At 60.2% G+C, this 56797-nt stretch carries 53 protein-coding genes, 1 pseudogene and 1 riboswitch (2 of these 55 cut by a window edge); of the genes and pseudogenes, 25 read left to right on the top strand and 29 right to left on the bottom strand.

Features of this window, described 5'->3' with window-relative positions; all coding sequences use genetic code 11:
* On the top strand, nt 1–215 hold the 3' end of the coding sequence (locus B2M20_RS12140; RefSeq protein WP_079447299.1) for a phosphorylase. The gene continues 673 nt to the left of window position 1, outside the view; the window shows 215 of its 888 coding nt (coding positions 674–888); its start codon lies off the left edge, out of view; its stop codon occupies nt 213–215.
* Nucleotides 216–383: 168 nt separating this feature from the next.
* On the opposite strand, the gene hpnH is transcribed toward B2M20_RS12140, so the two are convergent.
* Entirely contained in the window at nt 384–1553 is a 1170-nt protein-coding gene (gene hpnH, locus B2M20_RS12135) for an adenosyl-hopene transferase HpnH (protein ID WP_079447298.1), read from the bottom strand.
* A gap of 45 nt (nt 1554–1598) precedes the next feature.
* Nucleotides 1599–2525: a 4-hydroxy-3-methylbut-2-enyl diphosphate reductase gene (ispH, locus tag B2M20_RS12130; RefSeq protein WP_173815992.1), complete on the bottom strand. Its 927-nt coding sequence runs from the start codon at nt 2523–2525 to the stop codon at nt 1599–1601.
* A 467-nt stretch (nt 2526–2992) separates the two neighbouring features.
* Here ispH and hpnN point away from each other — a divergent pair, with 467 nt between their 5' ends.
* Nucleotides 2993–5581, top strand: a complete 2589-nt coding sequence (gene hpnN, locus B2M20_RS12125) for a hopanoid transporter HpnN (RefSeq protein WP_079447347.1) — start codon at nt 2993–2995, stop codon at nt 5579–5581.
* On the opposite strand, the gene B2M20_RS12120 is transcribed toward hpnN, so the two are convergent.
* Nucleotides 5549–6178, bottom strand: a complete 630-nt coding sequence (locus tag B2M20_RS12120) for a DUF2147 domain-containing protein (protein ID WP_244553505.1) — start codon at nt 6176–6178, stop codon at nt 5549–5551. The two genes, hpnN and B2M20_RS12120, sit on opposite strands and share 33 nt — an antisense overlap.
* Before the next feature lie 133 nt (nt 6179–6311).
* Between B2M20_RS12120 and hpnO the strand changes: the two genes are divergently transcribed.
* Both hpnO and B2M20_RS12110 read left to right on the top strand, forming a co-directional pair.
* Nucleotides 6312–7703, top strand: coding sequence for an aminobacteriohopanetriol synthase HpnO (gene hpnO, locus B2M20_RS12115; protein WP_079447295.1), 1392 nt, complete (start codon nt 6312–6314; stop codon nt 7701–7703).
* 60 nt (nt 7704–7763) lie between these two features.
* A complete protein-coding gene (locus tag B2M20_RS12110) occupies nt 7764–8933 on the top strand; it encodes a M20 aminoacylase family protein (protein WP_079447294.1) in 1170 nt (389 codons plus the stop codon).
* Between the two features lie 44 nt (nt 8934–8977).
* Here the strand turns inward: B2M20_RS12110 and B2M20_RS12105 are convergent.
* A pseudogene (locus B2M20_RS12105) lies at nt 8978–9464 on the bottom strand (UdgX family uracil-DNA binding protein); the annotation flags it as partial.
* 118 nt (nt 9465–9582) lie between these two features.
* Between B2M20_RS12105 and B2M20_RS12100 the strand changes: the two are divergent.
* Genes B2M20_RS12100 through B2M20_RS12090 form a run of 3 tightly spaced genes read left to right on the top strand, consistent with a single transcriptional unit; the run spans nt 9583 to nt 15270 of the window.
* Nucleotides 9583–10395, top strand: coding sequence for an ImuA family protein (locus B2M20_RS12100; protein ID WP_087881174.1), 813 nt, complete (start codon nt 9583–9585; stop codon nt 10393–10395).
* Entirely contained in the window at nt 10304–11911 is a 1608-nt protein-coding gene (locus tag B2M20_RS12095; RefSeq protein WP_087881173.1) for a Y-family DNA polymerase, read from the top strand. The genes B2M20_RS12100 and B2M20_RS12095 overlap by 92 nt, the downstream gene beginning before the upstream one ends.
* Nucleotides 11908–15270 (top strand): error-prone DNA polymerase, encoded by a 3363-nt coding sequence (locus B2M20_RS12090; RefSeq protein ID WP_079447292.1) that lies wholly within the window; start codon nt 11908–11910, stop codon nt 15268–15270. Before B2M20_RS12095 ends, B2M20_RS12090 begins: the two co-directional genes overlap by 4 nt.
* A gap of 139 nt (nt 15271–15409) precedes the next feature.
* On the opposite strand, the gene B2M20_RS12085 is transcribed toward B2M20_RS12090, so the two are convergent.
* A complete protein-coding gene (locus tag B2M20_RS12085) occupies nt 15410–15697 on the bottom strand; it encodes a hypothetical protein (RefSeq protein ID WP_079447291.1) in 288 nt (95 codons plus the stop codon).
* A 258-nt stretch (nt 15698–15955) separates the two neighbouring features.
* On the opposite strand from B2M20_RS12085, the gene B2M20_RS12080 reads away from it, so the two are divergent.
* Nucleotides 15956–17203, top strand: a complete 1248-nt coding sequence (locus B2M20_RS12080) for a threonine ammonia-lyase (protein WP_079447290.1) — start codon at nt 15956–15958, stop codon at nt 17201–17203.
* A 93-nt stretch (nt 17204–17296) separates the two neighbouring features.
* The gene (locus tag B2M20_RS12075; RefSeq protein ID WP_079447289.1) at nt 17297–19144 is read left to right on the top strand and encodes an acetyl-CoA hydrolase/transferase C-terminal domain-containing protein; all 1848 of its coding nucleotides are present in this window, start codon (nt 17297–17299) and stop codon (nt 19142–19144) included.
* 42 nt (nt 19145–19186) lie between these two features.
* On the opposite strand, the gene B2M20_RS12070 is transcribed toward B2M20_RS12075, so the two are convergent.
* The 3 genes from B2M20_RS12070 to B2M20_RS12060 all read right to left on the bottom strand — a co-directional run bounded on the left by B2M20_RS12070 (nt 19187) and on the right by B2M20_RS12060 (nt 22308).
* Nucleotides 19187–19966 carry an enoyl-CoA hydratase gene (locus B2M20_RS12070; RefSeq protein WP_079447288.1) on the bottom strand — a complete coding sequence of 260 codons (780 nt, stop codon included), beginning with the start codon at nt 19964–19966 and terminating at the stop codon, nt 19187–19189.
* A gap of 213 nt (nt 19967–20179) precedes the next feature.
* Nucleotides 20180–20899 (bottom strand): hypothetical protein, encoded by a 720-nt coding sequence (locus B2M20_RS12065; RefSeq protein ID WP_079447346.1) that lies wholly within the window; start codon nt 20897–20899, stop codon nt 20180–20182.
* A gap of 299 nt (nt 20900–21198) precedes the next feature.
* The gene (locus B2M20_RS12060) at nt 21199–22308 is read right to left on the bottom strand and encodes a DUF2336 domain-containing protein (RefSeq protein WP_079447287.1); all 1110 of its coding nucleotides are present in this window, start codon (nt 22306–22308) and stop codon (nt 21199–21201) included.
* A gap of 368 nt (nt 22309–22676) precedes the next feature.
* On the opposite strand from B2M20_RS12060, the gene B2M20_RS12055 reads away from it, so the two are divergent.
* From B2M20_RS12055 to B2M20_RS12040, 4 genes are all read left to right on the top strand, one after another.
* The gene (locus B2M20_RS12055; RefSeq protein ID WP_079447286.1) at nt 22677–23246 is read left to right on the top strand and encodes a sigma-70 family RNA polymerase sigma factor; all 570 of its coding nucleotides are present in this window, start codon (nt 22677–22679) and stop codon (nt 23244–23246) included.
* A complete protein-coding gene (locus tag B2M20_RS12050) occupies nt 23243–23935 on the top strand; it encodes a hypothetical protein (protein ID WP_079447285.1) in 693 nt (230 codons plus the stop codon). The genes B2M20_RS12055 and B2M20_RS12050 overlap by 4 nt, the downstream gene beginning before the upstream one ends.
* Before the next feature lie 534 nt (nt 23936–24469).
* Entirely contained in the window at nt 24470–25846 is a 1377-nt protein-coding gene (locus B2M20_RS12045; RefSeq protein ID WP_420799315.1) for a S8 family serine peptidase, read from the top strand.
* 384 nt (nt 25847–26230) lie between these two features.
* Entirely contained in the window at nt 26231–26434 is a 204-nt protein-coding gene (locus tag B2M20_RS12040) for a CsbD family protein (protein WP_079447284.1), read from the top strand.
* A gap of 3 nt (nt 26435–26437) precedes the next feature.
* On the opposite strand, the gene B2M20_RS20300 is transcribed toward B2M20_RS12040, so the two are convergent.
* Nucleotides 26438–26881: a hypothetical protein gene (locus B2M20_RS20300; RefSeq protein ID WP_244553507.1), complete on the bottom strand. Its 444-nt coding sequence runs from the start codon at nt 26879–26881 to the stop codon at nt 26438–26440.
* On the opposite strand from B2M20_RS20300, the gene B2M20_RS12035 reads away from it, so the two are divergent.
* A complete protein-coding gene (locus tag B2M20_RS12035; RefSeq protein ID WP_244553506.1) occupies nt 26840–27145 on the top strand; it encodes a TIGR03809 family protein in 306 nt (101 codons plus the stop codon). The two genes, B2M20_RS20300 and B2M20_RS12035, sit on opposite strands and share 42 nt — an antisense overlap.
* 105 nt (nt 27146–27250) lie before the next feature.
* Here the strand turns inward: B2M20_RS12035 and B2M20_RS12030 are convergent, their stop codons facing one another.
* The 14 genes from B2M20_RS12030 to B2M20_RS11965 form a co-directional block, all read right to left on the bottom strand.
* The gene (locus tag B2M20_RS12030) at nt 27251–28618 is read right to left on the bottom strand and encodes a TIGR03808 family TAT-translocated repetitive protein (RefSeq protein ID WP_079447282.1); all 1368 of its coding nucleotides are present in this window, start codon (nt 28616–28618) and stop codon (nt 27251–27253) included.
* A gap of 111 nt (nt 28619–28729) precedes the next feature.
* Nucleotides 28730–29992, bottom strand: coding sequence for a multidrug effflux MFS transporter (locus B2M20_RS12025; RefSeq protein WP_079447281.1), 1263 nt, complete (start codon nt 29990–29992; stop codon nt 28730–28732).
* Between the two features lie 117 nt (nt 29993–30109).
* A complete protein-coding gene (locus tag B2M20_RS12020) occupies nt 30110–30745 on the bottom strand; it encodes a pyroglutamyl-peptidase I (RefSeq protein WP_079447280.1) in 636 nt (211 codons plus the stop codon).
* Between the two features lie 55 nt (nt 30746–30800).
* Entirely contained in the window at nt 30801–31781 is a 981-nt protein-coding gene (gene meaB, locus B2M20_RS12015) for a methylmalonyl Co-A mutase-associated GTPase MeaB (protein WP_079447279.1), read from the bottom strand.
* Nucleotides 31782–31839: 58 nt separating this feature from the next.
* Nucleotides 31840–32190, bottom strand: coding sequence for a HepT-like ribonuclease domain-containing protein (locus B2M20_RS12010; protein ID WP_079447278.1), 351 nt, complete (start codon nt 32188–32190; stop codon nt 31840–31842).
* A complete protein-coding gene (locus B2M20_RS12005) occupies nt 32183–32488 on the bottom strand; it encodes a nucleotidyltransferase family protein (protein ID WP_079447277.1) in 306 nt (101 codons plus the stop codon). Before B2M20_RS12005 ends, B2M20_RS12010 begins: the two co-directional genes overlap by 8 nt.
* A 37-nt stretch (nt 32489–32525) precedes the next feature.
* Nucleotides 32526–34691: a methylmalonyl-CoA mutase gene (gene scpA, locus B2M20_RS12000; RefSeq protein ID WP_079447344.1), complete on the bottom strand. Its 2166-nt coding sequence runs from the start codon at nt 34689–34691 to the stop codon at nt 32526–32528.
* A 6-nt stretch (nt 34692–34697) separates the two neighbouring features.
* Nucleotides 34698–35162, bottom strand: a complete 465-nt coding sequence (locus B2M20_RS11995) for a GFA family protein (protein WP_079447276.1) — start codon at nt 35160–35162, stop codon at nt 34698–34700.
* Entirely contained in the window at nt 35147–37051 is a 1905-nt protein-coding gene (locus tag B2M20_RS11990; RefSeq protein ID WP_079447275.1) for a methylmalonyl-CoA mutase family protein, read from the bottom strand. Before B2M20_RS11990 ends, B2M20_RS11995 begins: the two co-directional genes overlap by 16 nt.
* A 150-nt stretch (nt 37052–37201) precedes the next feature.
* Nucleotides 37202–37693 (bottom strand): 2-amino-4-hydroxy-6-hydroxymethyldihydropteridine diphosphokinase, encoded by a 492-nt coding sequence (folK, locus tag B2M20_RS11985; protein ID WP_079447274.1) that lies wholly within the window; start codon nt 37691–37693, stop codon nt 37202–37204.
* Between the two features lie 8 nt (nt 37694–37701).
* Nucleotides 37702–38067 carry a dihydroneopterin aldolase gene (gene folB, locus B2M20_RS11980; RefSeq protein ID WP_079447273.1) on the bottom strand — a complete coding sequence of 122 codons (366 nt, stop codon included), beginning with the start codon at nt 38065–38067 and terminating at the stop codon, nt 37702–37704.
* Nucleotides 38064–38921, bottom strand: coding sequence for a dihydropteroate synthase (gene folP / locus B2M20_RS11975; protein ID WP_420799314.1), 858 nt, complete (start codon nt 38919–38921; stop codon nt 38064–38066). The genes folB and folP overlap by 4 nt, the downstream gene beginning before the upstream one ends.
* 101 nt (nt 38922–39022) lie before the next feature.
* Nucleotides 39023–39430: a DUF4332 domain-containing protein gene (locus tag B2M20_RS11970; protein ID WP_079447272.1), complete on the bottom strand. Its 408-nt coding sequence runs from the start codon at nt 39428–39430 to the stop codon at nt 39023–39025.
* Nucleotides 39427–39657: a hypothetical protein gene (locus B2M20_RS11965; RefSeq protein ID WP_079447271.1), complete on the bottom strand. Its 231-nt coding sequence runs from the start codon at nt 39655–39657 to the stop codon at nt 39427–39429. Before B2M20_RS11965 ends, B2M20_RS11970 begins: the two co-directional genes overlap by 4 nt.
* Before the next feature lie 313 nt (nt 39658–39970).
* On the opposite strand from B2M20_RS11965, the gene B2M20_RS11960 reads away from it, so the two are divergent.
* The 7 genes from B2M20_RS11960 (at nt 39971) to B2M20_RS11930 (ending at nt 47769) form a co-directional block, all read left to right on the top strand.
* Nucleotides 39971–41536 (top strand): helicase HerA-like C-terminal domain-containing protein, encoded by a 1566-nt coding sequence (locus tag B2M20_RS11960; protein ID WP_079447342.1) that lies wholly within the window; start codon nt 39971–39973, stop codon nt 41534–41536.
* 122 nt (nt 41537–41658) lie between these two features.
* Entirely contained in the window at nt 41659–42966 is a 1308-nt protein-coding gene (locus B2M20_RS11955; RefSeq protein WP_079447341.1) for a glycosyltransferase family 87 protein, read from the top strand.
* A gap of 24 nt (nt 42967–42990) precedes the next feature.
* The gene (locus B2M20_RS11950; RefSeq protein WP_079447270.1) at nt 42991–44397 is read left to right on the top strand and encodes a M20/M25/M40 family metallo-hydrolase; all 1407 of its coding nucleotides are present in this window, start codon (nt 42991–42993) and stop codon (nt 44395–44397) included.
* A gap of 295 nt (nt 44398–44692) precedes the next feature.
* A complete protein-coding gene (locus B2M20_RS11945; protein ID WP_079447269.1) occupies nt 44693–45478 on the top strand; it encodes a hypothetical protein in 786 nt (261 codons plus the stop codon).
* 129 nt (nt 45479–45607) lie between these two features.
* Nucleotides 45608–46021: a Ros/MucR family transcriptional regulator gene (locus B2M20_RS11940; protein WP_079447268.1), complete on the top strand. Its 414-nt coding sequence runs from the start codon at nt 45608–45610 to the stop codon at nt 46019–46021.
* 66 nt (nt 46022–46087) lie between these two features.
* Nucleotides 46088–46519, top strand: coding sequence for a hypothetical protein (locus B2M20_RS11935; RefSeq protein WP_079447267.1), 432 nt, complete (start codon nt 46088–46090; stop codon nt 46517–46519).
* Nucleotides 46520–46950: 431 nt separating this feature from the next.
* The gene (locus tag B2M20_RS11930) at nt 46951–47769 is read left to right on the top strand and encodes a hypothetical protein (protein WP_139372896.1); all 819 of its coding nucleotides are present in this window, start codon (nt 46951–46953) and stop codon (nt 47767–47769) included.
* Here the strand turns inward: B2M20_RS11930 and B2M20_RS19120 are convergent.
* Together B2M20_RS19120 and B2M20_RS11925 are read right to left on the bottom strand one after the other, a co-directional pair.
* Complete coding sequence (locus B2M20_RS19120) at nt 47753–47938, bottom strand: hypothetical protein (protein ID WP_139372895.1); 186 nt, start codon at nt 47936–47938, stop codon at nt 47753–47755. The two genes, B2M20_RS11930 and B2M20_RS19120, sit on opposite strands and share 17 nt — an antisense overlap.
* 12 nt (nt 47939–47950) lie before the next feature.
* On the bottom strand, nt 47951–48898 hold the full coding sequence (locus B2M20_RS11925; RefSeq protein ID WP_079447265.1) for an IS1595 family transposase: 948 nt from the start codon (nt 48896–48898) through the stop codon (nt 47951–47953).
* Nucleotides 48899–49086: 188 nt separating this feature from the next.
* Between B2M20_RS11925 and B2M20_RS11920 the strand changes: the two genes are divergently transcribed.
* Together B2M20_RS11920 and B2M20_RS11915 are read left to right on the top strand one after the other, a co-directional pair.
* Nucleotides 49087–49461 (top strand): helix-turn-helix domain-containing protein, encoded by a 375-nt coding sequence (locus B2M20_RS11920; RefSeq protein ID WP_079447264.1) that lies wholly within the window; start codon nt 49087–49089, stop codon nt 49459–49461.
* Nucleotides 49458–50075: a DUF6456 domain-containing protein gene (locus B2M20_RS11915; protein WP_079447263.1), complete on the top strand. Its 618-nt coding sequence runs from the start codon at nt 49458–49460 to the stop codon at nt 50073–50075. Before B2M20_RS11920 ends, B2M20_RS11915 begins: the two co-directional genes overlap by 4 nt.
* Before the next feature lie 85 nt (nt 50076–50160).
* Here the strand turns inward: B2M20_RS11915 and B2M20_RS11910 are convergent, their stop codons facing one another.
* Together B2M20_RS11910 and B2M20_RS11905 are read right to left on the bottom strand one after the other, a co-directional pair.
* The gene (locus tag B2M20_RS11910) at nt 50161–50592 is read right to left on the bottom strand and encodes a SufE family protein (protein ID WP_079447262.1); all 432 of its coding nucleotides are present in this window, start codon (nt 50590–50592) and stop codon (nt 50161–50163) included.
* Between the two features lie 76 nt (nt 50593–50668).
* Nucleotides 50669–51085 (bottom strand): DUF5330 domain-containing protein, encoded by a 417-nt coding sequence (locus tag B2M20_RS11905; RefSeq protein WP_079447261.1) that lies wholly within the window; start codon nt 51083–51085, stop codon nt 50669–50671.
* Between the two features lie 426 nt (nt 51086–51511).
* Between B2M20_RS11905 and B2M20_RS11895 the strand changes: the two genes are divergently transcribed.
* Together B2M20_RS11895 and B2M20_RS11890 are read left to right on the top strand one after the other, a co-directional pair.
* Entirely contained in the window at nt 51512–53332 is a 1821-nt protein-coding gene (locus B2M20_RS11895; protein WP_338013168.1) for a sensor histidine kinase, read from the top strand.
* Between the two features lie 22 nt (nt 53333–53354).
* A complete protein-coding gene (locus tag B2M20_RS11890) occupies nt 53355–53918 on the top strand; it encodes a peptidoglycan-binding domain-containing protein (protein WP_079447258.1) in 564 nt (187 codons plus the stop codon).
* Nucleotides 53919–54116: 198 nt separating this feature from the next.
* Here the strand turns inward: B2M20_RS11890 and B2M20_RS11885 are convergent, their stop codons facing one another.
* Together B2M20_RS11885 and rpe are read right to left on the bottom strand one after the other, a co-directional pair.
* Nucleotides 54117–56201, bottom strand: coding sequence for a TonB-dependent receptor plug domain-containing protein (locus tag B2M20_RS11885; protein WP_079447257.1), 2085 nt, complete (start codon nt 56199–56201; stop codon nt 54117–54119).
* A gap of 113 nt (nt 56202–56314) precedes the next feature.
* Nucleotides 56315–56509: riboswitch (cobalamin riboswitch) on the bottom strand.
* Between the two features lie 225 nt (nt 56510–56734).
* On the bottom strand, nt 56735–56797 hold the 3' end of the coding sequence (gene rpe / locus B2M20_RS11880) for a ribulose-phosphate 3-epimerase (RefSeq protein WP_079447256.1). It continues 639 nt past the right edge of the window; only the last 63 of its 702 coding nucleotides appear in the window; its start codon lies off the right edge, out of view — the gene reads right to left on this strand; it ends in the stop codon at nt 56735–56737.

Raw genomic sequence — 56797 nt, 5'->3', positions numbered from 1 at the left:
CCTTGCGCGGGTGCCGTAATTTTCTGTTAGGCGGCGAGAGTCTCGTTCCGGCGGATTATATGGCAACGCCGTCGGTCGCAAGACCGCGGGGGCCAGGCCATCGAAAAGGTCGTACCGGAGAGTCCGTCCCGGCGCGAGGCTTTTCCGGTTTGCGAGCGAATGTGCCGCAACCCCGTGCGGCTTTGATGGAATTGAAGCCGGGCTCGGCTCTTTAAAGTCAGATTCAAGAAAGTCTGATTTCAACGTCGTTGAATCAGACTCTCTTATTTCTTTTTACTTCTTTGCGATTGAGCATGATCTTGACCGAAAACCGGTTGCCGCTTTTCGGGATCATGCTTTAGCGGCTTCTTGATGCCAACCGGTGCCGCTAACGCTGGATGGCGTCACGCTGCGGTAGAAGCCTTTTGCTCTTTTGCTGCTTCTTTTGCAGCGGCGGCGGCCGCTTCATCCTTGCGGATCTCTGACAGCTTCTTTTGAACCTGCTCGGCAAAGATGTACTGCGCCGGACGCTGCTTGCTGAGATCGATCTCGGGCGCCATCGGGCCCGTCGTCCGGACGCCGCGCAACGCCACCAACATCGTCTTGAGCGGATTGTTCAGAGCGGCGGTGGCGGCGGTCGGCTCGTAACCGCAATGCGCCATGCAGTTGGCGCACTTTTCGTACTTGCCGGTGCCGTAGCTGTCCCAGTCGGTGGTCTCCATCAATTCCTTGAAGGTCTTGGTGTAACCCTCGCCGAGCAGGTAGCAAGGCTTCTGCCAGCCAAAAATGTTGCGCGCCGGCATCCCCCAGGGCGTGCAATGATATTCCTGGTTGCCGGCGAGGAAATCGAGGAACAGGCCGGAGTGCATGAAATTCCACTTCTTGCCCTTGCCGAGCGCGAAGACATCACGAAACAGCTTTTTGGTCTTGGTGCGGTTCAGGAAGTGCTCCTGATCGGGCGCGCGCTCATAGGCGTAACCCGGCGACATCGAGACGCCGACGCCAAGCTCGGCCGTAAAGTCGAGGAACTTTGCGATCTCTTCGGCAGGATAGTTGTCGAAAATCGTGGCGTTGACGTTGACGGTGAAACCGCGCGCCTTCGCCGCCTTGATCGCGGAGACCGCGCGGTCGAACACGCCCGTCTGACACACCGACTTGTCGTGGTGCTCGCGCAGACCGTCGAGATGGATCGAGAAGAACAGGTACGGCGAGGGCTCGAACAGATCGAGCTTCTTCTCCAGTAGCAGCGCGTTGGTGCAGAGCGAGACGAACTTCTTGCGCGCGACAAGGCCGCGCACGATCTCGCCGATCTCCTTGTGAATCAACGGCTCGCCGCCGGGAATAGCAACCATCGGTGCGCCGCATTCCTCGGCTGCGTCCCAGCACTCTTGAGCGCTCATACGACGGTTGAGGATCGCGTCGGGATAGTCGATCTTGCCACATCCGGAGCAGGCGAGATTGCAGCGGAACAGCGGCTCGAGCATCAGCACAAGCGGATAGCGCTTGCGGCCCAGCATCTTCTGCTTGATCAGATATCCGCCGATCTTCAGTTCTTTAAAAAACGGTATTGCCATCACAAGTCTTCTCTCTGGAGTTACCAGCTAAAATTTTGAAGGGGATCAAGCTGAGGTGAGTTCAGACGGGAGCCGGAATTCGATGTTTTCTTCCCGTCCCGGCAGTATCGAGACGGCTATCGGTCCGATGCGCTTCAAGGCCTCGATGACGTCGTCGACAAGGACTTCCGGAGCCGAGGCACCGGCCGTAATGCCCACGGCTTTCGCCCCTTTCAACCACTCCGCGTTGAGTTCGCTGCCATCAGCGATGAGGTAACTTGCAACGCCGACTTCGGTGCCGATTTCGCGCAGCCGGTTCGAATTTGAACTGTTGGCTGCGCCGACCACTAGAATAACGTCCACCAGCTTGCTGAGGTCCCTTACCGCAGATTGCCGATTCTGTGTTGCATAGCAGATATCGCGTGTGTCGGGACCCTGAATATCGGTGAAACGCTGCTGGAGTGCGAGAATGATGTCCTTGGTGTCGTCAACGCTGAGCGTCGTCTGGGTAATATAGGCCACCGGCGTATCGGAAGGCAGTGTCAGGGCCGCGACGTCATCCACATCCTGAACAAGCAGGACGGGGCCTGGAACCTGTCCCATAGTTCCCTCAACCTCAGGATGGCCAGCGTGGCCAATTAAGATCAGGGTTCGCCCCTTGGACGTGTAGCGTTTGCCCTGGTTGTGAACCTTGGTGACCAGCGGGCAGGTGGCGTTGAGCACGGGCAGGCCGCGAGCAAAAGCTTCTTCTTCCACGCTCCGCGCAACGCCGTGAGCGCTGAACACGGTAACGGCCTTCGGCGGAACCTCCGACAGATCCTCGACGAAAATTGCCCCTTTATCTTTCAGGCTTTCCACAACGTACTTATTGTGAACGATTTCGTGGCGGACATACACTGGGGGTCCGTACTTCTCCAGCGCGCGCTCGACGATCTCGATCGCGCGGACGACGCCTGCGCAGAATCCACGCGGCTGTGCCAGCAGAATTTCAATTGGACGAGGATCAGTCAATTTGCACCTTATGCATTATGCTGTAACTCCACATAGAACTGAACGTTCTTCTAAATAATCCCACGCGCCTTCAAGAAATGTCACAGGTATATAATCTGCGGGTCGCGCTCTCTGGATTTCAACGCTATGATATATATGGCCTTTGCGTCAGAACAAAACGTTGCAATGACGCAGGCTTTTTAGCCGACGATTGATCCGGAACTGGAATTTCCGGTATTATGATATGGGGTACCCGCCCGAATGGCCCTCACTGATTCGTCACTTGCCGTCCGCGGAGCCAACGATATCAAAGCGCTTGAATCGTCGGCAAATCTCCCGAACTAGAACCCACCGCAGGTGTTGCGCACCTTATTCTCTGAAATAGCATATAAAAGTCGTTAGATCCGGCAGAAGAACCGGGCCGGGTCCGTTCATGTGCGTATACGTACATGGTAGCAGAAAGAAAGAATGTGCTGACAGGTATTGTTGTTTCGATCGTTAAGGCTTGCACACGGTTTGCTTGGGTTACTGCGTTGGTTGCGATCGTGCTGGCCGCCGGTGCGGTCTTCTATTCGGCGAAGTACTTTGAAATAAACACTGATATCAATAAGTTAATTTCGCCTGATCTGGATTGGCGGCAGCGTGACATTGCTTTCGAGAAGGCGTTCGACCAGGAAAGACTGATCCTTGCGGTCGTGGAGGCCCCCACGGCGGAATTTGCCAGCACTGCCGGTGCCATGCTGGCCGCGAGACTCAAGAACGACCACCGCAATTTCGAATCGGTTCAGCTACTCGGCGGAGGGCCGTTTTTCGAACGGAACGGCCTGTTGTTCCTTCCCACTGAGGAGGTCAAACAGCTCACGGGCCAGTTTGGCGAGGCCGCGCCGCTGGTCGAGATCATGGCCGGCGATCCGAGCTTGCGCGGGCTGACCGCTGCGCTCGAAACGGCGCTGGTCGGCTTGAAGCGGGGTCAGTTCGAGCTGGACAGCACGGCGCGGCCGTTCTCGGCGATTGCCCAGAGCGTTGAGGACGTCCTGACCAAGGGAAGCGGCACCTTCTCCTGGCGTCAGCTCGCAAGCGACCAGCCCCTGGCCGCTTCCGATCTCCGCTCGCTGATCCAGATCAAGCCGTACCTCGATTTCAATGCGCTCGAGCCGGGCAAGGATGCCACCGATGCGATCCGTAGAGCCGCCTTCGATCTGGATCTTGCCGGCAAGTTTAGTGCGCGCGTCCGACTGACCGGGCCGGTGCCGATCGCCAATGAGGAATTCGCCACCGTGCAGGAGGGCGCCATCGTCAACGGCGTGGGTACGGTGGTGATCGTGCTGGTGATCCTTTGGCTGGCGTTGCGCTCGCCGAAAATCATCTTCGCGGTGTTTGCGACGCTGTTCGTCGGACTCGCGGTCACGACGGCGGTCGGCCTCATGATGGTGACATCGCTCAATCTGCTGTCGATCGCCTTTGCCGTGCTGTTTATCGGCCTCGGCGTTGATTTCGGCATTCAGTATAGCGTCCGCTACCGTTCCGAGCGGTTCAAGACCGACGATCTGGAAAAGGCGTTGTTGGTGGCGGCGAAGCGTTCCTCGGTCCCGCTGTCGCTGGCGGCGATGGCGACTGCGGCGGGTTTCCTGTCGTTCCTGCCGACGGATTACAAGGGTGTGTCGGAACTCGGCAGAATCGCCGGCGTGGGTATGTTGATCGCGTTTCTCACAAGCATCACCGTTCTTCCCGCGTTGCTGCGTCTTCTGAACCCGCCGGGTGAGAAAGAGCCGGTCGGCTACGCGTTTTTGGCCCCGCTCGACCGTTTTCTCGAAGACTATCGCGTGGCGATCGTCGGCGGCACGATTGCAGTCGTCATTCTCGGAGCGCCAGCGCTTTACTTCCTGCGCTTCGATTTCAATCCGATCCACCTAAGGAGCTCAAAGGTCGAATCGATCGCCACATATCTGGATTTGCGGAGAGATCCCGATACCGGCGCGAACGCCATCAACGTAATGGTCAAGTCCGAGCAGGAAGCTCAGCGGGTCGAGGCCCGGCTCGCCGAAGTGCCTGAAGTTGCACGCACCCGGTCGCTCGATAGCTTTGTCCCGGCTGACCAGCCTGAGAAACTCAAGCTGATTGCGCGAGGCGCTAAAATTCTTGGTCCAGCGCTCAATCCGGATTCGATTGATCCGCCGCCCTCCGACGAGGAGAATGTCGATGCGCTGAAGAGCACCGCCGATAGTCTGCGGAAAGCGGCCGGCACTCATCAGGGACCGGGTGCCGCGGCCGCAAAGCGGCTGGCTGACGATCTTACCCGGCTGGCCGATTCGAACGAAGCCATGCGTGAAAAAGCGCAAGCCACCTTCGTCGAACCGCTCAAGATCATGTTCGAACAGCTTCGAAATTTACTGAAAGCCGAACCTGTCACCCTTGAATCCTTGCCACCGGATTTCGTGAAGCTCTGGAAGAGCGAAGACGGCATTACGCGCGTCGAAGTGTTGCCGCGCGGAGATCCGGACCACAATGAGACGCTGCGAAAATTTGCCAGCGCTGTGCTCGCGGCTGCGCCCAACGCCATCGGCGGGCCGGTATCGATTCTCAAGTCCGGCGACACCATCGTTAAGGCGTTTATCGAGGCGGGACTCTGGGCTTTGATCTCCATCAGCATCCTGCTCTGGCTGGCACTACGCCGAATTACCGATGTGCTGCTGACACTGGTGCCGCTGCTGGTGGCGGGAGCGGTGACGCTCGAGATCTGCGTGATGATCGGGCTTCCTCTCAACTTCGCCAACATTGTCGCGTTGCCGTTGCTGCTCGGCGTCGGCGTGGCGTTCAAGATTTATTATGTCACGGCCTGGCGATCCGGCAGAACGAACCTGCTGCAATCAAGCCTCACGCGGGCGATCTTCTTCAGCGCTCTGACAACCGCGACCGCTTTCGGTAGCCTGTGGTTGTCGAGTCATCCGGGCACGGCAAGCATGGGTAAGCTACTGGCGCTGTCGCTCATCACCACCCTTGCCGCGGTGCTCTTGTTTCAGCCCGCGTTAATGGGCCGTCCCCGCGATGTCGGGAAGTAGACAGATATCGCCGACAGGATCGGTCGGCGGGGTGGCACTGGTAGCGGACTTTTGACCGATGGTCTTGTGCGCAGACTTCGATGGAGCGGTCTTGGCCATGCCTGCCTTTGGCGCGGTGCTGGCAGGACTGTGACTGTTGGACGGGCTGCTTGGAATCGGGGGGGCGGCGCGGGTCCAGGTCTCGCCGCCGCATAGGATGCCGAGCATGCAACCCTTGATCTCGAGCTTATCAGGGTCCAGCAGACGGATGCTGGCCGTTTGAAGCCGGCCGGTGGTTTTCGCGTCGTAGACCTGCCCCTCCCAAAGATCTTCGTTCGCTTTTTTCTTCATATCAAACAGCAATGGCATGCCGAGCGTGGGCCGGGTTTGCTTGGCGTGGTCGGCATTATTGCTGTCGACGCCCGGCTCTTTTTCCCAGGAGATCGCACCCCACATGCTGCCCTTGCATTCGGCCACCCGGACTTTGGCGACTCCGTCGGCAACCAGCCAATCCCCGGTGGGATCACCCGCGAGAGCGGACCCTAATCCCGCTGTCACCAGAGCGGTTGCGACAAGGGAGGAAATAGCGGAAGTTCTGCAATAATCTAAAATGCGCATGGTGTGTCCTGGGCGCTGCAACATGTTTTCAAGCCTGTGCTTAAGTAGAAGGGCTGGGGATCACTGACAAAGTCAAATACCGTGTTCGTGCTTTTCAGTTGACGAAGCGACCATCAACCGAACTATGTAGCGGATGCTATATCCAAATCTAGACGTTTCCGAGATGTTTGTGGAACGGCAGGCGCAGCGCAGCGCAATGCATGTCCGCCACCTCAATGAACAGCTTGTCAGGGTTCTGAAGACCATCGGCTACGACGTTGGTTTCCAAAGTGGGCAGGGCCAATATCTGGTCGATCGCGAGGGCGCACGTTACCTTGATCTATTGAGCGGATTTGGCGTTTTTGCGATTGGTCGGAACCATCCTGTGTTGCGGAATGCCCTGAAAGGCGTCCTCGACAGTGATCTCCCCAACCTTGTGCAAATGGATGTCTCCACGCTGGCCGGTGTTTTGGCTGAGCGGCTGCTCGTTCACGTTCCCTACCTCGACAAGGTCTTTTTTGCGAATTCCGGAGCGGAAAGCGTCGAGGCCGCCATCAAATTCGCGCGTGTCGCCACCGGACGGACGGGCATTGTTTACTGCGATCACGGCTACCACGGACTGACCTATGGCGCGCTCTCGCTGACAGACGACAAGAATTTCCGCGGCGGATTCGAGCCGCTGCTGCCCGATTGCAAAGTGATTCCCTTTAACGATCTCGCCGCGCTGGAGCAAACGTTGTCGTCGCGCCAGATCGCGGCCTTCATCGTCGAGCCGATCCAGGGCAAGGGCGTCAACATGCCCACCGATGAATTCCTGCCGGGAGCTGCCGCGCTGTGTCGGAAATATGGCACGCTGTTCGTGGCGGATGAGATTCAAACCGGCATCGGCCGGACCGGACGGTTTCTGGCCGTCGAGCACTGGAACGTCGAGCCGGATATGGTGCTGCTGGCGAAGGCGTTGTCCGGCGGTCATGTGCCGATCGGCGTGGTGCTGACCCGGAAGCACATCTTCGACAAAATATTCAACCGGATGGATCGCGCCGTCGTGCACGGCTCGACGTTCGCCAAAAACGATCTCGCGATGGCGGCAGGCATCGCCACGCTTGAAGTGCTGAAGGCCGAGAAACTGGTCGAGAATGCGGCGCGGCGCGGCGCGGAATTGCAATTGGCGCTCAACCGCATGGTGCCGGGTTACGAGCTTCTGAAGGAGGTCCGCGGCAAGGGCCTGATGATCGGCGTTGAGTTCGGGCCGCCGAAATCGCTGCGACTGAGGGCATCGTGGAATCTGCTGGAGACTGCCAACAAGGGCCTGTTCTGCCAGCTTATCACCGTGCCGTTGTTCAAGGATCACAAGATACTCACCCAGGTCGCCGGTCACGGCAGCCATACGATCAAGCTGCTGCCGCCGCTCATCATCAATGATGAAGATTGCAAGTGGATCGAGACCTCATTCGACAGCGTCATTGCCGCAAGCCACCAGGTTCCGGGCGCGATCTGGTCACTCGGCAAGACTTTGATGGATAATGCCGTTCGCAAGTCGGCGTGACGCCCTTTCGTCGGCTGAAAATGCTTTAGCGAAGATCCTCGCAACCCGATCGGAAACAAAATGCCTATCGTCAACCGCGTTGCCGATCTGCAATCCGAAATCGCTGGCTGGCGCAGGGATATCCACGCGCAGCCGGAGCTTCTGTACGACGTTCCTCGCACCGCCGCGTTCGTGGCCGACCGCTTGCGGGAATTCGGCTGCGACGAGATCGTGACCGGGCTCGGCAGGACCGGCGTCGTCGGCGTCATCAAGGGCAGACGCCCCGGTGGCGGGGAAGTCAAGGTGATCGGTCTGCGTGCCGATATGGACGCGCTGCCAATTCAAGAGGAAACCGATTTACCTTACGCCTCGAAGACAGCTGGCAAGATGCATGCCTGCGGCCATGACGGCCATACGGCGATGTTGCTCGGTGCCGCGCGTTATCTCGCGGAGACGCGGAATTTCGCCGGCGAGGCGGTTGTGATCTTTCAGCCGGCGGAAGAGGGCGGCGCAGGTGCTGCGGCGATGATCAAGGACGGGCTGATGGATCGTTTCAGGATCGATCAGGTCTATGGCATGCACAACAATCCTGGACTGCCGCTCGGCGCCTTCTCCATCCGGCCGGGGCCTATCATGGCGGCGACCGACAGCGTCGATTTCAGGATCGAGGGCCACGGCGGCCACGCCGCGCGTCCGCATCTCTGTATTGATCCGGTGCTGGCCGGCTCGCAGCTTGTCGTTGCCCTGCAATCGATCGTGTCGCGCAATGTCGATCCGTTGGAATCGGCGGTGATTTCCGTATGTGAGTTCCACGCCGGCAGTACCAGCAACGTCATTCCCCAAACGGCCGAGCTGCGCGGAACGGTCCGCACCCTGAGGGCGGATATTCGCGACTTGATGGAAAAACGGATTCGAGAGGTCGCCGCCGGCGTGGCGCTGACGACCGGCGCCAGGATCCATGTCAAATTCAGGCGCGGCTATCCGGTCACGGTGAATCACCCCGAGCAGACAGATACCGCGATCAGGATCGCGAAAGAGATTGCTGGCGATAACAATGTACACGGGACGCCGCCGATGATGGGCGCGGAGGATTTCGCCTATATGCTGGAAGCGCGGCCCGGCGCCTTCATCTTCATCGGCAATGGCGATAGCGCGGGCCTGCATCATCCCGCTTACAACTTCAACGATGACGCCATCGTGTACGGCACGTCGTACTGGATCAGGCTGGTCGAGACCACGCTGGCGGCATAAGTGCTTTGCACACAGAACTTGCTACGCGACGCTACAAGCGGCCATCACGCCGCCTTGTCGCGCTGCAGTTGTGTCGCGGCAATTTTCAGATCGCCGACAAAGCGCTCATATTCGCGGGCTCTGGCGTCCTGATCCGGCAGCCGCAGCAGATAGGACGGATGCACCGTCACCAGCGCCTTGCGTCCGTCGGCCATGTCGATCAGCCGTCCACGTGATTTGTTGATTGGCGTGATTTTGCCGAATACGCTTTGCGCCGCGGTCGTGCCCATCGCCACCACCAGCGGCCGGATTGATTGCCGCCAGCTCACGCTCATACCATTGGCGGCACGCCCTGATTTCCGGCGTGTTCGGCTTCTGGTGCAGTCTGATCTTGCCGCGCGGCACGAACTTGAAGTGCTTCACGGTATTGGTAACGTAAACCTTCTTGCGGTCGATTCCGGCTTCCTTGAGTGCGCGGTCAAGCATCTGTGCCGCAGCTCCATGGCTCTCCAATCCTTTGGTTTCACAAACAAAAACGAGGTTGGCGATCTTGGCGAAAGCATCGCCGGAAAGTCCTGGTTGACTCTTGGCTTTGGCCGACATTTACTAGAACATATAGTGAACACTCAGGCTTGTCATCGGCTCTGATGTCACGGACGGATTTTTGATCATGCCTGGAACCGGAAGCAGCGCAGGGAAGCTTGCGCGCCTGCGTGACCGCATCGCGCGCATCGAGACCGATCACGGGGGCGGAATGCCGGACCGGGTGGCGCTCGGTCATGGCGAGGCGGATGCCGTGCTGCAGGGCGGGCTTGCGCAGGGCGCCGTGCATGAGGTGTTCGCGGAGGGGCGGCATAGCACGGCGGCAACAGGGTTCATCGCAGGTCTTGCGCAGCGTGTCGGCAAGGATCGGCCGCTGCTCTGGGTGCGGCAGGATTTTGCCGCGCGGGAATCCGGTGCGCTGTCGATGCGTGGATGGCGGGAGATCGGCCTCGACCCCTGTCTTTTGGTGACGGTCCATGCGCCGGATGTGGAGAGCACGTTGCGGACAGCGGCCGATGCGCTGGCCTGCGATGCGCTCGGTGCCGTGGTCATCGAGATTTGGGGGGAGACGCGTCTGTTCGATCTCGTCGCCAGCCGCAGGCTGACGCTGGCGGCGCGGGCCTCCGGCGTTACCGGGCTGCTGCTACGGGTGGCGGCAAGCCCGCTGCCTTCGACGGCGGAGACACGGTGGATCGTGCGCCCGGCGCGCTCGCCGCCAGGCGCGGCATGGCAGGCGTGGGGCGCCCCCATGCTCGAAACGCGGCTTGTCCGTAATCGTCATGGCCAGACCGGCCAATGGATCATGGAGTGGAAATGTGATGAGTGCCTCTTCCGTGACGTCTCGTTCCATGACTCCGAGACGCATCCTCAGCCTGTGGCTGCCGCGGCTGCCGACCGACCGCATCCGGCGCGAGTTATTGCGCTCCGGCGTGCCGGCTGAAGCAGGAGGGTCACAATCTGGCGCGGCAAAGACAAAGGGAAAGTCGCCCCATATCGTCGTTGCCAAACAAAACAACGCGCTGGTCATCACCGCGCTGGATGATGTGGCTGCACGTCTTGGCCTTGCGGTCGGGCTGCCGCTGGCCAATGCCCGTGCGATCTGTCCCGACATCGACGTGTTCGATGCTGACGAGATTGCGGACGAGCAAACATTGAACGGCATCGCCGACTGGTGCGACCGCTTCACGCCGCTGGTGGCGCTCGATCCGCCGCACGGTCTGCTGCTCGACATTACCGGCTGCGCGCATCTGTTCGGCGGCGAGGCCGCGCTGATGAATGCGCTGTGCGACGCGCTGAGGCGACGTGGCTTTGTTGTGAGCGCGGCGATCGCAGGCACGCCGGTCTGCGCGCGAGCGTTGACGCGCCATGCCCATGGCCGGATTGTCGCGCCTGGCGCGGAGCTGGAAGCTGTTGCGCCGCTGCCGGTGTTCACGCTGGGGGCGGATGATGCGACCACGCGCGGGCTGCGCCGTGCCGGGTTGAAAACCATCGGCGATGTCGCTGCACGCGGCCGCCACGAGATCGCCGCGCGTTTTGGTGTCGCTTTCACAGCGCTCCTGGAACAGGCGCTGGGGCAAGGCGATATGCCAATTAATCCACGCAAGCCGCCGCCGGATTATATCGTCGAGAAGCGGTTTGCCGAGCCGATCACCACCGACGGCGCAATCGCGATGACGCTGGCAGGTCTTGCGCGCACACTCATCGCCGCGATGGAAAAGCATGGCAAGGGCGCGCGGCATCTGGAAGCGAGTTTTTTCCGCACCGACGGCGCGGTGCGAGTCATCGCAGTGGAGACCGGCCGCCCCGTCGCGCGCGGCGAAATCGTCGATCGCCTGTTCCGCGAGCGGCTCGATGCGCTGATCGATCCGCTCGATCCTGGTTTCGGCTTCGATCTGGTGCGGCTGTCCGCAGTGCGAACCGAGTCGGTTGTGCAGGAGCAGCGCGAGCTCGATACGCATGTTCAGGACAATGACGAAGTGTCGGCGCTGATCGACCGCATTGCCGCGCGCATCGGCAGCCATCGCGTCGTCGTGCATCTGCCACAGGATACGCATATTCCCGAACGCGAGGCTCTCTCATTACCGGCGCAACAGCATCTCGTGACGGCCATGCGCGCCGAGTGGCCCGCACGTATCGGGAACGAGCCGCCGCTCCGGCCGTTGCGGATGTTTGCGCGACCGGAGCCGATCGAGGTGAAGTTGGCGGAGGTGCCGGACAAGCCACCGCGTCATTTCATCTGGCGGCGTGTCACTCATACGGTGGTTCGTGCCGAAGGTCCCGAGCGCATTGCGATGGAGTGGTGGCGGACGCAGGAGGCAAGGCCGACGCGGGATTACTTTCGCGTCGAGGATGAAAGCGGATTGCGGTTCTGGCTCTATCGCGACGGTCTTTATGAAGCGGCTGAGAACGACGATACCGTACCGCCAAAATGGTTTGTCCACGGGCTGTTCGCATGAAGCATCCGCGCGACATCCCGTCTTATGCCGAAATCGGCATCGTGACCAATTTCTCGTTTCTGCACGGCGGGTCGCACCCGCAAGAATATGTGCATCAGGCGAGCGAGCTGCGGCTGCCCGTCATCGGTATCGCCGATCGCAACACGCTGGCGGGGGTGGTGCGCGCCTATACGGAGCTGGGAAACCCCGAGGTTCGTTATAAGCCGCGGCTGCTGATCGGATCGCGTCTCGTTTTCATCGATGGGACGCCGGACATTCTTGTCTATCCCAGTGATCGCAACGCCTATGGCCGGCTCTGTCGGTTGTTGACCCGCGGCAAGCGGGCGGCGGAGAAAGGCGAATGCCATCTGAGGCTGGATGATCTGCTGGAGTTTTCCGAAGGCCAGCTTCTCGTGCTGACTTTGCAGCATCGTTTTGAAACGACGAAAGTCCTGAAGGTGCTGGACCGGTTGCGGCAGAGTCGCGCGGACGGCGTCTGGCTCGCGGTAAGTCTGCTCTATCGCGGTGACGACCGGCGCCGTTTGCAGCGATTGCAGCGGATCGCGGCCGCCGCCCGCGTGCCGCTGCTTGCGACCAACGAGGTGCTGTACCATCACCCTGCACGCCGTCCGTTGCAGGATGTCCTCACCTGCATTCGTGAAAAGATCACGATCGATACCGTCGGGCGAAAGCTTGAATTTAATGCCGAACGGTATCTGAAGCCGGCGCATGAGATGGCGCGGCTGTTTCGTGATCTCCCGGAAGCGATCGCCGAAACGGTGGCGTTCGCATCGCGCATCGCATTCACCCTCGACCAGCTCAAATATCAGTATCCCGACGAGCCGGTGCCGCCTGGCAAGACCGCGCAGCGTCATCTCGAGGACCTGACTTGGGCTGGTGTCGCAAGATATTTCCCGGAAGGGTCGGACGACAAATTGCGTGCGGTGCTGCGCAAGGAACTCAACCTGATCGCCGAACTTAAATACGCGCATTACTTTCTCACCGTGCATGACATCGTGCAGTGGGCGCGCAGTCAGAACATTCTGTGCCAGGGCCGAGGCTCGGCGGCGAATTCGGCCGTGTGCTATGTGCTCGGCATCACCGCGGTTAATCCGGCTGAGACCGATCTTCTGTTCGAACGGTTCATCTCGAAAGAGCGGCTGGAGCCTCCGGACATCGACGTCGATTTCGAGCATTCGCGCCGCGAGGAGGTGATGCAGTATGTCTATCGCCGCTATGGCCGCCATCGCGCCGCGATCATCGCCACCGTCATTCATTATCGGCCGCGCAGCGCCATCCGCGATGTCGGAAAGGTGCTGGGGCTGACCGAGGATGTCACGGCGGCGCTCGCCGACACGGTGTGGGGGAGCTGGGGCGATGATGTCAGCGACATGCAGATCAGGCAGGCTGGGTTCGATCCACAAAACCCGATGGTGCGCCGCGCCATTGCGCTTGCCACCGAGTTGATCGGATTTCCGCGTCATCTATCGCAGCACGTCGGCGGCTATGTGCTGACGCAGGATCGGCTCGACACCTATGTGCCGATCGGTAATGCCGCGATGGACGATCGCACCTTTATCGAGTGGGACAAGGACGATGTCGACGCCATGCGGATGATGAAGGTCGACGTGCTCGCGCTCGGCATGCTGACTTGCATCCGCAAATGCTTTGATCTGATCGCCGAGCACAAGGGGAGGCGTTACGAGCTGGCGGACATTAAGTCGAGGGACGACGACGAAGTCTATCAGATGTTGCAGCGAGGCGAATCCCTCGGCGTGTTCCAGGTCGAAAGTCGTGCCCAGATGAACATGCTGCCGCGGCTGAAGCCGCGCACATTCTATGATCTCGTCATCGAGGTCGCCATCGTCCGTCCCGGGCCGATCCAGGGCGACATGGTGCATCCCTATTTGAAACGGCGAGCCATGAAGCCGGAGGATATCGACTATCCCTATCCGAAGGGTGGCGACAGGAATGAACTGCGCAACGTGCTGCACAAGACGCTCGGCGTGCCGTTGTTTCAGGAGCAGGCGATGCGGATCGCCATCGAAGCCGCGAAGTTCACATCTGAGGAAGCTAATGGCCTGCGTCGCGCCATGGCGACATTCCGCAATGTGGGGACCATTGGCTCCTTTCAGGAGAAGATGGTCGGCAGCATGATTGCGCGCGGCTACGATCCGGTATTTGCGAGAAATTGTTTCGAACAGATTAAGGGATTCGGGTCTTACGGTTTCCCCGAGAGCCACGCGGCGAGCTTCGCGCAGCTCGTCTATGTCTCGTCATGGCTGAAGTGTTTCCATCCCGACGCGTTTTGCTGCGGTCTATTGAATTCGCAGCCGATGGGCTTTTACGCACCGGCGCAGATCGTCGGCGATGCCCGCAAGAACGGCGTCGAGGTGCGGCCGATCGACGTCTCGTTCAGCCATTCGCAGAACACTCTGGAAGAGTGTGTGGGCGCGCATCACGCGGTGCGGCTCGGATTCCGTCAGATCGACGGATTCAAGTGGGTTGATAGGGATGAGGAGTATTTGAAACGAGACAAGATTCGGTCCCGGAATAACGAGTTAGACGACTGGGGAGAGCGTATCGTCGCCGCGCGTCAACGTTGTTCGTTCGCCTCCATTGAGGATTTTGCCCGCGACACCAAACTGCCAAAGCGCGCGTTGATCCTGTTGGCCGATGCCGATGCTTTTCGTTCGCTCGGGCTCGACCGCCGTGCGGCGCTGTGGGCGGTGCGCCGACTGCCGGATGACATACCACTGCCATTGTTCGAAAGTGCCGTCGCGCGCGAGTTGCCGGACGAACATGCCGCGCCGCTGCCCGTGATGCCGCTGCCGGAGCAGGTGGTTGCCGATTACCAGACCATTCGATTATCGGTGAAGGGGCATCCGATGGAATTCCTGCGCGCGATGTTCACCCGTGAGCGCCTGGTGAGTTGCGCCGAGATTTGCCATGCCAATGACAGGCGGCGCGTCAAGTGTGCGGGCGTGGTGCTGGTGCGGCAGCGGCCGGGCAGCGCCAAGGGCGTCGTCTTCATGACGCTGGAAGACGAGACCGGAATTGCCAATATCGTGGTGTGGCCGAAGATCATGGAGCGTTACCGCAAGGAGGTGATGGGCGCGCGGCTGATCGAGGTGGAGGGCCATATCCAGAGCAGCCCGGAGCAGGTCGTACATCTTGTCGCAAGCAAGCTGACCGATCGCTCAACCGAGCTGATGCATCTGGCGAACGATGCGCTCGTGCCCAGACATCCGCTGCCGCCGCCGGTCACACCGGCCGAGCCGCTCAACGACGACCGCCGCGAACACCCCGACAATCCGGCACAGAGAGTTCGTCACCCGCGCAACGTGCGCATTCTGCCGCGCTCGCGGGATTTTCATTGAGTTATTCGTTATGCCGGGCATAGCCGCCCGGAAGGAGAACGGCATTGCTTCGCTTGCCTATGACCTCGGCATCATCATTTCCCTATGGATTTCCGCTTCAAGTTCGGCAAATGACGGCCTCAAGCCTGATCGTGCCCTCTCACTCCACCGACGCGCCGACAGGCGGTCCGCCCGGTGGGCGATGCAGGAAGGTGATCGTCGCGAACGCGCCGAGCCAGGAGCCGACCGCGGCGAAGGCCACATAGACCCAGTTCTCGGTATAACTGATCACGGCGAAGGACGAGAGCAGGTACCAGATGCTGCTCCAGGTCGCCGCCGGAACGCGCCGTCGCGCCACCACGGCCGAGGTGAACATCACATAAACGGCATCGGTCGCCGCGGTAGCGAGTACGACACCCACGGCGGTCAAGGGATCAATAGCGGCCATGACAGCTCCTTGCATTCGCATAAACATGAAATAGGGCCGGTGCGCTGTCCCGCGCCGTATCGCATCGGCAGTTGACGTTGGATGGCAAATATTAATGCGCCGGTATGCATTTGCTGGAAATCAACGTTGCGATCGGCGCCGATTGATTATCGTCCGCCTCATACCCGAAAACGAAGACGCCGCCGGTACAAATAACGTATTTCATTTCTTGCGGCGGGTGACATAACCCGCAGTCGGACCATTCACGGAGAAGCAGGTATGAGCGAGGCGGAGCAGGGCAAATCCATCGGAATGGCGGAACTGAAGGCTGCCGCCGCTCGGCTCGCCGGACGAGTGATTCGTACGCCGCTGGTTCATTCGCGCACGCTGTCCGAAATCACCGGGGCCGAGGTCTGGCTCAAGCTGGAAAATCAGCAGTTCGTCGCCTCTTTCAAGGAACGCGGCGCGGCCAACAAGCTCCTCACGCTGTCGGCGGACGAAGCGCGGCGCGGCGTCATTGCCATGTCCGCGGGCAATCACGCCCAGGGCGTTGCCTATCACGCTCATAATCTCGGAATCGCCGCCACGATCGTGATGCCGAAATCAACGCCTTTTGTGAAGGTGTCGCGAACCAGGAAGCTTGGGGCGCGGGTGCGGCTCGAGGGCGAAATGCTGGCGGAGTCCGCCGCGTTTGCCCGGCAACTGGCCGCGGATGAAAATCTTGTCTTTGTCCATCCCTACAACGATCCGGCCGTGATCGCCGGGCAGGGCACGGTGGCGCTCGAGATGCTGGAAGATCAGCCGGCGCTCGATTGTATCCTTACGCCCGTCGGTGGCGGCGGACTGGTCGCGGGTTGCGCGATCGCGGCGTCGGGTCATGCGTCGGCGGTCGAGGTGATCGGTGTCGAAGTGGAGTCGTACGCCGCCGTGGCGCAGCATCTCGCCGGGCATCCGATCTCGGTCGGCGGCGCGACCATCGCCGAAGGCATCGCGGTGCGCGATGTCGGTTCGCTGCCGCTGGCGATCCTGCGCGAGTATGGCATCGAGGTGATGACGGTCGCGGAGCGTTTGATCGAGAAGGCCGTCATCCAGATGCTGGAGATCGAGAAGACCGTGACGGAAGGTGCGGGCGCGGCCGCGCTTGCGGCGCTGATGAGCGATCCCGGGCGGTTCGTCGGGCGCAAGATCGGCTTGATCGTGTCCGGCGGCAACATCGATACGCGGACGCTTGCAAATGTGTTGATGCGCGGGCTGGTGCGCGACGGCCGGCTGATCGATCTCGTCGTGGAGATTTCTGACAAGCCCGGAGCGCTGGCCGAACTCGCATGCGTCATTGCCGAACTCCGTGGCAACATCGTCGAGGTGCAGCACCAGCGTCTGTTCAGCGCTCTGTCCGCCAACATGACCGAGGTCGAGCTGGTGATCGAGGCGCAAGACACCGCGCACGGCAGCGCCATCGTCGCCGGCCTGGAAGCCAAAGGCGTGAGAGCGCGCCGCCGCGACCGGCTGGTGCTATCAAGGGATTGAGAACGCCATTACATTGGATCGTTGCGGCCTGCACCAGAACATGGAAGCGCATGGAGGCGTATCAAACATGACGGACGTGCGGACCACGGTCTGATGCCCAGGATTTTCACCGATCCCGCCGCAATCGTTGATGACATCATCCGCGAGACCGGTTCTCGTCTGGTGGTGGGACTGCCGCTTGGGCTCGGCAAGGCCAATCACATCGTCAATGCGCTGTATCGCCGGGCGGAAGCCGATCGCAATCTCGACCTCACATTGTTCTCGGCGCTGACGCTGGAGAAGCCACGGCCATCGAACGAGTTGGAAAAGCGTTTCATTACGCCAGTGATCGATCGCCTGTTCGGCGATTGGCCGGACCTCGATTACGCCGCCGCTTTGCATAATGGCGCGTTGCCGCCGAACGTCAAGGTCACCGAGTTTTTCTTCCTGGCAGGAAAATGGCTGCGCAACACCTATGCCCAGCAACACTACATCGCCGCTAATTACACTCACGCCGCGTCCTATATCCTCGACCGCGGCCTCAACGTCATCACTCAACTCGTGGCGAAGCGCGTCGTCAACGGTGAGACGCGCTACAGTCTGAGCAGCAACACGGACACCACGCTCGACCTTCTGCGCGCCCGCGCTGCGGGCCGCGCGTCGTTCAAACTGGTGGGACAGGTCAACTCGCAATTGCCGTTCATGCCCGGCGCCGGCGATCTTCCAGCCAGCGAGTTCAGCGCGGTCCTCGATAGCCCCGCCACCGACTTTCCGTTATTCGCGCCACCGTCCGAGCCGGTATCCGACACCAAATATGCCATCGGCCTGCACGCGGCCGGGCTGATCAAGGACGGCGGAAGTTTGCAGATCGGCATTGGCCAGACCGGCGATGCGCTGGCGCAAAGCCTGATCGTTCGTCACCGCGATAACGCGCGCTTTCGTGAGATCGCCGCACGGCTTGCACCAGACAGTGCAATGGCGGAGACCGCGCCGTTTGCAACTGGTCTTTATGGCGTCAGCGAAATGGTTTTCGAGGCGTTTCTCGGGCTGATTAAAGCGGGCGTGTTGAAGCGCGAGATCGACGGTGCGGTGCTGCACGGCGCGTTCTTTCTTGGACCGCAATCGTTCTATCACGCGTTGCGCGAGATGACGCCGGACGAGCGCGCCCGCATCCAGATGACAGCGGTGTCCTTTACTAATGAACTTTACGGCGATGAGGCCGCCAAGCGTCGCGCCCGAGTTGACGCGCGCTTCGTCAACAACGCGATGATCGCAACCCTGATGGGGGCTGCGATCTCCGATGGTCTCGACAATGGTCAGGTGGTGAGCGGCGTCGGCGGACAATACAATTTTGTGGCGCAGGCTTTTGCGCTCGAGGGCGCGCGCTCGATCCTCACTCTGGAATCGACCAGACGAGAGAAGGGCGGCGTGGTGTCCAATATCCGCTGGACCTACGGCCATGCCACCATTCCGCGCCACCTGCGCGATATCGTGGTCACCGAATATGGAGTGGCGGACCTGCGCGGAAAAGCCGATGCCGATGTGATCGCGGCGATGCTCAACGTAACGGACTCGCGTTTTCAGGACCAGTTGATGCGGCACGCGATCGACGCCGGAAAACTGCCGCGCGATCACCGGATTCCCGCAGCGCATTGCGACAACACGCCGACGCGCATCGCAGCTGCGCTGAGCCCCGCGCGAACGGCTGGACTGCTGCCATCGTTTCCGTTCGGCAGCGATTTCACCGAGATCGAGCAGCGGCTGATACCGGCGCTTGAAATCTTGCGCGACGCATCACGTTCGCCGTTGGCGCTCATCAAGTTGCTGATGGAAGGATTGCGCCCCGGCGATGCATCGGTGCAACCCGCGCTTGCACGTATGGGGCTTGATCATCCGAATACGTTTTCGGACAGGCTTTATCGTGCGCTTCTCAACGGCGCGCTGAAGGAGAGCAAGAAGTAAACACAGCGCCATCCTCGTCTCGCACCGAGCGATGACGCTAGGTCATCGGTTCTTGTTGTTCGGCTTGCGCTTCTCGATGAACGCCGCCATGCCTTCGGCGCGATCTTCCAGCGCGAAGGTCGAACGAAACAGGTCGCGCTCGACGTTCACGCCTTCCGACAGCGTCGTCTCGAAGGCGCGATTCACGGCGTTCTTGGCCATGGCCGCGGCAGGACGCGACATCGAAGCGATTTTTTTCGCCGCAGCCATCGCCTCGTCCATCAGTTTGTCAACGGGCACGACCCGGCTGACGAGGCCCGAGCGCTCCGCCTCGGCAGCGTCCATCATCCGGCCGGTGAGGCAGAGGTCCATCGCCTTCGCCTTTCCAATGGCGCGGGTCAGGCGCTGCGTGCCGCCGATGCCGGGAATGGTGCCAAGCGTAATTTCGGGTTGGCCGAATGTCGCGGTGTCGGAGGCGATGATGATGTCGCACATCATGGCCAACTCGCAGCCGCCGCCGAGCGCATAGCCGCTGACCGCAGCGATAGTGGGCTTGCGGCAGGAGGCGATGCGGTCGCCCCCGATCGCTTTGAAGTCCTCGTTGAACATGTCGATGAAACTTTTCGGCTGCATCTCCTTGATGTCGGCGCCGGCGGCAAAAGCCTTTTCGTTGCCGGTGATCAGGATGCATCCGATTTCGCATTCGGCTTCGAATTCATCTACCGCAGCAGCGATTTCGCGAAGTACCGCGAACGACAGCGCATTGAGCATTTTCGGGCGGTTCAATCTGATGACACCGACCTGGTCCTTACTCTCGACGATGATGTGCTCAAAACTGCGCATGGTCCGTCCCGCGTTGTCATTAGCCGGTCGTTAAGGAGACGCGGCAGCGGACAATGTGCCTGCGGTCCAGTCGCGCCGCAAGCTTGCGGCAGCGAACACGAGGTCCACACCACCAGCAGGTCAATATACGCCGGCTTGAAAATCGGCGGCACGCCGTCGGGACGACGGACCATAAAGTCTCGGAGAACGGAATCCTGGCGGCCGTATGTCGGATCAGGCCATAAACATCCGGGCGGCGGACCCGATCGTGAGCAAACCGCCGAAGGCGATGAATATCTTGCCGATCAGAGAGGTATGGTTCCAGGCAGAGCTGTCGCTTGATGCCGCCTGGCCGGTATCGCCACTAGAGGGCGACGTGATGTCAATCGAGGCCAATGCCAGGTGAGGTGCGTCCTGATGGCTGTCGGCCAGGGCGCGGTCAATTTCGTTGAGTTCATCTGAGGGAACGATATCCACGGCGGCCGCAAGGGAGGGGGTGTTGTCGGCGTGTGGCGCTGCATCCCCCTGATTAGCCAGCATCTCGCCGGCGCTATTGGCAAGTGCGCTCGCTTGGACTTTTGGTGACTCGTCCTTGGACAAATCTTCCGTGGTGCCAGGGGAGATATCGGTGCTGGCGTTTGCGTTGGCGACCGTCGGCGGCAGCGGTATGTGCTTGTTGCTATCCTGGATTGCAGAGGCAGTTGTTTCCTCCGCTTTTTTATCGGTTTTTGATTCGGGCTTGGTCGATTTCCGCGTGCGCGTGGCTTGCCGCTTGTGCGGTGGGTGTTTGGCAAGTTTGCCGGACCTGACCGGCGCCACCGCTTTTTCGGTATGGGCGGCGGCTACTCCGGTGGGTTCCGCCACGCTGTCTGTCGCGCGCATTGGCCCCGCGAAACCAAGTAAAAGTCCGGCTGCGATGATCAACGCCGAGCGCCCGCTAGCCCCGATGCTCATGACGATTTCTCTCCGGTATGTCGGTTCCCTGACCGGCAAAAGAAACGCCCGGAGTGGCCACATCGGGGCAAAAAAAGGGAATTTTTCGACCACTACGGGCCAAACCGCGGTCAAAGCACCGAAAATGAGGTAGCACATGCCTGGTTTTGGCTCTGGGCCCGCTGCAGGTGCGCCCGGTTATCGGTCTGGCTAGCCGTGTATCTCGGAAGAAGAAACCGGCTTTCGGATAAGGATTATGCTCGATCAAAGGATACGGGTATCGAAGATACGGCTAAAGAGTAACGCAACTCTATCCGGTTCTAGCCATCGCCCGCAGCGGCCGCTTGTTGCGTTCGATGAAAGCGCAGTACCTGTTGCGCAGTGGACTGGCGCAGACATTCATAGGTCCGCTTCGCGGCATCGATGTTCGTCATCTCAACATGAGTCAGATCGCGGCGCATGTCGATGATGGTTTTCACTGTTGCCCAGGAGAGGCCGCCTACCTTAGCCAGAATAAGTACGCCCTCGGTTTGGGATTCGATCATCATTTTTTCGGCGTCTGCGATCGAGACATTGGCGAGACAGGCAATGGCGGCATTCGTTTCATCGAACTTTCTGGCTTCCGCAAACGCAGCGACTTCTTGCTCGTCCAACCGCCCATCTTCGTACAGCGACCTGACCAGCCCATGTGCGATCGTCGTTTCCCTGATGATGGTCCCGGGCGCCGAACGTGCTCGCCGCGTTACCTCGCTAACGACGACCGAAACGTCGTTTGTCAGATCTGGGTTAGCCGCCGCGAGACGCGCCCGCACCGTGGCGGAGGCCTTTGCGATCAGCTTCAAATAGTGATGCCGCGGGATCGACCGCCGCATTCCGACGCAGGTCGCGATGTCGTCGTTGCCTTCGGCGCGTTCGACCAACTGCGTGAAGCCAAGCTCGGAAAAATCAGCGCCCGGATTGTTAACGGTGCTTTTGACGACTTCGTCGTTGCCTCGCTCGATCAGAACATCGGTGACCGCGACGCTTAAAACTCTCCGCGTGGAGATCGCCAGCAAATGAGCCTGGCTTTTGCTGCGGACGCTCTCGATAAGCACATCATCGCTGAGCCGCTCGGATTGCGACAGCACGGGTGCGGCGACTTCGATCAGATCGTCGAAGGCGAGGACGTGAATGATCTGCGGCGGAGCCTTTGCAACGGGAGCCAGGCGTCTGGCAAGCAGCGCTTTCGCCGAACTCTCGATGTGCTGAATCAAGCAATTAAAAACGTCATCGAAGAGCGTGATTTGATCGTCGGAATAGTCGACCGTGTGGTTCAGGAAAAGGTCGGTGACTCGCTGCAGTGTTTCGATCCGCCGCGCGATTGTGCCATGGGTGAGAACGGTCTGGAGTTCCTCGAGCAGATTTGCCGACCCCGCCGATTTGGAAAGCATGGCTCTATCCTAGAGTTCTGCAGTGACGTTCCGATCGCGCTGATCCAGGATGACTGCCGCGGCAGACCACTGCGGAATCGAGCGATCGGAGCCAAACTATTCAAATGGCCCGTCGATGAGTAGCTGGGCGGGGAATTTACGGCGAAAAGCCTTTAAGTTTGGTGTGTTTTTTTATCGGGATGTGCCTCGGATAGGTTGTTCTACGCGGAACGCTGCTCTTTATCAGATACCCATGGCGCTTGCCCTTTCGCCGATTCGGGCACAACCTAGCCGTGGCCGAACGGCTGATTGCTTGTAATTTGAGAAGATTTTACTTTGCCATTCGAACCTTCTTCCCCGCAAACCCGACCAATTCTACGAGACGGCAAGTGAGTACGACTCAGGCGGCTTCCGATGAAGCTCTAATTGCCAGGATCGCTCAAGGCGACCGCCTCGCCATGCAGGTGCTGTACGGGCGTCATCACGTCAGGGTCTTTCGTTTTGGACTGAGACTCGTGCGGAACGAACAGATCGCCGAAGACCTTATCAGCGAGGTTTTTCTCGATGTGTGGCGTCAGGCCGGCAAATTCGAAGGGCGATCCGCTGTCTCCACCTGGTTGCTGGCAATTATGCGATTCAAAGCCCTCTCTGCGCTTCGCCGCAGGAAGGATGCCGAACTCGATGATGAGACGGCCAATGAAATCGAGGATCAATCCGACGATCCGGAGGTGACGGTACAGAAGAAGGATACGGGAAACGCGCTCCGCAAGTGTCTGATGCAGCTTTCAGCCGAGCACCGAGAGATCGTCGATCTCGTCTACTACCACGAGAAATCGGTGGAAGAGGTCGCTGAGATTGTCGGGATACCCGAGAACACTGTTAAGACGCGATTGTTCTACGCGCGCAAGAAACTGGCCGGTCTGCTGCAGGCAGCCGGAATCGAACGAGGTTGGCCATGACAGCGGCGAAGAGGGTCACGGACGACGAGCCTGGAGATGTCGAGGCGCTGCTACCGTGGCATGCTGCCGGCACGCTGAGCACGCGTGACATCCGTCGGGTTGAGGAAGCGCTCGCGCGCGATCCCGATTTGGCGAAGCAATATGCGGTGATCCGGGATGAATATGTTGAAACCATTTCACTCAATGAAAGCCTCGGTGCTCCGTCTTTGAGCGCGCTGCAAAAACTGTTCGCCGCAATCGACGCCGAGCCGGCACTGAGCGTTCCAATAGCGCGCCTCGGCCTGTGGGCGCGGGTTTCGCAGTTCTTTAGCGACCTGTCGCCGCGCACATTGGCGGCGGCCGGTGCGGTCGGAGCGCTCGTGGTTGTGCTCCAGGCCGGCGTGATCGCCGCGATGCTGACGAAGGACGATGGCGGCCAATCGTTTCGCACAGCGTCTCACAGCGCGCCGGATGCACCATTGACCCGCGGACTGGCCGTGGAAACGGGACCGAAGGCGTTGGTACGGTTCGCGCCGGATGCGCGCATGTCCGACATTAGTGCTTTCCTGGACACCTACCAGGCCACGATTGTTTCGGTGTCCCGCAACGGCCTGTTCCAGCTGCGCTTCGATCAGCATAAGGATTTTCCTGGCCTGTTGGGCAAGCTCCAGAGCGAAGCGATCGTCAATCTGGCGGTTCCTGCCGAGTAGTGGACGTGAACTTTTTCTGACCGCACTCGGTTTCCGCTTTGCGGCGCCAGGGGAGCCACAATGGAGCACAGTGCGATGCGCCAGCGCATGACGGGCATAACGAAATGGAGCGCCGCGCTCTTTGCCCTGACAAGTTTGTGCTGGTTCGCATGCGATGCTTCGACGGCACATGCGCAAGGTTATATGCAAGGATCCAGGGGCTCTCCGGGCTTCGGTACGCAAGGGCGCGCGCCGATGCCCTCGCCGGGCGGCGGACCGCGCGGCATGGGGCTAGGCTCCGGCTTGGGCTTGGGTTACGGGCTAATGCTCGGTGCCATCGGGACTTCCAGCAGAGCACCTTATGTCGAAGCACCTTACCGTGCCATCGAGCGCGACGGCAGTGTGAACAGCCGGTCATCGCGGCCTCAACCCCGCAAAACAGTTATCCGTGAACAGAAACCGCGAAAGCCGGTCATCGGGGTCACGGCGTCAGGCATTTCCTATATTCGCTACGCGTCTAATACATTTCCGGTTTGCACAGGCGGCAATGGCGCGATGAGCGGCGACTGCAACGGCCGTCCGTTCGTGGCCGACCTCGGAGGCAATGGTCCGCCGGCCCAGGATCAGAACGGCGGGCCTCGCCGCAATGCGAGGCAGGCCGCAGTGACGCGCAACTATCTGCCCGGCGAGATTGTTGCTGAGACGGCCGCGATGCCGGATGCGCAACTCACTGCTCTGGCGCGGCGGCATCGGTTGAAGCGTGTCTTCTCTCAGAATTTTTTGCTGACGGGCAGTACGGTCAGTCTGTTTCGCATCGTCGGCCGCCGGCCGGTCGAAGATGTGCAACGTGAACTGCGCGCCGATGCGGCCGTGCGTTCGGCGCAGCCAAATTTCCGCTATATTCTCCAGGATCAGAAGACGGTGGTAGTGACCGAAGGCGATCCTGCGCAGTATGCGCTGGCAAAGCTGCGGCTGCCGGAAGCGCATGGGTTGGCACACGGCAACGGCGTCATTGTAGCGGTGATCGATTCCGCAATCGATGCGGATCATCCTGAACTCGCCGGTTCGATAGCGGCGAGTTTCGATGCACTCGACAGCAAAAGCGAGCCGCACGTGCACGGCACCGGTATTGCCGGTGCGATCGTCGCCCATGCGCGGCTGATGGGGAGCGCTCCGTCCGCCAAGATTCTCGCGATCCGTGCCTTCGGTGTGACGCAGGGCACGGCCGAGAGCGCCTCGTTCACCATCCTCAAGAGTCTCGACTACGCGGCGGCTCATGGTGCGCAGATCATCAACATGAGTTTTGCCGGTCCGAAGGATGCGCTGGTCTCGCGCGGCATTGCTGCGGCCGCGGCGAAAAGCATCGTCATGGTGGCCGCGAGCGGTAATGCGGGTCCGAAATCGCCGCCGCTCCATCCGGCCGCCGACGCGCAGGTGATCGCGGTGAGCGCGACCGACGCCGACGACCGGCTGTTCGCGGCCTCCAATCGTGGCAGCCACGTTGCAGTCGCTGCCCCCGGCGTTGATATTTTTCTTCCTGCACCGAACGGCAAATATCAGATGACGTCGGGGACTTCGTTCTCCGCAGCTTACATCAGTGGTCTTGCTGCACTGGTTCTGGAGCGTCGTCCAACGCTGACACCCGCCGAAGTCCGCGCCATTCTGACGACAAGCGCGCGCGATCTCGGTGTGCCTGGCCGTGACGATCTGTTCGGTGCCGGCGAGGCGGATGCGTGTCGCGCTGTGCAAGCTGTTCCGGAAAACGCGGTTCCGACCGCTGACAAAACCGCGCCCGTCAGGGCCGGGTCTGATCCGGTGCCTGCCGCATCCAGTGCTGTTCCTGTGACGACCAGTGAGGCCGCGCCTTCAAGCGAACCGCAGCCAGCGCCGGTGAGTACGAATCCAGGCGGCACTGATTCGCCCGCGAAATAGCTAGAGCGTTTTGAGCGAAGTGAATGCTGGTTCGCGTGAAGAACACGCGTCAAATCAAAATCATAAAGCTCTGCTTCCGATTCCATCAGAGTCTTTTCAGATCGTTAAAAAAGTTTCTGTCTTCCTTGAACGTTTTCAGGGGACTCGACGACAGAATGAGTGTGGGAGGCCAAACTCCCCTGAGGCTATATTAGGCGCGAGCGCCCATCCACCCCAGCGCCCATATGGCTTGACCCGCCCGGTTGTCCCCCCGGGCGGGTCTTCTCATTTCTGTGTCCTTTTGATGTGCCGGCGTTTGTTCTGCGCTCCTATGCACAAAAGGCACATAGGAACAACCGAGTTGTTTCCGCGTTTCACCCCCCCCGCAACAACAGGAGATTTGCGATGGATTGGAACCGTGTCGAAGGAAGCTGGAAGCAACTCAAAGGTGCGGTCAAGGAGCAATGGGGCAAGCTGACCGACGATGATCTTGATGTCATCGGTGGGAGGCGCGAACAGCTTGAGGGCAAAATTCAGGAACGCTACGGTTATCAGAAGGACCAAGCGAAGAAAGAAATCGATGATTGGTACGGTCGCCAGAAGTGGTGATCCTCAGCCCCGCCAAAAGGCGGGGCTTTTTATTGTGATTAGCGTTTCGGCGTAGGTCGGCAGCGTGCCATTCATCGCCGGAGCGAGCATAGTTTGTTTCGATTGTACGTTTGTGATCCCGCCACGCAGCATCTCCTTGCCGTTTGCGAGGCCGCCTGTAACACCCGTCCTGTGGACTGCTTCCACAATGGCGTCATATTCACGCCACAAAGCACTGGACTTCGCGCAGGTTTTCCACAGAATATCCCGCAAGCTTGAATGATTCGTTCGTTGCGTCTGCGTCCGTTTCCCTCCCTGCGGACTGTCCCCCCAATGACTCAACGATACGATGCCGGGCGTACGCCCGACCACGCTCAAGATGTCCTCAATCGCTGGTGTGTACTTGCCGAACAGCGGCTCGATTTTCTGATCGAGCTTTATGAAAGCGGCAGGTGGCGACGTTACCATTCCGAAAATGCTTTCATGGAAAACCTGCGGGAGGCAAAGACCGTCGTCGAAGTCTGGCGAATGCTGGCGCGGCGTGAAGCCATGCCGGACAATCGGGCAGTCGACTGGTCGTGGCTCAATCGACCCTCGGACTCTTCCGCTATTCAGGGTGACACCGTGCCGGTTGGAGCTGCGGTGCCCCGTGCAGCGCTGGCGATTGCCGGATCACAAGAGGACTCGATGCTTCGAGCGAACAACGATGTGCCGGCTGGAAAAGCGGCCTAGAGCCTTTCCGTTTCTGTTAGAATCAGAAGCGGGGCCCTGAGGTGACTTGCCGAGGCATGTGTGGCTTGAATCGTTGCCATCACCGCTTCGCTTGCCATCTCGATTTCAACGCACCGCGTTGGCGCCGATAACGATCTGCGCGTATTTCGCAGCGCCATTGGCTGCGAGGTCCGGCGTCACGGGCTTGGCGTGGTCAAGCCCCACCACCGCGCCGCGCGGCGTGTCTGAAATCACATTGGTGTTGACCAGCGCGGTACCAGCGCCGTCCGCGACCGAGACTCCGATGCCAATGAAGGTTTTACGGATCACGTTGCCTGTGATCGCGACATCGCGAAGATATTTGCCCCAGCCTGCCATGATGCCGAACGACGGCGCGTTCTCGATGACGTTTCCGGTCACTGACGTATCCGCCTCGACGTAGATGCCGATGCCGGCATCGTCGTCAGGGGCGGTGCCGATCGGACGCTTCGGCAACAGGTTGCGGATGATGTTGCCCTGAACGACCGCAAGCCGTCCGCCCTCATTGAAGTTGCAGACGGAGACGCCGACCGCCGCACCGTCCACGGTGTTGTTGGCGATCACGGCGCCCTCGAAGGCGAATTCGGAATACAACGCCACCTCGCGCACGCCGCTGATGCTGTTGCCGGTGATCTGGATGTTTGAGGCCGAGTTGCCGCGCACGGCGGAGTAATCGCAATCGCTGATGCGGTTGCCGCTGACAATGACATTGCCGGCGCGAAACGCGTTGATGGCGTTGCCGTACTGGCCCGAGCCGCCTTTGCCGGCCTTGATGTTTTCGATCCGGTTGCCGGTGACGATCGAACCGTCGTCGCCGATGGCCGTGCGCAGGATCTCGATGCCGTTGTCTTTTGTCCCGAGAATGGTGTTGCGCGCGATCGTCAGCCCGAGCGCGTCGAAGGAGACAATCCCCGTCGTTTCAATTTTATCGATGACATTGCCGCTCATCTCACCGGCGACATTTTCGAGCCAGATGCCGTTGCCGCCGCTGCCTGTGATTGCGCAATCCAGAATCCGGACATCGCGCCCGCCAAGGCAATGGATCAAGCCGCGCCGCCCGGGGAGGGGAATGCCGTCTCCATCAAGGGTGAGGTTGTTGAGACCGATGTGGTCGGCACCCTCGGCTGCCAGCAGCGAAGCGCCGCCTGTGAACATCAGTGTGGTCGCGCCGCGCACGCCGATGAGTTGCGAGCCTTTGGCAAGTTGCAGCGGTCCGGTGCGGTAGACGCCGGGGGGCAGCGCGAGCGGCGCGTTGGCGCGGGTCGCCTCATCGATCGCCCGTTGCAGCGCGCGGGTCTGGTCGCCGGTTGCGTTGGGCCGTACGCCATAATGAGTGGCGTCGCGCCCGAGCGTCGATGTCAGCGGAGCCGCACGGACTGCATCCGCCGGCATCGCCACTGCACCGGCGATGCCGGCGGCGGAAGCTCCGAGGATATGGCGGCGATCGATATCCATGGATTGTTGATCCTCTGAAGCCAAAGCAAACGCCTTCGTCTGGATGTAACCCGGAAAACGGGGATGACGGCTGGCGGCGGCGACGAAGGCGAGCGATTGTTGGCGACAGGGTTAATGCGGCGGCGTCGGGACCATTGGATTGTGCGGCACGAACAATCGTCCGCGCTCGACGACGACGACCACGACGAAAGCGGCGATTGTGCAAAGGAAAGCGCCGGTCGCGAACGGCAGCATGGTGCCGTTGAAATCCTGCCCGATCAGGGCGCCGACGCCGCTGCCTAACAACGTTGTGATCGAGCCGAACAGGGATGATGCGGTTCCCGCGATATGGCCTTGCGGTTCCATCGCGAGCGCGGTGAAGTTCGAGAACATCAGCCCGAAAGCAAACATCGTGCCGATCGCGAACATCATATAGATCGGAAACGACAGCCAGCCCTGCCACGCGGTGAGCAGCGTCAGCGCTGCGATCACCACCGATCCCGTCAGAGCGCCGTGCGAGATCACCCGCATGCCGAACCGGCCGACAATGCGCGCGTTCAGGAAACCCGCCGCGGCAAGGCCGGTGGCGATGGCGGCGAAGGCGAGCGGAAAAGAGTCGCCGAGGCCGTAGATTCCGGTGAAGATCTGCTGTGAGCAGAACACATAGGCGAACAACACGCTCTGGATGCCGCCGGCGGCGAGTGCATATCCAATGGTCTGCCGGTTGGTGACAGTCTGGCGGAATGCGTCGAACACGCTTGCAGCGGTCAGCGGCTTGCGTCCCGCGGCCGGCAGGGTCTCCGGCAATCGGATTGCGCACCACGCCAGGGCGAGCAAACCGTAGGCGGTCAGCACCACGAAGATGCCGCGCCACTCTGCGAACAGCAGAATCGCTTGACCGAGTGACGGCGCAAGGATGGGCACCGAGATGAAAATCATCATCGCCAGCGACATCACGCTCGCCATGCGCCGTCCAGCGTAGCAGTCGCGCACGATCGAGGTGGCGATGACGCGGGCGGCCGAACTTCCAACCCCCTGCAGCACCCGCGCCAGCAGCATCATTTCAAACGAGGATGCGATCACCGACAACAGGCCCGCGGCGCTGTAGAGCAGCATTCCACCGATCAGGATCGGACGGCGGCCGAACCGGTCAGACAGCGGCCCCATGATGAACTGGCCTGCGCCGAAGCCGGCCAGATACACCGAGATCACGGCCTGGACGTGGTTGGGATTGGTGATCCCATAGGCATTGCCGACGTCCGGCATCGCCGGCAACATCATGTCTGTCGCAATTGGGTTGAGCGCCATGATGCAGGCGACGAGGGCGACAAACTCAGGAAACCCTCTCGGCTGATGGGCTTGTGATACCCACCCGTCCATATCGGTGTCGGTCATCGATTTGTCTCGGGAGATCGGTAAGCAGCCATATCGATACCGCTGTTGCGCTGCACAATGCCCGTTTCGGACATGGCTGTCCATCGCCGAACGCGGGGGACCATGAGTTTTCGAGGTTTACGCGCGGCGTAACTCCTTCACTAGCTCCAGCAATATAGCCTCGCCGGCATCGGCCAGATGCTCCAGCGTCATGCCGCCGGGGACGCGAGCCGAGCCGTCGCGCCTCAGCGGTGGAACATGAATGAACGCAGCGAGGCGCGGTCCCGTTTGATGATCGGCGGCCTCGATGGCGCGCCAGCAGAGGTAATTGCAAACATAGCTGCCGGCATCGCGCGAGGCGCGGGCGTCGATGCCGGTCAGGCGTGCCGCGCGCAGCAGCCTGAAAACATGCGGTCCGAACGCACGCGCATTCGCCGTGCCTGCGATCGAGCCCTTACGAACCCGCGCTCCGCGCCGGTCCGGCCAGATCGTCGTTATCGCGTTTCGCGCGCGGGTTTCGATCCGCAGCCAGGGTGTGCGCGCCGCAAGGCCGAACATCAAGAGCGCGTGCGGACGATGCGTTGCAAGAAGCTGCGGCAGTTCAAGATCCACCGTGGCGTACGCGACATCGAAGATGTGGGTCGTGATCGTGACGTCGCTCAGCGCGGGTCGACGCAGCTTTGCGAGTCGTTCGACCAGCGGTGGGGTTGGGTTGAACGGCGCGCCAGGAAACGGGCCGAAGCCGGTGATGAGGATGCGGAGACCTTTGCTCATTCCAAACTGGGTCCATTTGCTCTTTTCCCTCTTCCCTGCGGGAGAGGATAATCCGTCATCTCAGCAGTTCCGCGATCTGACTCGCCCCCAGTCCCGGCGTGAGACGACCTTCGGCGACCGCGGTCTCGGTCGCCTTCACTTTTGCGCGGATCGAAGGATCGTTGCGCAGGCGCGCTGTCATGCGATCCTCGAACATCGACCACATCCACTTCACCTGTTGCAGGCTGCGCCGCTGCGTGAACTCGCCGGACGCGTTCATCGCGGCGCGGTGCTCGACGATTGTCTGCCACAGCTCCGGGATGCCTGATCCGGTCAGCCCCGAGTACGTCACGACCGGCGGAGACCAATGCTGCGAGCGGGGCGCGAGAATTTTTAGCGCGGAACGGTAGGACGCGGCCGCGGCATTGGCGCGCGGCAGATTATCGCCGTCGGCCTTGTTGATCGCGATCATATCGGCGAGCTCGACAATGCCCTTCTTGATGCCTTGCAATTCGTCGCCGGCGCCGGGCAGCATCAAAGCGAGGAAGAAATCCGTCATGTCGTACACGGCGGTTTCGGACTGTCCGATTCCCACCGTCTCCACCAGGATCACGTCGAAGCCCGCCGCTTCGCACAAAAGCATCGCTTCGCGCGTCCTCGCCGCAACACCCCCTAGCGTTCCCGCGGCAGGCGAGGGCCGGATGTAGGCCGCCTCGCATGCTGCCAGTCGCGCCATCCGTGTCTTGTCGCCCAAAATCGAGCCCCCGCTGCGCACCGAGGACGGATCAACCGCCAGCACCGCGATCCGGTGGCCACGCGTGATCAGGTCCATGCCGAGCGCGTCGATGGTGGTGGATTTGCCGACGCCGGGTGAGCCAGTGATGCCGACGCGAATGGCATTGCCGGTCGCTGGCAGAAGTTCCTGCACCAGTTCGCGCGCGGTGGCCTTGTGATCGGCGCGGCGGCTTTCGATCAGGGTGATGCCGCGCGCCAGCGCTGCGCGATTGCCGGCGCGGATGTTGGCAGCGAGGAGCTCGGGATTTCCGGCTACGTTCATCCCGCGAGTCTATTCGCGCGGTATGAAGCGATTGGGAATGCGTCGGTGCGGCAACATTTCAAACATCCGGTTTCGCACGATGGAGGAGAAAATCCACTACGCGCTCCAACGGATCAAGATCGTCTGTGTAAATCGCCCATAAAACGTCGAGGTCTATTCGATGATAGACATGGCGGATAAAGTTGCCGAGATCAGCAACTTGCCGCCACGGAATATCCTGGTGTTCACTCTTCCAGTTTTCGGGAATGTGACGCGATGCCTCGCTGAGTATTTCAAGGAATCGTTCGAATGCTGCACGTGTTGCCATATCTGTGGCGACAGCTTCGGGAGTCTTGTCGATTAACAGCTTCCTGATTTCCAGAATTGCATTCTTCATATCCATCAGGCGCCAATAAGTCCGGTCAGTCATTGAATACCTCAATGATTTCCGGTCGAATGGTATTTGCCAGTCCGGGCTCTAAGCTGCGCCGCATAAACATATTTGCGGAGAGGCCGAGTTCGTCGCCGATGATATGCGATATACCGACAAGATCGATTAACGAAAACTTCGTCTCGGGTTTGATATCGACGAGAACGTCAAGATCGCTATCGGGTCTGGGGTTGCCTCGTGCACGTGAACCGAAGATCGCTAGGCGGCTTATCCCACGCTCCCGGAGCCGTGGTTGAAGCCTTCTTAGGCTAAGGATAATTTCTTCGCGATCGATCATTCCACTCGTTTATCACGATTCCGTTGAATCGTCTCCTTCACTCCGTCGCCGCGCTATGGCCGAGCCGCGCGGTGAGCTTGCGGATCAGGTCTTCGGCGGCGTCCGCGATCACCGTTCCGGGAGGGAAGATAGCCTCCGCGCCGGCCTGGTAGAGCGCATCGTAATCCTGCGGCGGCACCACGCCCCCGATGATGATCATGATGTCGTCGCGGCCCTGCTTTTTCAGTGCGGCCTTCAATTCCGGAACTGTCGTCAAGTGAGCGGCAGCGAGCGAGGACACGCCGAGAATGTGCACGTCGTTTTCGACCGCCTGCCGCGCGGCTTCTTCCGCTGTCGCAAACAACGGTCCGATATCGACGTCGAAGCCGATGTCGGCGAACGCGGAAGCGATTATTTTCTGGCCGCGATCGTGGCCGTCCTGGCCGATCTTGGCGACGAGGATGCGCGGGCGGCGTCCCTCGGCCTCATTGAAGGCGTTGATGAGCGCCTGCACCTTTGAAACCTTGTCGGACATGGCGGCAGCCTCGCGCTTGTAGACCCCGGTGATGGACCGGATTTCGGCGCGATGCCGGCCGAACACCTTCTCCATCGCGTCGGAAATTTCGCCGACGGTTGCCTTGGCGCGCGCCGCGTCGATGGCGAGCGCCAGCAGGTTGCCGTTGCCTTCGCCGGCCGAGCGCGTCAGCGCCGCGAGCGCGGCATCGACATCCTCCTGCCTGCGCTCGCTGCGCAACCGTTTCAGCTTCTCGATCTGCAAGCCCCGCACCGTCGAGTTGTCGATCCTGAGCACGTCGATTGGCGTCTCGTGTTCGGGCTTGTACTTGTTGACGCCAATCACGACCTGCTTTCCGGTATCGATTCTGGCTTGCGTCCTGGCGGCCGCTTCCTCGATGCGTAGCTTTGGCACGCCGGCCTCTATCGCCTTTGCCATGCCGCCGAGTTCCTCGACTTCGCGAATGTGGCCCCAGGCCTTCATTGCAAGATCATGCGTGAGCCGTTCGACGTAATACGAGCCGCCCCAGGGATCGACGATGCGCGTGGTGCCGCTCTCCTGCTGCAGGAAAAGCTGGGTGTTGCGGGCGATGCGCGCGGAGAAGTCGGTTGGCAGGGCCAGGGCTTCGTCGAGTGCGTTGGTGTGCAGCGATTGGGTATGACCTTGCGTCGCCGCCATTGCTTCGACCGCGGTGCGGATCACGTTGTTGAAGACGTCCTGCGCGGTCAGCGACCAGCCGGAGGTCTGGCAATGGGTGCGCAAGGAGAGCGAGCGCGCATCTTTCGGATTGAACGGCTTCATGAGCTTGGCCCACAACAGCCGCGCGGCGCGCATCTTGGCGACTTCCATGAAGAAGTTCATGCCGGTCGCCCAGAAGAACGACAGCCGCGGCGCGAACCGGTCGATGTCCAGGCCGGCCTTGAGGCCCGCACGGACATACTCGACGCCGTCGGCGAGCGTATAGGCGAGTTCGAGGTCTTGCGTAGCGCCTGCTTCCTGCATGTGGTAGCCGGAGACCGAAATCGAATTGTACTTCGGCATCTTTTTTGAAGCGTAGGCGAAGATGTCGGAGACGATCCGCATCGAAGGCGCGGGCGGATAGATATAGGTGTTGCGCACCATGAATTCTTTGAGGATGTCGTTCTGAATGGTGCCCGAGAGTTTTTCCGCCGGCACGCCCTGTTCTTCGGCAGCTACAACGAACAGCGCGAGAATCGGCAGCACCGCGCCGTTCATGGTCATCGACACGCTTATCCGGTCGAGCGGGATGCCGGCGAATAGCGTGCGCATGTCGTAGATGGAATCGATCGCCACGCCCGCCATGCCGACGTCACCCGAAACGCGTGGATGATCCGAGTCGTAGCCGCGGTGGGTGGCGAGGTCGAAGGCAACCGACAGTCCCTTCTGACCGGCGGCGAGGTTGCGGCGATAGAAGGCATTGGAGTCCTCGGCCGTCGAGAAGCCGGCATACTGCCTGATGGTCCAGGGCTGGTTGACGTACATAGTCGGGTAGGGACCACGTAAGTAAGGCGCGATGCCGGGCCATGTGTCGAGAAAGTCGATACCGACAAGATCGGCTTCGCTGTAGCTCGGTTTGACCGGGATGCCTTCTGGGGTCGGCCAGAATTCCGGAGATGGTTCGGCGCTGCCGGCTGCGGGAGGCGCGACCGGCTCGAACGCGACATCGGCAAAATTGGGGATGCGGGTCATCATTATTCAGTCTTGGTCCGGATGTTGGTGGCTGATGATGGTCGCCATCTTTTCCGGTCCGTAATTTTCGGTCGTGGTATGGCTCGGCAGGTTGACGATGGTCGCAATCCAGCCGAGCCGGGACTCCGTTCCGTATTGCCCGGTTGGCATCAGCAGGTCGGGCCGGTCGAATGCGCCGGTCATGATCTCGATGCAGGGACCGCCGATGCGGCTGAAACCCAACGGTGTGCCGCAGGCGGCGCAGAAAGCACGCTCCGCGATGGAGGATGATCGAAACGTCGCCGGCGTACTCTTGGTCCAGCGAAAGTTCTCGCGCGGGATCTCGGCAAAAGACGCAAATGGCGCGCCGGCAGCTTTCTGGCACATGCGGCAGTGACAAATGCTGATGCGCACCGGGGGTGCCGTCAGCGCGAAGCGGATGGCGCCACACTGGCATCCGCCGGTCTGTGACGGTTTCATCTTCTCGGCCATGATCGCTCCAGTCGCTGCCAGACGTCGTTCAGCGCCGCCAACGCATTGGTCCCCGCGAAGATGAAATCGAACGCGCCTGCCTGGCGCAAGGCGGGTTCCAGCTCGTTTGGTTGCCCCGCCAGATAGATATGGCTTGCACCTGCGGCATGAAAGGCCTGCACCGCGAGAGCAGCCTGTTCAGCATAGACCTGATCCGAGGAGCACAGGCAGACCATTTGGGCTCCAGACACCTTGAAGGCTTCGGCGAGCGGATCTTTTGCGTTCCCTCCGTTACCCGCCAACCCTGAATCGACCGCCTCGATGCCGCCGGCCTCGAAGAAGCTCCGGGCGAATGTCGCGCGGGCGGCAAAGTCGGCAGGGGCGCCGAGAGTGGCGAGGAAGATTTTTGGCCGCGCGCCGGTGGCCCTGAACCAATCATCGGAACGGTCGCGCAGCTTTTCGAAGGGGGCAGCGAGCCGTATTGGCGCAAGCGCCTCGAAGATGATCTCTGCATCGGCGTAAGGCTCGGGCGTGACCGGCCTGAGGTCGAGCACGTCGGCCGGCTTCTCATGCAGGTTAGGAAATTCGCTGGTGCCGGTGAGCACGTCGCGCCGTTTTGCGACGTTCATTTCGCGTGCAGCGCGCGTCATGGCAACGCTGCGCTGGATCAGGTTCTGTTCGAGTGCGGCGAAACCTCCGCCGGCTTTCTCAATGTCCTGAAACAGCGCCCAGCTCTTCTGACAAAGCTGCTGCGTCAAGGCTTCGATGCCGCCCGAGCCTGCCGCCGAATCTGCGACTTTGGCGAGGCTAGCTTCCTCCAGCAGGATGAGTTGCGTGTTTCGCGCTATGCGTCGCGCGAAGTCGTCGGGTAAGCCGAGTGCCTGCGTATGCGGAAGCACGCAGACGCTGTCGGCGCCGCCGAGACCCGCCGAAAATGTTGCGACCGTGGCACGCAGCATATTCACGTAAGGGTCGCGCCGGGTCAGCATCCGCCATGCGGTTTCAGCGGCGATGAGCAAGGGCTTTGGCATGAGACCGCAAGCCTGCTCGACCCGCGCCCACAACAGCCGCAGCGCGCGGAATTTGGCCAGGGTCAGGAGCTGGTCGGCATCGGCGCTGAGCCGCGCGTAGATCAGGCAGCGCGCCTCATCGAGGGCAATGCCGGCGCTTTCAAGAGCCCGAAGATAGGCCACCGCCGCCGCCAGGACGAAGGCAAGCTCCTGAGCTTCCGATCCGCCGGCGTCGTGGATCGCACGGCCATCGGCGACAAAGAATGGCCCCTTGAAGCCCCTGTCGGCGAGCACCTTAGCGGCATCCGTCACCGCCGGAACGATCTCAACCCACGCGCCCGTGCTCGATCCGGATGTCGCGCAGGCGCCGAGCGGATCGAAACCAAAGCGGATATCGCAAGTGGTCGGACTAATTCCCTTCGATCCGATGTAGTCGGCGATTTGGAATGCGACCGCGCGCGATTGCGGGCCGATCTGCAACTCCATGGAGATGCCTGCATCGAGAAAAACACCGTCCAGCACTTTGGCAACGGCTTCTGCGGTCGGCGGCAGTCCGAAGCCACGCGCGCCGTTGGCGCCCGCGAACACCAGCGTCAGGCCGCCAGCGCCGTTGTCGAGGTCATGCAGCGCCTGTGCGTTGGCCTGTGCGGGATCGGGATGATCGATCCGCTGCATGATCTGCCATGGTGCCGCCGCCGCGCGGCCGCCAATCGCGGACGCGCCTTTCGCCCGGGTATAGATCGGTTCGATCCTGAGACCGTCATAGGTCTTTCCAACCAGCTTCTCGAAGGGGGGGCCCTTCAGCACGTCATCGACCAGCTTGCGCCAGTCGGCTGCTATAGCCGGCGCGAAATCGGCTGCCAGCGGCGGATTCATAAACTCGTCGGAAGCAGCGGGCATTCGTGCGCTCGTTTCCGGGAAATCTACAGCGTTTTCGAGCGAAGTGGATACCGGTTCGCGTGAAGAAACGCCTCAATCAGAAGCGAAAATGCTCCGGGTTTTCAAAATGCCACGCGGCGGCTGACAAGCCAAACGGTCGTTGCGGATCGGTCAGTGGAGGTCGGGGAGGCGCTCGATTCCGGCGGTGGAGATGTTGGCCAGCGCCTTGGCCGCCGTTCGCCCTGCAATCACGCGGTCCGGCGCGATTTCCGCCAGCGGAACCAGAACGAACGCGCGTTCGAACAGGCGGGGATGTGGCAGCGTCAGTTCCGGTTTGTCGAGGACAGCGTCGTCATAGGCGATCAGATCGAGATCCAGCGTGCGCGGTCCCCAGCGCTTTTCGGTGCCGCGGTCGCGACCGAATTTCTTCTCGATCTTGTGCAGCGTGAACAGCAGCGCGTGCGGGTCGAGGCGGGTGTCGATCTCGATGCAGGCGTTGACGAAGCGAGCCTGGTTCTCGTCGCCCCATGGCGGCGTGGTGTAGTCGGACGAACGGGCAAGAAGTTCGGCCTGCGCCATGCCGCAGATGTTGGCGATAGCCTTGCGAAAAGTCTGCCGCACGTCTCCGACGTTTCCCCCGAGTGCGATCAGGACGCTGGCCATCGCGACAGCTATTCCCTGCTGCGGGTGAGCGAAATGCCGACGTCGTCGAAAATCGCCGGGATCGGCGCGTGCGGCTTGTGCACGGTGATTTTGATCGTGATCACGCGCGGAAAAGTAGCCAGAACCGCATCGGCAACAGCCCCTGCGGCACGTTCGAGCAGCTTGTAGTTGGCATCCTTGAACGCGGCGCTGGCTGTCGCCACCACGCCGGCATAGGACACCGTATCGGCGAGACGATCAGTGTGGGAGGATTCGGAAAGGTCAGTCGATAGTTCGATGTCCATCACGAAGCGCTGGCCGACTTCGGTCTCGTGCTCCATGACGCCGTGCTGCGCGTGAATTACGAGGCCGCGGATAAAGATCGTGTCGGTCATGGTCCGGTCATCCCGACTGTTGTGGACTCGATGGCGTGCGCCACCCGCAGCGCCTGCACCGTGTCCGCCACGTCATGTGTGCGGATGATGCGCGCGCCGCTTCTTGCCGCGATCAGATGCGCAGCGAGCGAGCCGCCTAGCCGTTCCTGCGGCTCTGACTGCACTACCGTGTTGATGAAGCGCTTACGGGACGCGCCCACGAGAATCGGAAATCCGAGTGTCTGCAATTCATTGAGCCGGGCCAGCACGACCATGCTCTGTTCCGGCGTTTTGCCGAATCCGATACCCGGATCGAGGACGATGTGACCGGCAGGTATGCCGGCTTTCGCCGCGATCTTCAGCGATCGTTCGAAGAACTCGACGATGTCCCGCATGATGTCGAGCGTATCGTCGGGCTTGTCCCGGTTATGCATGACAATGACGGGCGCATTGTGCGCCGCCACCACGCGGGCCATGTCCGGATCGCGCTGTAATCCCCAGACGTCGTTGGCGATTGCGACCCCGTTCTCAAGCGCCCACTCGACAATCGAGGACTTCATGCTGTCGATGGATATGGGGGCTCCAAGCGCGACCACTGCCGCGAGCACCGGCTTCAGCCGCCGCATCTCCTCATCGTGCGAGACCGGCTGAGATCCGTAGGGGCGGGTGGATTCCGCGCCGATATCGATGATGTCGGCCCCTTCCGCGATCATGCGGCGCGCCTGCGCCAAGGCCCGGTCGGGCGTCATGAACTGACCACCGTCGGAAAATGAGTCGGGGGTGATGTTCAGGACTCCCATGACCGCCGGATACGGCCGCGACAGCAGCGCTTCGAGCGTGGGATGACGCGTCTCGTCCGCCACAGGTCTGGACATGGTATCTGCCGACGTCATGCGGTGGCTTTGCGCGGTCCAGCACATGCTGTCAAGGCTCGAAAAGCCCATTCAGAGGGTCGGGCCGTGCAGCAGCGGGCGGCTTAATAGGTGATCTTGAGTGGAAGCTTCCGCGCTTGCGCAATCAGCGTGCCGATCGACTTCTCCGAAGGAAGAACGCTGACAAGTCTGCGCTTGGTATTCACATCTTTCATGGCTTGAGCCAGACGGGCCGGGTTACGATGCGTCAATTCACGCACGGTGGTAACGCCCGCCGCGCGCAGCAGCTTGGTCTTCCCGTTGCCCATCCCCGGAATGCGCATGTAGTCGGCAAGATTGGCCCACTCCAGGAGTTGCTGTTCGCTGATGCCGGTCTTGGCGGAAAGCGCCTTGCGGCCTTTCGGCGTGCGCGCCGCCTCGAGATAAGCATCGGTTGTTCTAATGCCGATAGATCTCAGCTTTTTGGCGTCGGGGGCGCTCAGCCCTTCGAGCTTGGAGATTGGATATGTCATGACGTTCGGCGGTCTAGCGATGCGTATTGAGGACCGGCGAACGCCGAGCGGCCTATCCAGTTACGGGAAACCGCAATCGAGCTTTTCGTGTCGGTTTTCGTACCGATCACTGATAGAACCTTGTCGCCAGCACCTTCTTTGCTGCGAAAGTCCGGGATCGCGCCGACGACTGCTCCCGCGACAGCGGTGCCAACTGTCGCGGCACGCCGCTCCACCAGTTCGTTCATGGTACCCCGCCTCCACCGGTTGCTCGCCGGCTCGTTATTTATGTTTTCATCTTGATACCCTCGGGATGCGAAAGACAAGTCAGCAGGCAGAACAAACGCTCGTTGACCTGCAATCGCACGACGAGTGTTGCCGAGATGCAAGACCTGTGTACTCGATTATGCCGAAAACATCGCGGTCGCCGGTCATTTGCGAGTTAGAAAGCTTCTGCTCCGTTAGAAGATTTCGAGCGCCGCGTTGGGGTTCGCCGGTTTCAATCGGCGCGGAACTTGAAGTAGAATGATGGATCGACGACGGGATCACGAAGAGGCGCTCATGGCGAAGACCGCGACCGGGATCGGCGATACCGATCAAGGTATCTTCATCGGCAAAGGTGAGCAGCCGGTGTGGCTGACGCTGGGCCTCGCCAACCGACACGGTCTTGTCACCGGCGCCACTGGAACTGGAAAAACCGTGTCGCTCCAGGTGATGGCGGAAGGATTTTCTCGCGCGGGTGTGCCGGTATTCGTCGCCGATATCAAAGGCGATCTGTCCGGCATTTCAGAGCCTGGCGCAGCCAAGGACTTCATACTCGAGCGCGCCAGGACGATGGGCCTTGGGTTCCAGCCTGATCAGTTCTCGACAATTTTCTGGGATGTTTTCGGTGAGCAGGGCCATCCGGTACGCTCCACCGTGTCGGAAATGGGTCCGTTGCTGTTGTCCCGCATGATGGATTTGAGCGAGGCTCAGGAGGGCGTGCTCAACATCGCCTTTCGAGTAGCAGACGAACAGGGGCTGCTTCTGCTCGATATGAAGGATCTTCGTGCCATCCTTTCCTTCATTGCCGAACATGCGGCAGAATTGACGACGCAGTACGGCAATGTGTCGAAGCAAAGTGTGGGAGCCATCCAGCGCCAGCTTCTGGTGCTCGAAAATCAAGGCGGCGACAAATTTTTCGGTGAGCCGGCATTGGATTTGAACGATTTCATGCGCACCGATCGCGACGGCCGCGGCATGGTCAACATCCTGGTCGCCGACAAGCTGATGCAGAGCCCGCGGCTTTATGCGACGTTTCTGTTGTGGATGTTGTCGGAGCTGTTCGAACAGTTGCCAGAGGTCGGCGATCCGCCAAAACCGAAGCTTGTGTTCTTCTTCGACGAAGCCCACCTTCTGTTCAACGATGCGCCCAAAGCGTTGATGGATAAGATCGAGCAAGTGGTGCGGCTGATCCGCTCCAAGGGCGTCGGGGTTTATTTCGTCACTCAAAATCCGATCGATGTCCCGGACAAGGTGCTGGCCCAATTAGGAAACAGGGTTCAGCACGCGCTGCGCGCATTCACGCCCCGCGACCAGAAGGCCGTCGCGGCCGCGGCGCAGACGTTCCGGCCAAATCCGAAGCTGAACACGGCGCAGGTCATTACCGAACTCGGCAAGGGCGAGGCTCTGGTGTCGTGCCTTGAAGGCAACGGAACGCCGGCTATGGTCGAGCGTGTGATGGTACGGCCGCCGTCTGCGAGGATCGGCCCGATCACTCCTGAGGAACGTAAAGCGATCATTGCCGGCAGCCCGGTAAAGGGAAAGTACGACACCGCGATCGATTCCGAATCGGCTTACGAGATGCTTCAGAAGCGGGTCGAGGGCACCGCGGCGACCGGCGCTGAGTCGAACGGCGGAGTTCTTGATCAGATCGGATCGATCGTCGGCAGCGTATTCGGGACCAACACGCCCCGCGGCAGATTGTCGACCGGGCAGGTGATCGCGCGCAGCGTCACCCGCTCCGTCACCAACAAGGTTGTCGGGGGGGTCGTCGCTGATATCGGCAAGTCGCTCGGCGGCTCGCTTGGCGGTTCGGTCGGTCGTGCGCTGGTGCGTGGCGCGCTCGGGGGGCTGCTGCGGCGTTGATCGCCCAGGCTGCTGTTTGGCTTTATGGTTGCGTCTTGGCAGAAGTGCGAGACAGTTTGCAGCCGGAAGCGCATCTGATAACGCAGTGCGCGCGGACGATGCCGCCGCGTGACAACGGAAAAATGCTCGTGCTGAGATGGCCATCGCTCCGGCGCCCGCTGGATGTCCTGTTTCTCGTGGCCTGCATCCTGCTGACTGCCGATGTTCTTGTCCCGGAAATCTGGGGACACGGCAAAACCAAGGATTATCCGTTGTGGTACTGGGCCGGGCAGCAGATCCTGCACGGCGGCGATCTGTATCCGCAAGGGCCGAGCGAAGGCTTCGCCTTCCTTTACCCGCCATTGTCCGCCATTCTGCTTGCCATACCGAGCGCCTTCGGAAAGATTCCGCTGTATCTTGGACTGTGCCTTCTCAATGCCGCCGCATGGTGGATGACGGCGCAACTTTCCAACGTCATGACAGGGTCGGGCACGACGCCTCGCCCTTGGCTTGAGGCTTTGCCGGGCATTGTGACGATCCCCTTCGTCTTCGATATGTTCGATCTCGGGCAGCCCAACCTCGTTCTTCTCGCGATGATGCTGTTCGGATTCTGGTGTCTGTGGCAGGGACGCGGGTGGCTGTCGGGAAGCATGTTTGCGCTCGCGGCGGCTATCAAGGTCTTTCCCGTCGCCGTGCTGCCGTATCTGCTTTGGCGCCGCCATTGGACGAGCGCGATAAGCATGGTCGCGTTCCTGGGCGTTTTGCTGTTTCTGGTGCCGGCTCCGATCCGTGGCTTCGACCGTAATGTTTCTGAGCTGACCACGTGGTACCGCGGAATGATCGGATCGAATTCGGAGCATGGGTTCGGGCAGCGTGACGCCCAGAACTGGTCCTGGGTCAATCAGTCGATCATCGCCGTTACGCATCGGCTTGTGCGTCCGGTCAATTATAACCAGATCGATCCAGCTAAACCCGCGCAATACATGAACGTGGCCAATGTCGATTACAAGACGGCGAACGGGATCGTGCTGGCTGTCTTCGCCGCGATAGGGCTGGGCTTTATCGCCATCATTCCGGCGCGCGCGAAAATGACGCAGCGATCGATCGCCGAGGAGGTCGGGATTCTGTTCTGCCTGATGACGCTCGCATCGCCGCTGGCGCGTCAGTATTACTTCGTTTGGCTGTTCTTTCCATTAACGATTCTGTTTCATCGTGCCGCGCTCGATTTTCGGCCAAAGGCGCGGGCGATCTCGCGTCTGGCGCTCGGCGCATCGTTTGCGCTGATGGCGCTGTCGCTGCCCGTGTTTCCGAAAATTCTTCAAGCCGCCGGAAACAACCTTGCGGCGACGTTCGTACTGATCGCCGCATTGGCGTGGCACATCCGTCACCCGTCATTGGCGAGTGGTCCGCATTCGGTCGCTTCGCCAGAAAAAATTCAAACGGTCGTTTAACCCGCAACTCAGGGGACAACAAAAATGTCCGGCACGTCGCAACTGCAAGCCATCGTCGATCACATCGACGCCGATTTCGACAACAGCCTGAACCGGCTGTTCGCGCTGCTCCGCATCAAATCGATCTCAGCCGATCCGGCATTTGCCGGCGATTGCAAGGCCGCGGCCGATCATCTCGCAGCCGATATCGCGACACTGAAATTTTCCGCGGAGGTCCGCCCGACGGCTGGCCATCCCGCGATCGTCGCCAAGAGCAACGGCAATACCGGGTCGCGGCCGCATGTCCTGTTCTACGGCCACTACGACGTTCAGCCGGTCGATCCGCTGAATTTGTGGCATCGCCCGCCATTCGAACCAGTCGTCACGAGCCATGCGGATGGCCGCAAGATTATTGTGGCGCGCGGCGCGGAAGACGACAAAGGTCAGTTGATGACGTTCGTCGAGGCTTGTCGCGCCTGGATGTCGGTGACCGGTTCGTTGCCGCTCGACGTCACGATTTTGATCGAAGGTGAGGAGGAGGTTGGCTCGAAAAACTTCGTGCCTTTTCTCGAACAGAACAAGAAGGACCTTGCCGCGGACTTCGCGCTCGTTTGCGATACCGGCATGTGGGACCCCGACACGCCGGCGATCACGACGTCGCTGCGCGGTTTGGTCTATGAGGAAGTGGTCATCAAGGCCGCGAACCGCGACCTGCATTCCGGCCTTTTCGGCGGCGGCGCTCAAAACCCGATCCGGGTTCTGACCCGAATCCTTGGCGGCCTTCATGACGATGACGGCCGCATTACAATTCCCGGTTTCTACGATGGCGTGAAGGATTTGCCGTCCGACATCCGCGCTCAGTGGGCTCAGCTCGATCTGACGCCGGATCGATTTTTGAAGCCGATCGGACTCTCGATTCCTGCCGGTGAAAAGGATCGTCTGTTGATCGAGCAGGTCGTGTCGCGACCGACCTGCGACATCAACGGAATTGTCGGCGGCTACACGGGAGAAGGGTCCAAGACGGTGATTCCGGCACAGGCGTCGGCGAAAATTTCGTTCCGTCTCGTCGAGGGTCAGGAGCCCAAAAAAATACGTGACGCTTTCCGTGCGTTTGTGAAGGAGCGCGTACCGGCGGACTGCTCGGTCGAGTTTCTCGATCATGCCGGCGCGCCCGCGATTGCGCTCGACTGGAACATGAAGCCGCTCGCGGCCGCGAAGCAGGCGCTGACCGATGAATGGAATAAGGAGGCGCTGCTGATCGGCTGCGGCGCGTCAATTCCGATCGTTGCCGATTTCAAGACCTCACTGGGTCTCGACACGGTGCTGGTCGGTTTCGGTCTCGAGGACGACAACATCCATTCGCCCAACGAGAAATACGACCTGAAAAGTTTTCACAAAGGTATCCGGTCGTGGGCGCGGATTCTTGCTGCGCTTGCGGAAGCGCCGCGCTGAAGCCAGCTTCGGGCTTCATGTGCAAACGCCGCCCGGAATTGGGCGGCGTTGGATTGACGTGTAGAGGATGGTAACTAAGCCTTACACCAAATCCGACGTCAGACAAGTTCGAACAGACCTGCTGTCCTGATCGCTGCTTCTAGCGTTCTTCTGCCGCTGAATTGAACCATTCCCGTCGTTTGCAGTTGACCTCATCGCCATCGTGTTGTCGGTAATGGGGACCGAATTGGCGGGCGGCGAGGCCGATAGCTTGGCTATCAGGTGCTGTCGTCTCCTTGGGGGACGGAGCTTTTCGATGAGCGTGCTTTTAGTCGCCGGGTTCGTTGTATTCGTGGCCGGTCTGGTGACGATCGCCTTGGGGATTCCCATCAAGGAGTTCAGCTTCGGCGATACCCTGGTCGTATCCGGCGCGGTCGTGACCGGCACGGGCCTGATTATGATCAGCCTGTCGGTCGTCGTCCGCGAATTGCGAAGGGTCGCGGACCAACTCGGCTCCAGAGCGTTTGCTGATCGCGATGATAGTGCCCACGCGCCCATTCTGCCGGGCAGGCACATCGAAGAGCGCCCACCTTCGCTGTCTGACAGCGATCGGTTCGCTCCAAGCCTGGGCGATCGGAACGCCACGCCCTCCGTCATGTCGCCACGCCGGCAAGCGGACGTGTTCGACCGCGACCGCGAGACCGTTGTCGCGGTCGAGGATGCGGAGTTTCCGGCATCCTCCGACGAGCCATCGCAGCCGAAACCACGACGCAATCTTCTCTTTGCGTCCATGATGAAGGAGCGCGAGCGGGTAGTCGTGGACCAAGCCGGGCCGGTTGGCTCATCCGCGCCCGCGAGACATGCGCGTGATCCTGAGGCGCCCCGGCCAGCATCAAGAGTCGATCGCCCGTCCGCCCCTCCGGACCACAACGCGTCCTCCGTCACGGTGCTGAGGTCCGGTGTGGTCAACGGAATGGCCTATTCGCTTTATTCCGACGGTACGATCGACGCCCAACTGTCGGAGGGCACGATGCGCTTCGCCTCGATTGATCGACTGCGCGCCCATCTCGATCAAGGCTCCGACCGCCCGTCTCCCAAATAAAGTTCGGCGTGCGCGCCCGCCGTTCTTGTCATGCCGGCAGCAATCCGGTCATATTCCTTGGGGCGCAAAGGCCGATTCTGATCGCATTCCGAGCGTATCGATGCTTTACGATCCGGAAAATTTGAGATCATGAGCGATTCAGCGGGTAAAAGTTTTCTCGACCTCACGGCGGAGATCGTGTCCGCCTACCTTAGCAACAACACGACGCCGGCCTCGGAAATTCCCGCCCTCATCAGCCAGGTACATGCCGCGCTGCTGCGCGTGTCGTCCGGGCGGGGCGAATTACCGTCGGAACCGACCAAGCCGGCCGTGCCGGTCAAGAAATCGATGACGGCCGACTACCTGATCTGCCTGGAGGACGGGAAGCGCTTCAAATCGCTCAAGCGCCATCTGCGGTCTCAGTACAACATGAGCCCCGAGCAGTATCGGGACAAATGGAAACTCCCTGCCGATTATCCCATGGTGGCCCCCAACTACGCGGTCACGCGGTCGCAACTGGCCAAGAACATGGGCCTTGGCCAGCAGCGCCGGCGCCGGAAATAGCGCGAGCGGTTTCGGCTACCGAATGTTGGGGCTCTTTAGTATTGGTCGTCTTTTTCGGGATTCGCCATGGTGGACGAAACGCCGGCCGAACCGTTTTTATTTCGATTGAACGTCGAACATACGCCTTCATCAAATGATCCAGAAGGGGCCGATGAGTTCTACAGGGCTATCGGGATCATGGTGGTTTCCTGGGGCAGCCTAGAGGGTCACTTCGTGGCCTCTTTGCTCACAATGATGACGATTGCGCCGTCTGAACTTGGCGTAAAGCTCCCGATGAATTGGAAAGCGCGGGCTGCCATTTGGCGTAAGGCTTTCGATGTGGTGTCCGATTTTTCTATGTACAGAGCCAGTGCATTTCACTTTCTGGAAAAGATGGAATCGGTGGCGCTACAAGACCACGTCGCTGTCTATTGGAGCGGTTCTTATTCGTGCCAAAAACAATACCCCGGACGGATTAGACATCAAACGCGGGCAAGTAACGGTCGAAAATGTGCTTGAGGTCGGTGAGCGCGCAAACGAGCTAAACCAGAGGCTCATGCCTCTGAGTAAATTTCTGACTGGATACAGGAATGCTCAGCCGCCGCCGCCGGCAAATATTCGTATAATATAGCGACGAGGCTGATAGCCCGAAAACGCCATGCTCGCCCATGTCGTCGTTCCTCAGTCAATCACCGTTGACCGGCGCGCGTACTAAATCGTCGAAAGCCAGATCCTTCGGGACGAACAATCGCGGTTAATCGAAAGCCTCGGAGGTGCTGGCGCGCAAGACATGGGAATCTCCCTCCTTGTCTGGACGGCCTATAATCTTAATTGTGGCGCTATAGATAATTAGGAATATTATCCCAATATTGTACTTTACGGACCCTTGGTGCATCATGAGTAGCGCCGGGCGACTTTTTCAACCCGGACGGCTCTGGAGCCTCTGGGATATGTTCGAATTTAATGCTCGCGCGTTATCTGGCGCGATAGTTGAAGTCTCTAGCTTTAAAAATCTTCTTGAAAATCACGGAGTGGGAATCGGGCGATTTACCGCGCACGGCATCCAGGATGTGATGCACAGTGTGCGAGACCTCTCCGAATTATTTGTTCGCCTCGGACTACACGGCACCCCAGACGAATGTGCCCACATTCTAGAAATCCTCGGTCCGTCACTCGGCAAAAATGCCTCCGCACTGCGGCGCGACTTAAAGCGAGTTATTGTTGAGATATCAGCCCAAGAGATGGGCGATCTGCGCCTGCATTTTCAGTCGCTCGTTACATTGGTGAATGCTGAACTGAAGGGCCGAAAATTCTTCGCCTTGGAAGTCCACGGGTCGTATTTCAATGACCCACGTTTGTTCGGTCAAGAAGTTTTTAACAATTTTTCGTCTGCTACGGATGACATTACTGAGGCTGGGTCTTGCCTGTCTTTGAACCGACCAACGGCTTGCGTTATGCACCTAATGCGAGTGCTTGAAGTGGGGCTTGCCAGCCTCGCGGCGGAGATGGGTATCAAGAAGCAGAACGATTGGGGTAGCTACCTTCGTGAGATAGACAGGGAATTGGAGCGTCGCATCAAAGCATCGGGCGCGCGCTCTCCCGATGAGCAGTTTTTTGCAGAAGCATCGAAAAACATTGATGACATGAGGCGGGCTTACCGCAACCCGACGATGCACCCTGACAAATCGTACTCTGTAGAACGAGCGAACGATATTTTACAGTCAGTGCGGTCGTTTATGCGCCATCTCGCTACTAAGCTCCACGACTAGATGTCTTCTTGGACGGAACTATCTTTTTAATTGCCCGTTCAAACTCTTTCCCGCTTTCATCAACGCCAATTTCCCGCGCGGCCTTTATGAACCGCGCGGATTGCTCTTTTTGCTTGCTCTCATCATCTGTTTTAGCCGGAGCTTTTCGAGCTTTTGGCTTCTTAGCCATCGCAGGCCTTCCTCAATTAGTCGTTCGATAGGTTAGGCGCTTCCCAACGATACCTTTAAGCGCGATGTCAGCGCGCGCCACATCGTCAATGCCCAACTTGACGCGGTTGTTGTAACGGAAATCGAATTCCGCAAGATAACGATGCAGATGCTTCTCTTTACAGTGCTGGTAGTTACCCTTCATGCCGCGCTTGAAGATAGAGAACACGCCTTCAATGGTATTGGTGTGAACGTCACCGCGAACGTATTCTTTGGCGCTGTGCTTCACGGTTTCGTGCGAAGCGAACGCGGTCCCAACCTCAACATAAAGGCGGCTTTCGTCGGTGTGCAGACGGGTCTCGTGAGCGATATTCTCAGCGACGATCTTCGCCACGGTGCTCTTATCGGCGTTCTCAACGTGGAATGACCGGACCTTACCGCCGCGCTGTACAAGTGAGACAATTGCGCGCTTGCTTGATGGGCCGGTACGACCACCCTTGGTGAAGGGACGCCCCTTTCGCTGCGGCGACATCTTCTTTTCCTCGGTCGGGCCGAAGTAGGTTTCGTCAGCTTCAACTATCTGGCCAGCGCCGCCCATTGGTGCAAGATCGCCGTCGCGCATCGCCTCTCGGATGCGATGTCCCATGAACCACGCGGTCTTGAGGGACACGCCAAGAATGCGGTGGAGTTGGTTCGCACTCATGCCTTTCTTGGAGGCCGAAAGCAGCGCAACAGCCTGAAGCCAGATGTGCAATTTAACGTGGCTGGACTCAAATACGGTGCCGACCTTTACGCTAAACTGCTTACGGCAGGCGTAGCACTTGTAAACGCCTATCCGGGTGCTTTCGCCTTCCATTTTCGAACTGCGATCCACAACCCCGCAATGCGGGCAGGAGCGGCCATTAGCCCAAATGCGCGCCTCAAGATATTTGTAGGCAGCGGCTTCATCGTGGAAATGCTTGGCGGATAGGACGGAAGTCATGGCTCAACCTCTTGATTGAGCTAATCCTACCCTAGAAAAGTGGGTCCGTAAAGTACAATATTGGGAATATTATCCAAAACCGTTCCTTGGCGATACCTTCGGCTTTCAAATTTTACCGAAAAAATGCTATCCCCGGGTAGAGAACAACCTCTAGGATATATGATTATTTTCCTAGAGGGGCCTGCTCCATGCTTTTGACCTATCCGTCCACTCCACCCACATCCCGCCGGCGGTCGCGAACCTCGGCAAGGCTGGTCTGTCACGATATCGCGCGACTGGTCGCCGGAGAATTTGGTCTCGATGCTGCGGCGATGATATCGCCGACCCGCGGCGCGCCGCACGCCGCCTATGCCCGACAGGTCGCCATGTATCTGGCGCACGTTGGTTTTGCGTTGAGTTTCGAGGCAATCGGCCGCGCCTTCGATCGTGATCGCACCACGGTCTCGCATGCATGCCGCGTCGTGGAAGATAGCCGCGATGACCTCAGACTTGATCGCCGGCTCGCAGCACATCGAAGCGATGTGCACGGTTTGCGGCGAACGCCTCGACGGACCATCCGATGACGGCATCTAATCGCGGCAGTAGTAAATCGTCGCGTCGCCCGAAAGAGCGGCCGGTTGAAATCGTGGACCGGTTTCGCGCGCAGCATCTCGCGCTCGCCGAGCGCGAGATCGTGACCGACGCAGGCATTGCGACCGTGATGGCCAACGACAGCGAGAGCCCTCTCGCCTGGCTGGCGCGCCGTAAGGGTCGCGATGGACGCGCCATGATCAGCCCCAATCAGTTCGCGGCCGGCGAAAGATTGCGCGCGGATTTTACGCGGGGGAATCTCACGCCGCGGGTGACCTCGAACTGGTCGGCGCCGACCGGAGGGCGCGGGTCCGGAGCCGGCGCCTGTGAGATGACCGATCTGATCGTTGCTGCGCGGCAGCGCGTGCGGCTGGCGCTGGAAGCATGCGGACCGGAATTTTCCGGCTTGTTAATGGACGTCTGCTGCTTTCTTCGCGGTCTCGAAGATGTCGAGCGTGAACGCGGGTGGCCCCCGCGATCGGCGAAAGTCGTGCTGCAACTGGCACTGGACAGGCTGGCGAGGCACTACGGTCTCCACGCGCGTGCAGAAACGAGCGCCCACGTCCGGACGTGGCTGGCAAGCGATGCAAGGTTCACGAGCGGTTAGAGCGTTTTCGAGCGAAGTGGGATCGCGCGTCGTTCGCGCGATCCGCATTTCCTCTTGCCCGAAATTCGAAAGGCGAAAACCAGCCTCAGGCTGCGGCAGCCAGCGCTTCGCGCGCGTCCCTGCGAATGCGCTCAACCATCGCGCGCAGCCCGTTGGAGCGTTGCGGCGTGAGATGCTCGCGGAAGCCAAGGCCGTCGAAGACGGCGATCGCGTCGGTGTCCAGAATGTCCTGTGGCTTCCTGCCGGAAAAAAGCGTGAGCAGGATCGCAATCAGCCCGCGCACGATATGCGCGTCGCTGTCGCCGACATAGGTCAGCACCGGGTGGCTGTCAGCGCCGCGACCGGCTTTGAGCGACAGCCAGACCTGACTGGCGCAGCCCTGCACCTTATTCGCCGCGGAGTGCTCGGCCTCGCTCATGGGCTCAAGGGTGCGTCCGAGTTCGATGACGTACCGGTAGCGGTCGTCCCACTCTTCCAGAAGCTCAAAGTTGTCCCTGATCTCGTCGATCGTCGTCATCACGGCTCATGTGTAATGTGTCCCAGCCGACTAATATAAGGCCATGGAGACATAAAATCGATATGGACCCGGCGATCTATGGGAATTGTTCCCTCGGGACGGTTTTCGGAGCAGCGAGACGCCATTCCGCCTGCAGATCCTCCGGCGTCAAGGTGTCATGCTGCACGTCGCCGGAATCCGCCGTTTCGACGGAGGGAACGCCGTCGATCGACCCCGTATGGTCGGGAGGGCGTTTCTCGGTGATGATCCGGTAGAGCTTTCTCGCGCCGTCCTGCGCGCGCTGGCCGATTGCGGAGGCAGCCTGGCCCCCGACCTCGCAGACGCCCGGCTGACGTGTGCAGAATTGACTCATATCCGATACGGCGGCTGTGGCGGCCGATACAGCGTCGGAAGCCCCAATCTTGGGTGCCTTGTTCGCCTCGGGCGCCTCATCCCTCGGCAGCAGCACGAGCACGAGCCCGAGCCAGAATGCCATGCGAAGCAGGAAAAACATGTCGCGTCCCTATGCGTTTTTGATCTTCGTCACGTTGCGTTGAATTCCGCAATCTGTCCTTTCCCTATCAAATGGTCCTGAATCCCCCGTTTGCTCGACGCGTCCGGGCAAACAAAAATCCCGCAAACGGCGGCAGAATTTGATTCGGCGTAAATTTTCGATTGATGCGTGTGCGAAACGCGGTCGCCAGACGCGACGCCGATCCTCGGCGTCGTCCGTATATGGTGGCGGAAACCTTGCGTTCACCATTCGCACCGATGAAGGCGTTGCAAGGCGACAAAGAGCCATCCGTGTGTGCTGTTTCGTGACGCAGAGAGCTGCACTTTAGTGTTCGCTTAAGTTCACTCTGACACGTTGAACCCACAAATGGAGGCGTTCCGGCGCGTCGGATACGACGTCAGCTGAAGCGCAAGCAACGTGACCGCATTGACCATTATCCAGGACCGTCTCGACGCGTTGCTGCATCCATCGGCGCGATACGACGCGTTGACGCGGGCGCGGCATCGAACCTTCATGGGGCCGCGGCTGCTCGGCAGCCTCGTCGCGCTCGCGGCGTTTCCGATGTATCTGGCGATCCGCGGTGCACCGACGGCACTGGAAGTGGTGGCTTTCGCCTGGCTCGTCGTGCCGATTTTGTTGTCCTATTTCCTGTCACGCACCGGCCGCTACGAAGGCGCCCACGTGCTGTCGTCGATCGCGCTCGCCGGTCTCGTCATGATGATCGCGCTCCCGACCGGTGGGATTGAATCGTTCGCTGCCGTCTGGCCCGTTGTGATTCCGCTGGAGGCGGCGCTGTCCGCGTCCCGCCGTGTCGTCGCCTTCGCCGCGATGCTTGCAGTGTCGTGCGTGCTCGCGCTGATCGCGATGAGTTATTTTGATGTTTTGCCACTGCCCGATGCCGGCGTGGCGGCGCATAGTGTTTTCATGGCGTTCGGTATTGCGTCCGCCATGCTTTATGCTGCCGGAGTGGCGTTTGGTTACGAAGCGCTGATGCGTACCGGCGCCTCACTGCTGAACGTCGAGGAAGACCGTTATCGCCTGCTGGCGCGCCACATGTGCGACGTGATTTCGCGTCACCGGCGCAACGGCGCCGTGCAGTTTATTTCGCCGGCCGCGGAAGCCCTGCTTGGCGTGCCGGTGTCGGAGTTACAGGACCATGGTCTGTTCGATCGGGTCCACGTCGCTGATCGCCCAGCCTATCTTACGGCGCTCGCGGCGGCTGCACTTGGCAAGGATGCCCAAAGCGTCGAATTCAGACTCAGGCGCGACGTCGCATCTGGTGCGAAATCAGAGGCGCGATCTTCGGGGGATTTCATATGGGTGGAAATGCGGTGCCGACCGCTTGAGCCGTCCTCCTTGGCCGAACCCGAAGTCGTCGCGGTGATGCGGGACGTCACCGACCGGAAGCAGCAGGAGCACGCGCTGGATATGGCGCGCACCACGGCCGAACGTGCTGACGCTGCCAAGACACGGTTTCTCGCGACAATGAGCCACGAACTGCGAACGCCGCTCAATGCCATCATCGGATTTTCAGAGATGATCGTTCAGGAAGCGAGGTTGCCGCTCGATGCCACGCGCCGCAAGGAGTATGCCCAGCTCATTAACGACTCCGGCCAGCATCTATTATCGGTGGTCAACAGCATTCTCGATATGTCGAAAATGGAGTCCGGGAATTTCGAGATATTGCCCGAGCCGTTCACGCCGCGCGAGGTGCTGCTCAACGGGAGCAATCTGCTCGCGCTCAAGGCGCGCGACAACGGTATTGAACTGGTCACGCGCGTTCCGGAAAATTTGCCGCAGATGATTGGCGATCCGCGCGCGTTCAAACAAATCGTTCTGAATCTGGTATCGAATGCCATCAAATTCACGGAGCGGGGCGGCCGCGTCACGATCTCGGCCCGCGTCGAAGGATCGCGCATGGCGCTGCGTGTGATGGACAACGGCGTCGGCATCGCGCAGGAAGATCTTAAGAGGATCGGCGACCCCTTCTTCCAGGCGGGGAAGACCTATCAACGACGTCAGGAAGGGACTGGACTTGGATTGTCGATCGTCAAGAGTCTGGTTGTGTTGCACCAGGGCGAGATCGATGTGCAGAGCAAGGTACAAGAGGGGACCACGGTAACCGTCATGTTGCCGCTGATACTCGTGCCCGACGCGGAGTCGTCATCGAATAACATCGCGACGCTGACGCCGGCCTCCCGCTCCGGCAAGCAGGATCAAGATTACCGGGTGAGGAAGAGTGCCTAGAAAAATTGTTGAAGAGGGTGTGATGCGGCCACGCCGCCGCAGCGTGGCAACCAGGAAGAGCGAAGTTGACGAGGAACGCGGTCTCGCGATGCGCGTGCTCCTGCATAGCCCGAAAGATCTGGTTGCCGGGTGCCTGGCTTTTACCGCCATCGGTGCGATCGTCACGAACGCCATGTTCCTGCAGGCCGGCCATCATCCGTCGCCGATATTTGGATCGGCTGTCACCATGCCACTGGTGCAACAGAGCAATCCGCTGCCGCGGCCTCGACCAGTCGAGGCGGATCAGACGGGGACAACAGAACAGCACGCGAGTGCGGGAGAAGCGCCCACCAATCCCGTCAAAACGACTGGGTCGCATAGCGATCCCGTCGCCGATCTTATCAATGCGAATCGCCGCGTCGCCGCCGTGCAGCGGATATTGACGGAATATGGCTATGGTCAATTTAAGCCGACAGGAACGGCCGGGCCCGAAACCCAGGCGGCGATCCGGAAGTTCGAGCAGGCTCGCCGGATGCCGGTGACCGGCCAGATGTCCGATCGTCTCGTGCGCGAGCTCGTTGCCCTGACTGGACGGCCGATCGATTAGACTACAGCGTTTCGAGCGAAGCATATCCTCGGGCTTGACCCGAGGATGAATGACCTGTTCGTGTAAAGAAAGCACGTCAAAACAAAAAGCTAAAGGCCCGGCTTTGATTCATCAAAGCCGGAATAGTTTTAGCGAACCCCTTTGTTGCGTGGACTCCCGCCGCCTTTTCACTTCTCCTCGTCGGGAAGAGGTCGAGAGTTATCGCACCCCGTAACTTGCCACCCGGATGCCGCCAAAAATCGCAAGGCCCGGCGCAAGGAACCCGGTCGGATTTTGGTAGCGGGCATCAAAGAGATTATCGATCCGCCCGAATACCTTGACCTGGTCATTGACGGCATAGTCGCCACGCAAGTTCACCAGCGTATAGCCCGGCGCTACAATTCCGGAGATTGAACCGTCGCGGGTGACATCAATCCAGTCGTTGACGCGGAGCACGGTCGCCGACAGTGTCAATGCATCGAGGGGGAGCCAGGTCGCGGTTGCGCTCCACTTTTCCTTCGGTCGGCGCAGCAGCTGCATGCCGGTGGCGGCATTGACGGCACGGGTGAAGGTGTAATCCGCGCGAATTCCGAAACGCTCGGTGATCTGTGCCGAAACGAAAGTTTCGGTGCCTTCGGTCGTCGCGCTGTTCACGTTCACCAACGATGTGAACGTGGCATTGTAGTCGATCAGGTTGGTGATGTCGTTATGGAAGTAAGTCGAGCCGAACCGCACACGATCGTTGAACAGAGGTTGCTCGAAACCGGCATCGTAGCCGCGGCTATCTTCCGGTTTCAGGTTGCGATTGGCGAAGAAATTGAAGGTTGGAAAGTCCCGGAATAACTGGCTCAGCGAAGGCGCCTTGAATCCCGTGCCGTAACTTGCTTTCAGTTTCGTTTCCGTGATTGGAACAATGATCGCCGGTGCGACCCGGTAGGTCATACGCTCGCCGAACAGGTCGTTGGAATCTTGGCGGACATTCGCAACGAGGAAAAGGCGGTTCGCGAGAGCTGATTGCAACTCGATGAAGCCTGCCTTGTTGCCGTTCTTGGCGGCAAGATCGGTGGTGTCGATGCGATCGGTCTGATGCTCGGCGCCGAAGACCAGATGGTTGTCACGCGCAATTTCGGCCACCGTGCGCCAGTCAAACTTGAGGCGCTCGCCCGTGGTGGTCGTGACCGGACTGCCGGGACCTGCGTCGTAGCCTCTGCTGTTGGTGTAATTGACACCGAAGTAGCTTTGGACGCGCCCATCGAACAGAGACCACACGGCTTCTTCGCGGTTGAAGAGTTGCTGGACGGCGTGTGTGCTCTGGGTGGCGTTGGGCGTGCTTGGAAATCCACCGTCGCCCGTGAACAGCAGCATCGCGTCAGTATAGCGGACCACCGAATTGACGGTCAGATTCTCATTGAGATCGACGCCGAGCTTGGTCGAATAGGTCATGTTGTCATAGTTGTTTCCGATCGCTTGCCGTCCGGGCGGGAGAAGCTCCGGCGGTGTGACAGGAACATCTCCGGCATGGAGATGGGCGACGTTGACCGCGTAGTTGAAGTTCTTTTCGGAGCCGCTCAATCCGAGCGTCTGGTTGAACGTTTTGAACGAGCCGGACTCGATTGACGCGGTGGCGCGCGGCGGACCTTCGCCCTTTTTTGTGATGATGGAGATCACTCCGCCGATTGCGTCGGAACCATAGAGTCCGCTTTGCGGGCCCCGAAGAATTTCCATCTGCTGAATGTCCGCCGCAAGAAGATGCGCATAGTCGAATGCGCCATTCGCGTTGCCGGGATCGCCGATGTCGATTCCGTCGAGGATCACCTTGGTGTGGTTGGCGTTCGTGCCTCGCATGAAAACCGAAGTCTGGGCGCCCGGTCCGCCGGCTTGCAACACATTCAGACCGGGAGCCGTCCTCAGGATATCCGGAACGGTGCGGTACTGCTGGGTCTGTATATCCTTCTCGGTGACGATGGTGATGGAGCTTGCCAATTGCCTTGCAGGCGTCACCACTCCCGTGGGGCTGACCACGGTCGAACCCATCGTGCCCGGAACGGGCGTCTCAGTGACAGGAGGGTGTCGAGGAGCGGAGCGGGCCACACGGCGCGATCGCGACGCCGCGCGGTGAGATGGCGGCCGTGAATCTGTCGTTCTATCCGGCGGCGGCGCGATCCGGATCGGAGGCAGCAGATTGGGAGAGGCGGATTGCTGCGCGCACGAAGGCGTCGTCAGGCCGACCGATCCCAGCGAGGCGAGGACGGTGGAGGCAAGCAGGCTTCTGCGATAAACCCCGGACAAGGAGGAGGCGGACATGGAGGGAACCTCGGCAGGACGTCGGTGGCACGTCACAGCGAACGAGGTTTCACGGGAGCCTATGCCGGCGCCGATGAAGCGGATGTCTGTAGTCCCCGACTGACATCTTCGCGTGTGACCACGGGTTGACGGCAGGTCTCCTGGCTCGCGGGTCGTTACCTGGCGTCGCCTTCCCGGGGCCGAGATATCCCAGTGGCGTGTGACGCAGATTCACCGCTTACAGTTGCGGGGGCAGCCGTGGCGTTAGGATGATCCCGCACCACGTTCCCTTTTGATCTCCCGAGGGAGAACCGTCGCCGATCTGTTTGAGGGGGAACAAAGTCGATGTCAATCGACGGAGCGACTCAGCTACGGCTTTTCCTCGTGGCGTTGCATATCCGCAGCAACAAGTTGCCGCCGGCGAGATCTGCTTTGTCTGCATTCTCGAGGCTGTATGTTGCCGATGCGAGCAAGCCGTCGGGGCAGGCGGACTTGCAACCCTTCCTGCTCCGGGCGCGGGCGAGAACTATACGCTGCCGGTACCGGCGTTTGCGTCAGACCACTTCGCCCCGTGCTGCCGCGGCGGCGCTGCGGATCGCGTCCATGTTCGCCTTGTA

It is taken from the genome of Nitrobacter vulgaris, assembly GCF_002028545.1.
Lineage (GTDB): Bacteria > Pseudomonadota > Alphaproteobacteria > Rhizobiales > Xanthobacteraceae > Nitrobacter > Nitrobacter vulgaris.
The sequence above is the reverse complement of the archived record's forward strand: the minus strand, read 5'-3'. Positions and strand labels throughout refer to the sequence as shown.

Excerpts from the sequence above, each read along its gene's own strand:
- hpnH (WP_079447298.1), bottom strand. The coding sequence starts at position 1,553 with ATGGCAATACCGTTTTTTAAAGAACTGAAGATCGGCGGATATCTGATC.
- B2M20_RS12120 (WP_244553505.1), bottom strand. The coding sequence starts at position 6,178 with ATGCGCATTTTAGATTATTGCAGAACTTCCGCTATTTCCTCCCTTGTC.
- hpnO (WP_079447295.1), top strand. The coding sequence starts at position 6,312 with ATGCTATATCCAAATCTAGACGTTTCCGAGATGTTTGTGGAACGGCAG.
- B2M20_RS12110 (WP_079447294.1), top strand. The coding sequence starts at position 7,764 with ATGCCTATCGTCAACCGCGTTGCCGATCTGCAATCCGAAATCGCTGGC.
- B2M20_RS12100 (WP_087881174.1), top strand. The coding sequence starts at position 9,583 with ATGCCTGGAACCGGAAGCAGCGCAGGGAAGCTTGCGCGCCTGCGTGAC.
- B2M20_RS12095 (WP_087881173.1), top strand. The coding sequence starts at position 10,304 with ATGACTCCGAGACGCATCCTCAGCCTGTGGCTGCCGCGGCTGCCGACC.
- B2M20_RS12090 (WP_079447292.1), top strand. The coding sequence starts at position 11,908 with ATGAAGCATCCGCGCGACATCCCGTCTTATGCCGAAATCGGCATCGTG.
- B2M20_RS12085 (WP_079447291.1), bottom strand. The coding sequence starts at position 15,697 with ATGGCCGCTATTGATCCCTTGACCGCCGTGGGTGTCGTACTCGCTACC.
- B2M20_RS12080 (WP_079447290.1), top strand. The coding sequence starts at position 15,956 with ATGAGCGAGGCGGAGCAGGGCAAATCCATCGGAATGGCGGAACTGAAG.
- B2M20_RS12075 (WP_079447289.1), top strand. The coding sequence starts at position 17,297 with ATGCCCAGGATTTTCACCGATCCCGCCGCAATCGTTGATGACATCATC.
- B2M20_RS12070 (WP_079447288.1), bottom strand. The coding sequence starts at position 19,966 with ATGCGCAGTTTTGAGCACATCATCGTCGAGAGTAAGGACCAGGTCGGT.
- B2M20_RS12065 (WP_079447346.1), bottom strand. The coding sequence starts at position 20,899 with ATGAGCATCGGGGCTAGCGGGCGCTCGGCGTTGATCATCGCAGCCGGA.
- B2M20_RS12060 (WP_079447287.1), bottom strand. The coding sequence starts at position 22,308 with ATGCTTTCCAAATCGGCGGGGTCGGCAAATCTGCTCGAGGAACTCCAG.
- B2M20_RS12050 (WP_079447285.1), top strand. The coding sequence starts at position 23,243 with ATGACAGCGGCGAAGAGGGTCACGGACGACGAGCCTGGAGATGTCGAG.
- B2M20_RS12045 (WP_420799315.1), top strand. The coding sequence starts at position 24,470 with ATGAGCGGCGACTGCAACGGCCGTCCGTTCGTGGCCGACCTCGGAGGC.
- B2M20_RS12040 (WP_079447284.1), top strand. The coding sequence starts at position 26,231 with ATGGATTGGAACCGTGTCGAAGGAAGCTGGAAGCAACTCAAAGGTGCG.
- B2M20_RS20300 (WP_244553507.1), bottom strand. The coding sequence starts at position 26,881 with ATGGTAACGTCGCCACCTGCCGCTTTCATAAAGCTCGATCAGAAAATC.
- B2M20_RS12030 (WP_079447282.1), bottom strand. The coding sequence starts at position 28,618 with ATGGATATCGATCGCCGCCATATCCTCGGAGCTTCCGCCGCCGGCATC.
- B2M20_RS12025 (WP_079447281.1), bottom strand. The coding sequence starts at position 29,992 with ATGACCGACACCGATATGGACGGGTGGGTATCACAAGCCCATCAGCCG.
- B2M20_RS12020 (WP_079447280.1), bottom strand. The coding sequence starts at position 30,745 with ATGAGCAAAGGTCTCCGCATCCTCATCACCGGCTTCGGCCCGTTTCCT.
- meaB (WP_079447279.1), bottom strand. The coding sequence starts at position 31,781 with ATGAACGTAGCCGGAAATCCCGAGCTCCTCGCTGCCAACATCCGCGCC.
- B2M20_RS12010 (WP_079447278.1), bottom strand. The coding sequence starts at position 32,190 with ATGACTGACCGGACTTATTGGCGCCTGATGGATATGAAGAATGCAATT.
- B2M20_RS12005 (WP_079447277.1), bottom strand. The coding sequence starts at position 32,488 with ATGATCGATCGCGAAGAAATTATCCTTAGCCTAAGAAGGCTTCAACCA.
- scpA (WP_079447344.1), bottom strand. The coding sequence starts at position 34,691 with ATGACCCGCATCCCCAATTTTGCCGATGTCGCGTTCGAGCCGGTCGCG.
- B2M20_RS11995 (WP_079447276.1), bottom strand. The coding sequence starts at position 35,162 with ATGGCCGAGAAGATGAAACCGTCACAGACCGGCGGATGCCAGTGTGGC.
- B2M20_RS11990 (WP_079447275.1), bottom strand. The coding sequence starts at position 37,051 with ATGCCCGCTGCTTCCGACGAGTTTATGAATCCGCCGCTGGCAGCCGAT.
- folK (WP_079447274.1), bottom strand. The coding sequence starts at position 37,693 with ATGGCCAGCGTCCTGATCGCACTCGGGGGAAACGTCGGAGACGTGCGG.
- folB (WP_079447273.1), bottom strand. The coding sequence starts at position 38,067 with ATGACCGACACGATCTTTATCCGCGGCCTCGTAATTCACGCGCAGCAC.
- folP (WP_420799314.1), bottom strand. The coding sequence starts at position 38,921 with ATGTCCAGACCTGTGGCGGACGAGACGCGTCATCCCACGCTCGAAGCG.
- B2M20_RS11970 (WP_079447272.1), bottom strand. The coding sequence starts at position 39,430 with ATGACATATCCAATCTCCAAGCTCGAAGGGCTGAGCGCCCCCGACGCC.
- B2M20_RS11965 (WP_079447271.1), bottom strand. The coding sequence starts at position 39,657 with ATGAACGAACTGGTGGAGCGGCGTGCCGCGACAGTTGGCACCGCTGTC.
- B2M20_RS11960 (WP_079447342.1), top strand. The coding sequence starts at position 39,971 with ATGGCGAAGACCGCGACCGGGATCGGCGATACCGATCAAGGTATCTTC.
- B2M20_RS11955 (WP_079447341.1), top strand. The coding sequence starts at position 41,659 with ATGCTCGTGCTGAGATGGCCATCGCTCCGGCGCCCGCTGGATGTCCTG.
- B2M20_RS11950 (WP_079447270.1), top strand. The coding sequence starts at position 42,991 with ATGTCCGGCACGTCGCAACTGCAAGCCATCGTCGATCACATCGACGCC.
- B2M20_RS11945 (WP_079447269.1), top strand. The coding sequence starts at position 44,693 with ATGAGCGTGCTTTTAGTCGCCGGGTTCGTTGTATTCGTGGCCGGTCTG.
- B2M20_RS11940 (WP_079447268.1), top strand. The coding sequence starts at position 45,608 with ATGAGCGATTCAGCGGGTAAAAGTTTTCTCGACCTCACGGCGGAGATC.
- B2M20_RS11935 (WP_079447267.1), top strand. The coding sequence starts at position 46,088 with ATGGTGGACGAAACGCCGGCCGAACCGTTTTTATTTCGATTGAACGTC.
- B2M20_RS11930 (WP_139372896.1), top strand. The coding sequence starts at position 46,951 with ATGTTCGAATTTAATGCTCGCGCGTTATCTGGCGCGATAGTTGAAGTC.
- B2M20_RS19120 (WP_139372895.1), bottom strand. The coding sequence starts at position 47,938 with ATGGCTAAGAAGCCAAAAGCTCGAAAAGCTCCGGCTAAAACAGATGAT.
- B2M20_RS11925 (WP_079447265.1), bottom strand. The coding sequence starts at position 48,898 with ATGACTTCCGTCCTATCCGCCAAGCATTTCCACGATGAAGCCGCTGCC.
- B2M20_RS11920 (WP_079447264.1), top strand. The coding sequence starts at position 49,087 with ATGCTTTTGACCTATCCGTCCACTCCACCCACATCCCGCCGGCGGTCG.
- B2M20_RS11915 (WP_079447263.1), top strand. The coding sequence starts at position 49,458 with ATGACGGCATCTAATCGCGGCAGTAGTAAATCGTCGCGTCGCCCGAAA.
- B2M20_RS11910 (WP_079447262.1), bottom strand. The coding sequence starts at position 50,592 with ATGACGACGATCGACGAGATCAGGGACAACTTTGAGCTTCTGGAAGAG.
- B2M20_RS11905 (WP_079447261.1), bottom strand. The coding sequence starts at position 51,085 with ATGTTTTTCCTGCTTCGCATGGCATTCTGGCTCGGGCTCGTGCTCGTG.
- B2M20_RS11890 (WP_079447258.1), top strand. The coding sequence starts at position 53,355 with ATGCGGCCACGCCGCCGCAGCGTGGCAACCAGGAAGAGCGAAGTTGAC.
- B2M20_RS11885 (WP_079447257.1), bottom strand. The coding sequence starts at position 56,201 with ATGTCCGCCTCCTCCTTGTCCGGGGTTTATCGCAGAAGCCTGCTTGCC.